Raw genomic sequence first — 44,314 nt, 5'->3', positions numbered from 1 at the left:
TTTTGGATTTGGTGGGTAAAATGTATTCTAAGATACAGTCCTGCTGGCGAGCGAGTGGAAGGAACCACAAAGACACAAAGGACACAAAGATTGATCGATCCTGTGTAAGTTAAACTTATCACACAGAACCTAGAAGAGCCAGAGGACTTAAAGGACGAGCAAAAACAACAACTAGAAGTTATCTTGAAAGAACATCCCTGCTTGGCAATAGCTTGGGAAATGAAAAAAGAAATTAGACAAACTTATCAAAGTTGTAGAACGTTCAGAGGTGCTGAGAGAAAATTGGAAAAGCGGAATATTATATGAAAGTAGTGCCAGTATGATCCGGAAGCATTTGCCTGGTATTTGTAATTAGGGCTTGCTGAATAAATGTGAAATGTAGGCAAAGTAAGGGTTTTGGGGCTTTTCTTCCGAAACAGGTGCAAGATTTTGAGAGAATCGTCGTTCAAAACCTTGCGTCTTCATCGGCCCGCGTTCTGTAGGGGCGAAGCATTCGGGCAATAACCTATCGGTGAAACCGGAGATTTTCTATCCGAATGCTTCGCCCGTACTTTTTCAGCAGACCCTACTTAGTATTAGATATGTGTAGTTAATTGTGTCTAGCTACTTATCCATTATGTGCCAAAATTCAATAGGCGAGAGTGCCTTTGTCCCTAACCAAAAAGGAAGGCGTTTAAACCTTTCTTACACTAGAATTGGTCATTTATTGCCGTTTGCGAGCCAATAAACCCAGAGAACCCACCGCTAATAAACCTAAAAGGGTGCCTGGTTCGGGGGTTGTCTGTGTCTGGGCAGGTTGAATGGTCCAGTTAGCAGCAACTATATTACCTGATACATTGGTCAAAGCGAGAGAGTAGTCGAAATTATTAGTATAGTAAACAGGATTGGACCCACTCACGAACCATTGGGTGGGTGTTTGTGTAGAATTGGTTGAGACGACATTGAGATTAGTAGCATCATACCAATTAGAAGGAACAGCCGTTAACTGTCCTGAGGCATTGGTGACAAAGCTTCCTGTGCTAACACTCAACCCATCACCCCCATTAGGATTAAAGGTGGTAACGTGGGCCCCATTACCAAAGTTGAAGGTGACAGTCACAATGTCACTGGCGTTCCATGTTTGGTTGAACAGGGAAGTTCCCCCATTGTCAAGCTGATAGGTGATAACCGCAGTATCACCGACAATAACGTTATCGACATCAGCATAGGAAACAGTATCCGTATAGGTAGCGGTAAAAATGGCGGCATGGGCGGGAATGGCAGTGAAAACGGCACAAGTCACCCCAGGAAGGCAAAGGGCTTTTAGCAGTTGATTAGTCATTTTTGATTGATTGACAAGTTAATTTCATGGCTAAGAATGGGGAAAAACCGCTCGTTATACCCCATAAATCATTGCTTAACAGCAATAAGCAGCCTCATTCTACCCCCCCCCCGAATTTGTCAAGTATTCTCCGTTTTTTATTGATGAATCCGGAAAAAAGCCCATCAGGGAGAGACTGGAAGGGTTCGCCAAGGAAACATCTTAAATTAATCAGTAATGATTAAGATTGAGCTATTTTAGGGGTTAAAGTCGGTCCTTATTCCCCCCTTTATTAAGGGGCGTTAGGGGTGAGCAAAACGTCCTAATCTTAGCGCGTAGTGCTATAAAATAAGAGCATGAAAACTGACACGATTTTTTATCAACTCTTTCAATCATTCCCCTCTATCTTCTTTGAATTAATTCAACTCCCTATCAACGAAGCCAAGGCATGAGTAGAAAACGGGTTTCTCCGAGAAACCCGTTTTCTGTGCGTTACTCAACGGATTTAGTATGAGGTACAATTTCAAGAAGATGAGGCTTTTTATCAGCGCTTTTTCACCGAAATATTCTTATATCTCAGTAAAACCGACTTACCGACGATTTAAGAAACCGCCACCATTACCCCAGCGCGGTCGGGAATTAAAGAAACCACCACGGTCAGACCAACCATTGCCCCAGGGCCGCGCATTAACAAAACTACCACCGCGACCATCTACCCAACCACCGACACGACTATTCCCCCAACCGCGATTGCCACCATCTCCCCAGCCTAAAGCTTGTAAACTAGGATCGGCAGTACCTTCCGGCAGTTGGTTAACCCGTTCGCGTACAGCGCTAGATAGACGACTTAAACGCGCTTCAATGGGATTAGCCTCGTCTGAGGCGGCCTGAGCAGTGCTAGTCAGACCGAAGGCAGATAAAGCGAGAAGAAAGCCGACTAAACCAGTTTTATTGCTGATATTCACCTGAATTTATGCTCCTATTTGGCTTCTTGGGGATTAATTTGGGCGTGTTCGATAACTTTGAAGGCAAAAAACCCCTTTAATAATTCTGGGGGGATGGGAACCAGGCCTTGACTACCGAACCAGCGATCGATTTGACTAACGGTGGCCGTATCATTGGTGATGTAATCCTGCATCATTTTAACAATGGCATAGTTGACATCATCCAAAAAAGTAGAGTTATTTTCGGGAACCATGCAAGCAATGCCAAAATTAGCTAGAGCTTCTTCGGGGACGATTTCGTAGATTTTAGGGTTATCTCTGAGGATTGTTCCCGCTAAAGAAATGCTATCCCCCGCTATGGCGTCAATTTTACCGGTTTTTAAAGCTTCGAGGGCTTCTTCTACGGTGCTGTAGGTGGTAACAATTGTCGCTTGCGGTTGTACTAATTTAATCACATCCACGGCCGCAGAAGTGGGAACCAAGGCGATGCGTTTACCGATTAGGGATTGAGGAGTGGAGAGATTGCTACCTTTTTTGGCTAAAATCCTAATCCCAGAAATGCTGTAACTGATGGAAAAATCGACAACTTTCGCCCTTTCCCAAGTAAAAGCCGTACTACAAGCGATATCGATGTCCCCGCTACGAATGAGATTAATTTTCTCTCCGGGTTGGTTAGCTTCAATCATTTGCAGGGTGACGGGACGACCGAGACGAGTTTCCAATCGTTTTCTAATTCGTTCCAACACATCCATAGAATAGCCGACCAATTCCCCCTTATCATTGACGTAGGAGTAGGGAATCGCATCAAAACGGGTTCCTACGGTCAAAAATCCCGTGCGAGCCACTTTTTCCACCACTGTTTCCGCTAAACTCGCACTGGCGAGGAACATAGGTAATATACAACCTAGTCCCACTAACTGTAAAATCTTCTTCATAAATCGAGTGCTTACTCCCGTACACACATAACTATACTAGAAGTCGCTAAAAAATCTTCAAGGTTTCCATAATAATTTCTGTGAACTTTTACAAATTAGATGGCGGTTCAAGGCGAATTAATTGGCCGTTACCTTCATCGGTGAGCAGATATAAAAATCCGTCAGGACTTTGACGCACATCCCGCACCCTCTGACCGATGGGAATCGCTTCTTGATTGATAATTTCACCCGATTTATCCACTGACAGACGGCGAATATCTCTGGAAACTAAGCCACCGGCGAATAAATTTCCCTGCCAATTAGGAAAGCGATTACCGGTATAAAAGACCAATCCCGAAGGAGCGATCGCAGGTGTCCAAATTGTTTTCGGATCGATCAGATCTGGTCGAGATTTTTCGCGGGAAACTGGGGTATTAGTACCGTACTCTTGACTGGCAGAAACCACTGGCCAACCGTAATTTTTACCTTTTTCAATTAAATTTAATTCATCCCCTCCTTTCGCTCCGTGTTCGGTTGCCCAGACTCTTTTAGTCATCGGATCAAAGCTGATTCCTTGAATATTCCGATGACCATAACTCCAAATTTTAGAACCCCCAAAAGGATTATCTTTCGGTATAGAACCATCGTCATTGATGCGGATAATTTTACCTAAATGACTTTGCCGATTTTGTGCCTGTTTTCTAATTAAATCTCCCGCTAATTGTAGGGGAGGATTACCCCCGTCCCCAATTGCTACCAATAAAGTGCCATCTGGTAGCCATAATAACCGCGAACCGAAGTGTTGAGAGCCGGTTTTTGTCTGGGAAACTTCAAAAATAACCCGCAGATCTCGCAAACTTGCACCATCATAAACCGCACGAGCGACGCGGGTACGATTAGCCTCCTGGTCTCCGTGGGCATAAGTTAGATAAATCCAGCGATTTTGGGCAAATTGGGGATGAATTGCCACATCCAGCAGTCCTCCTTGTCCGACGGCAAAAACTTCGGGGACTCCAGCGATGGCTTTTGGATGCAATTTGCCCTCTCTAACCACCCTTAAACGACCTGGACGCTCTGTGATCAGGATTTCCCCGTTAGGTAGCCAAACCATCGACCAAGGATGCTCTAAACCCTCGATTACGGTCACTTTTTGCCATTGATTGGTCTGGGAATTATTCGCCGAAGTTAATACATTTGCACCTTGACAACTGGAGATGATTATGGTAAGCAAAACGCCAGATACTATAGGCGAGAAAATGCGATTAAGAGAAGTAAGCATTAGTTGGTAACTCCCCAGACAAATATTGGTCAATTTTCTCCGACTAATCAGTTTCACCCTACAATTTTAGAAACCGGGCAGTTTTAAGAAACGTTTTAGGCGGTTTGACTTGATTGGGCAATGCGCTCTCCACAAGAATTCCTACCCTCGTACCCACCGTTAGCTCTAAGGGAACATCAGGTTCAAGCACTGTCCCATCAAATATGGCTTCGAGTTCTTGGAACATTATTCTTCACAGGCTATGGCTTGTTTCTAGTATAATCTCATGGGTGTGGAGCCTAAACGTTCAATCTATTAGTATTCTTAAGTATTTCTATGGTCAATCAATAGACATCCCCAAAAACTTATAAGCGAGTCACAACAAGGAAGAAAGGCAGATTAGACAGAAAGTCAAAATTGACTCTTATCAATCATTGTTGGGTGCAGGGTAAGCGCATCTTAACAGTCCTTAACAAAATGAACTTTATCTGAGTTGCTTACCCAGAGAGCGATTCAGGCATATTTGAGGAGAATTGGCCATCTCAATTGTTAAGCAAAAATTGACCAAATATGAAGATTTCGTGACTACTCTGATTGACTGGTATCACCTGAAATGCCCACACAGCAAGCGGATCACAAAATTGGCCAATTGTCAATAGCTTTTGAGATGCTCTCACCCTACTGTTTGGTGTTGCTAAAAGTTTGAGGTGTTGCTATGATGAGCCGAGAGTAATTTCCGATTTTTCCTTTGGAGTGTCAACATTATGACTCAAAAAATATTAGCGAAATTAATGTCTTTTGCTGGCAGCAATAAGCTAGGATTATTCAAAATAGCGATCGCATCTTCCTTTTTGGTGATTGTTCCGCAGGGGCAAGTTAAGGCTGCACTTCTTACCGTAGCGAATAACAGCTTTGAAACCCCGGTCATCACTGCCCCATCGGGGATTATCTCTAGTACAGGTTCCGTCGGGGGCTGGACGTTCTCAGGGGCGCAGCCGCAGGGGTTTGCTAATCCAGTCGCAGCTCACAATGCTGGTGGTTCTTGGTACGGTTCATCACCGGGGATTATTCCTGATGGAAATCAAATAGCCTGGAGTAACGGGGGAACTATCTCCCAGACACTTTCCGGAACTTTGCAAACGAACACGGTATATACTTTGAGGGCGTTTGTCGGAAACAGACTTGGTGTTAACTTTCCGGGCTACAATATCGGACTTTACGCCGGAGGTAACCTTCTAGCCTCTAACAGTGGTGTTACTCCCGCTGACGGAACTTTCGCACCTGTCACCGTTAGCTATACCAGTGGTATCAGCGTTACTCCAGGGCAGGCGTTAGAAATTCGTCTGACCTCCCTGAGCGGATCCAATGCCCAGACAAATTTCGATAATATAACCCTTGACGCTGCTTCCATTCCCGAACCTTCCGCGATATTAGGATTGCTAGGTTTCGGACTGTTGGGAATCGCTTCAAAGTTACGACAAAAACAATAAGTAGTCGTGCAAAATTAATTTCCTAGTCAGGACGGGAGACGGCTTAGATCTGTAATTAATTTTGCTTGGGTACTTAATTTAACCGAATTAGGGGTATGAAGCTTTCCGGCCACTGATTCCCCCACTAAATCTTCTGGAGAGCTATCCCTAACCCTCTCAAACTTCTTAAGATTGTTTTGACAATCCTCCCAAAGGAGTTTAGCATCATGACAATAGCAATTATAAGTTAGATAGATGTGACTGGAATGTGATATGACAGTCGCTTTTTTACTTTATGAAGCTATCATTCAACACTTCTGAAGTCATCCATGACTCTCCCGATTATATCAATGATGATATAATCGGTTTTTATTTCTTCTCCCAATAATGGCTCGATTCTCTTATCTTGAAAAAGTCGAGTTACAGTTCGCAGCTCTGCGGGGTATTGAGGGATTTAGAGTGCTCTTATCTTTGTGGTCCTTCCTCCCGGGAGTTAGGAACTTGGAACCCCTAGACCCGCTCCAATACTGGCCAGAGTTTAGGCTGTTTACCGCGTGAGAGCGTGTCTCTTTGACCGACCACCGACTCTCCCATTGGCTCTGAAATCGGCAACGTCCAAAATAGTTAAACCCTATTTAGGGCTGGCTGAATAAATCTAAAAACCTTGTTAGATAAGGCTTTTAGACTTTTTTTCCCTCAAAAAGTGCCGACCCTTACAGTGATCGGGGGTAAAATTCCAGGACTTTTTCCCTGAAAATTAGATAACTGACTACCTCAAAATCGGTAAAACCCTACACCCCACACCCCACACCCACGAAAAACTTTTTCAGCAGACCCTATTTAGAATGGGAGTTACCGGAAAATTTAGCGGCTTTTCTCCTCAAGACTTAAATTAATCGTGCCGCGGGGGTTTATTGGTCGCAGAACCCGCCGGAGCGACCTTGGAGGTGGGGGGGATACCTTTGAGGGAAATGAGCGTATTCATCACCGTTTTTGCCACGGGAGCGGCCACAGTGGAGCCAAAAGTATTCGCACCCTTGGGTTCATCCACCACCACCAAAACCACATAACGGGGCGATTCGATCGGTAAAATCGCCACAAAACTGGTAATTTTGGCGTTAGGTAGATAACCCCCCGTCGGACTAGCTTTTTGTGCGGTTCCCGTTTTGCCTCCGATGCGATAACCGGGGATTTGGGCTGCTACCCCCGTCCCCTTGCTAACGACGGTTTCCATCATTTCCACCACTTGCCGGGCCACGGTGGGAGAAAAGACTTTTTTGCTGGGATAATCGGGCCGCCAGTGCAAACGGCCGCGGTCGTCGGCTAATCCTTTGATCACATGGGGAGTCACCAGGGTGCCACCATTGGCCAGCGCACCGTGCAATTGTACTAATTTTAAAGGCGTTAGGGATAAACCTTGACCAAAGGAAGCGGTGGCCGATTCAATGGCATTATCCAGAAATTCTGGTTCGGGTTTGAGATATCCTGCCACTTCTCCGGGTAAATCTACACCAACCCTTTGATTTATTTTCAATCCTAATAAACTTTTATAGAAATCAACTCGCCTCATTTTTTGGGCAATTTGTACCATAGCCACGTTACTAGAGGTTTGCAGAACTTGGGCCATATCTAGCGCCCCATTACCCTGTTTAGAGGCATTTTTAATCGTCCAGGGACCGACAGTAATTGCCCCCGGATCATTGACTACCGTATTAGCTTTAATTGCCCCCGCTTCCATGGCCAGGGCGATAATAATTGGTTTAAAAGTTGACCCCGGTTCGTACTGATCGGCTACGGTCCAATTTTTAAATAGAGCCACATTGGCTTTATAGTATTCATTGGGGTTAAAAGTTGGCTCACAAACTAGGGCTAAAAGAGAACCATCAAGGGAGTCCATAACGATGACAGCCCCCCGTTTAGCATTAAATTTCTTTAGCTGTTCCCGCAAGGCCGTCCGGGCTGCTCTTTGTAGTTTTAAATCGAGGGTTACTTCTAACTGTAATTCATCAAATTGAAAGATACCATCGGGAACAAAAGCCGGTAAAATTCGCCCGTCTCCCATGCGTCTTGTATTGACAGAAAAAGGATCTCTTTCTAATAACTGACTGGAACCTCTCTCTAATCCTGCCTGGCCACGATGTTCTTTATCTACATAGCCAATCACGTCGGCTGCCACATCGTCTTGGGGATAATAACGAGCGTATTTTTCCTCTAATTCTACACCATCAAGAGATAATTGTTTTAAGCCCCTAGCCACGGATTCGGTTAATTGATTGGCTAAACGAATTCCTGTTTCTTTTTCTTTAAATCTTTGAATCAGTTGATTAGTAGGAATATTTAATAAAGGAGCTAATTTATCAGCCACTTCTGCCGGGGGAATAGCAAACAGTTTTGGGTGTACATAAAGAGTATAAATCAAGCGATCAGTCGCTAAAACATTACCATTACTATCGACGATCGCCCGCCGGGGAATATAGGGTCTAATACTGGTAGTTTGCTGTTGTCTGGCTCTTTTTTGTAATTCCTGTGCTTGTACTATTTGCAATTGGTACAAGCGCCAAGCTAAACCCACAATACCCATGACTAAAACCAACCACACCGCCATCAATCGCCCGTTACTCACAGGCATTTTTTTTGACTGTTGTTGCCGTTTTTTGTCGTTTAAATAGGACTTTCTGTCCCGAATCCTGCCCGAGGGCGATCGAGTTTCTTTGCTTCTAAATTGGGGTCTTTTTGTGTCAGTCATGAGCAGTATCTTTCAGTTATCAGTAAACAGTGATCAGTGATCAGTAAACAGTGATCAGTAAACAGAGTAATCAGTGATCAGTAAAAAGACAGTAGGAAACTTCTATTTAATACTGCACACTTAAAAACTCACATCTGATAACTTTTAACTTACCCACTGATAACTGATAACTGATAACTGTTAATAGGCACTTCTGGGTTGAGAATTGACGGTAGATTGGGATTGAGAAGCGGGATACTGTTTCAGGTTAGGAGCAGATTTACGCTGTAAAAAGATAGTTTGGAAGGGTTGGGGATGAGTTAATCCGGTTTCGGGTTTTTCTGCTTGTTCAGCTAGTTGATGTTTAAGGGTTTCATTGGTAGCCAAAAGATTGCGCTCGTGACGTTGCAGTGTTTCCAGTTTACCAAATTCTTTGTCCCAAACCTTGGGAATATATACCGTCCAAGCATATATTCCCAGAGTCGAACCCAACAGACAAAAAGTAATCACAGCTACTATTCTTTCTAGGAGGCAAAGGAAACGTAATTGACGCGAGGCTAATTGTTTTTGTGTTGGGGCCACGGGAACTCTCACCACCGATTTAGTCGTCGGTTTTAATGTTGGGGTCGTCTGATTTACTGCTGACTGGGGACGAGGCTGACTGCCTTGGCTTTTTGGGCGAGAAACGGGAAGGGGAATATAAGAATTATGGGCAGCAGACATGATTTTCTCTCAACATTTCTAGCTAGTGGTCGTTGTCAAAAATTAAGTTTCTAAAATTAGGAGTCGGTCATCAGTAGTCAGTCGGAAATATTTAATTGATCACTGTCGCCTTTTTTCCTTTTTTCTTTTTACCTTAAAATCACTGTTCTAGCTCTAGACGTAAACGATATAAGATAGTTTGCGGATGAACTTGAGCGAGAATTTGATTAATCACCGTACTCGGTCCAGATGCCCCCCAACTACAACCGCGTTCTAGATAGATTTTAGCGGCTTTCCCGATGATATAGGTTCCATAAGCAGCAATTGCTCCCTGTAGGAGAGCGGTGCTACCGTAGAGAGTTAAAGAGGTGGGATTTTCAAAAATACTCGCCGCTGCCGCTGCCGTTTTGCCCAAACCGATAATCACAGTGCTGAGGATTTCCCCCACCAGCAACCCCCCACTGCTCAAAAGTAGAGTCCGCCAGAGTTGACCAGCTTGGTGACTGGTAATTGGCAGGCCGTACAAACGAGCTAAAGCCCGAACTAGAGTCAAATCGACGATTGAAGCCCCTAGTAGGTCTAAAATAGCGATCGGATTGGCCGCAATCGCTAAAGCCTTATATTTTGCGTATTGCCAGATAATTTCCTCCGCTTGACTGTCCCGGAGTTCCAGGGTTTTTCTAGCGATATTTTCCTCCGCTTCTTGCCCTTGCACTAAAGCATTTAAGGCCAGCAGCGATCGCCCTTCCCGATTTAAAATCGTTAAGAGTTTATCTTGCAGCTCCTCAATTTGGGGGGGAGGGGTTTCCCACTCAGTCACCACGCTCCCATCGGGGTATTCCACCCGGACGGGAATCGGTTGCGGTTCGGCGGCTACCATAACTATCTCATCGCTAGTTAACAAATCTTCTAACGTTTTTTCGTCTCGATTGGTTCCTAATCTCTGTAACTGCTGAAAAATCTGACGGCGATCAGCTTCTGGATAGAGATCAATCTTATTAAACACCAAAATAATCGGTTTTTTCGCCTGGCGCAATTCTTCTAAGGCCTCGTATTCGGTGCGGGTAATATCCCCGGCGACGATAAATAAAATCAAATCGGCACTTTTAGCGACTTCTCTGGCCATATTCGCCCGCGCTTCCCCTTCAATCTCATCCAATCCGGGGGTATCGATTAATTCTATCTGAATTTTACCCGTGGCTGGTATCCAACGCACTGATCGCGGCCAGCGTGTCACCCCGTGCAGGGGGCCAGTTGTCAGGACTTTTTGACCGACTAAAGCGTTTACCACCGAGGATTTACCGCGACTGACTAACCCGAAGGCTGCCACCCGAATCACCGTTTCATCCAGTTTATCCAAGGCCGATTTTAAGGACTGCAAATCCTGTTTAACGGCGGCCTGAAGTTGGGGATCGGGGGGATAATTCCAATGGCGGCGAAAACTGGCATACCAAGTTAAGGCCTGTTGTAAACTAGCCTTAGCCTGATTGTAATGAGTTTCCTCGAGGGATGGGGTCTTGGTCACGGTTGATTTTTTAACTGTTTATTGATGCTGCTGCCTTTATTGTAGAGTTTCGGGGCGGTAACTGAGATGAGGTTATCTGGGGCCAGGGGAAGACTTTTCAGTAATCAGTGAAAAGAAATTAGCGAAGTTTTCCACTAAAACCCTAACACCTAACATCCTACTCCGCCAATCCCAATTGGCCCAATAGCTGAAGGATAGTTTTTCCGGTTACGGGATCTCGCCAATCGGGGGCAATTTCTGCCAGGGGAAGCAGCACAAAGGCCCTTTCTCGGCAGCGGGGATGGGGTATCTGTAATTCGGGTGTTTCTAAGATCAGGTCCTCATAAAATATTAAGTCTAAATCGAGGGTACGCGGTCCCCATCTTTCCCGTCGGACTCTCCCGAATAACTGCTCGATTTCTAATAATTTATGCAGTAAATCTAAGGGCGATAAATCCACTTGCACAATGGCGCCACCGTTGAGATAATCCGGCTGAGGCAGCCCGACGGCCTCGGTTTGATACCATTGGGAATGAGCTTCTAGTTTAATTCCTTTGACTCGCTCTAATTCCCCTAAAGCTTGCCCTAAAATTGTCGCTGAATCTCCTAAATTACTGCCCAGAGCGATCGCTGCCCGTTTCATCCACATCCTTCCTCAACAATAATCTCGGCTAATTCCCCCGTCGCTCCCAAAGATTTACCTAAAAATATATTGACATTTGGATGCTTTTGTGATAGTTCAAAAACTTGGGCTTCGATCGCATCCGTAATTCCACCAGCAAAGAGGAAATAGGGCAGTATAGCGATTTTTTGGCTACCTTGAGCGATTAAACTCTCGATTTGTTGGGATAAACTCGGTTCTATCGACCAATAAGCTGTAATTGCTCCAAAAAACGCCGCTAGATTCTCCACTTCCCGATTACCCCCGGAGCGACGACTACCGTGGGACAGTAAAATGCGATCTTGGGGGCTTAAATCGGCAAATTGTCGGGATAACAGCGATTGTATGCCCTGATAACTGCCTAAATGGGGCTTTAACTCTAGCTTAATTGGCGATCGCACTTTGGCCACGGCCGCGGGAATATCTTCTTTAACGTGAACCCCCGACAGGAGAAACAGGGGGATAATCTGCAACCGGTTACATCCTTGGCTTTGTGCTTGTTGGGCAAAAGCTTCTATTTGTTGATGGAGCGGTGTTATCGCTAATTCTAGGGCGGCAGTCCCTACTAATACCCGATTATCTGCTTCTAGAACCGCTAGAGATGGGCTAAACTCCGATTTACTCCCTAATCTTTCGGCGGGTTGACTGATTTTTTCTTGAACTAAGGCTGCTAATTGCGTCACCGCCATGGCTGGACGCGGATCGCGACTACCGTGGAAAACCAATAAATAGGCTGAGGAGGTCTTCAAAGAAATCTTGCCAAAATAGTTTAGTTTTTAGCCTAATACATTTTCTCTCCCTTTAGGCATAAATGCCCCTGATATTCTCGATTTAGCTGGTAAGCGGGAAAACGTCCCCATTGGTGGGAAGTGCTACCATTTTACGCGATGTAAAGTGTGAGCAAATCGGCCCGCCGGCTTGAGTTAGTCTAGATATTGAGGTATAATTGCTGTTGACAGAAACTGTCATAGGTATATTTGTATTATGCGGGTAATTAGCCGTCGAATACTTCGCGATTTCTGTATGACCAACGCTAATTCCTGCGAGTCTCTCTATGATTGGTATAGAGTTGCTAGTAGAGCGGCATGGCAAAATCTCATCGATGTGCAAGCCACTTATAAAAGTGCTGAATCTGTTGGTAATTTCACTGTTTTTAACATTAAAGGAAATCACTATCGTCTAATTGTAGATCTAGTTTATAACCGACAGACTATCTATATTAAATATATTCTTACCCACGCCGAGTACGATAAAGGAAATTGGAAATATGATGCTTACTTTTAATTCTAAAACCTATGGAGAATTACTCGCTCACTATCAACTAAAAGCAATCACCACAGAGGTGGAAAACGAGCGAGTGATCGCAATTGCTCAAGAGTTGGAACATCGCTCGGAACTTAGTTTAGAGGAGGAGGCTTTACTGGAGTTATTGATTAGTTTGATCGAAAGGTTCGAGGCGGATAATTATCCAATTCCTGACAGAAATCCTTTAGCAACCTTACAGCATCTGATAGAAGCTAACGAGATAGAATATCCAGAGCTAATTACTATTTTAGGTTCCCCTGATGCGGTGGAGCAAATAATTAATGGACAACGAAGCATCAATCAGTCAGAAGCCAGGTCTTTGGGAGCATATTTTCGGGTTGATGCCAGTTTATTTACTTAATAAGTACCTAAGCAAAATTAATTACACATCTCAAGGGAAATTGATTTGACACGACTACTTAACAAATTATTGCGATAGCTTGCCATTAACTAATTTTCAGCGATAATCTAAAGTCAGAGTCTATCGGGAGATAAGATCATGAACCTTCGTCTAGTTCTATTTTCAGGCCTAGTAACGGCTTTAGTTGGTGCTGGTATCGGTTATGGCATTAGCCGCATTGAACGCAATCCCAGCCAAGTCAACTATAGAAATCCCCATCACTATCAAATCATCTATGGACGTTATTTTGCCGGTGCTGGGGCAGCCCTGGGCTTCTGTGTGGGTGCGGGTTTACAAATGGTCAAAGAACTCAAAGAAGAAAGAGACAGAGAAATGGGCATCCTAGATGATGGGTCAGAATTCTAGTCTTTTGGGGCTAATTCCTCAAGAATGATGAATTGAACGTGATTAATCGCTAAATCGCCGATGGGAACTTGGGTTTTTAACACCGGTTGTCCTTCACTGAGCATTCGTTCAAAGGGGATATCTTTGGCAATTTCCGTGTGATACCAAGCTAAACCCATAAAGAAACGATTGGGATAGGGACCGCCTTCAAAAATATCATCGGGATTGGACTCCATGGGAACCCAACCGATAGAGGGAAGATAAAATTCCATCCAGACGTGATTGTAATCTGGTTCGAGGGGTAAATTACGTTCGAGGGGATGGGGTGGGCATTTATAACGTCCTACCGTGCGACAAGCAATACCATTGAGACGACACAAAGCCAATAATAAACCGACATATTCCCCACAGGAACCGACTCCGCGCCGCAGGGCAATATCAGGGGTGTCGATGTTGGGTTTGATACCGTAGGAAAGCTGATCATAGACGTAATTACGAATACTATAAACTTTTCGGAGCAGATTGGTTTCCCGACCGGTCGCTTCTTCGGCAGCATTGAGGATAATTTCTGTACTCATGGCCAAATCATCATTATCGATCAAATAGCGATCGGGAAAATCGGCGGGTAAGGTGGGTAAATCTTCGCAATCTTGGGGGGTAATTTGGTATTTAATACCCCATACTTCTAATACGACTTTCCAACCAAAAATATGACGTTGTTTGCCGGTTATTTGCTCGAACTTAAATACTGCTACCCGCTGCCCGTCCTGAATTTCTTCAATAAAAGGCAATCCCACCGCTTCGACGCTGCGAATTTTTTGCCGCGGTGTTTCTAAGGGTAAAGCGATGCGCCATTCCACATTTTTGAGTTCGATATTATAGAGGGGTTCTAATTCCTCGACGTAGGATAATTCAATCAGATAACCGTTAGAAAGGGTGTATTTTTTAGCGGGATCGTAGTGAAAATATAGAGGATGGACAAAAGTACGCGGACGATAACTAAGTTCGTGAACTTGTTCAGAATTGGGATTATCGCGGATACAGGGTTCTTGGAAAGCATAGGCCACATATAATATATCCTTGCCACTGTTAGCATCGCGATAAAATGCTAATCCCGTCGGCGATTCAAAAGGAGTTATCATGCTAAAAAGCTGTTCTCCCGTGGCGCGATCAAGACAGTAAACCGTTTGTTCTAGGGTATCCGTTAGCCAAAGTTCTTCCCCGCGAATGGTGATATTTTCGATGCCGATACCCGGCGCGTACAAACGAGTAATTTCCTGTCCCGATTGGCGATCAAATATAAAGATTTGTCCAGAACGTTGACAAGTGACATAAATTGTGTTACCAGTTACGGCGACTCCGTTAGCGGTGTAGGGAAGACGGGTGAAAAATTTCGGGGTAAAATCTTCGAGAGTGCAGCAGTAGAGATTTTCGCGAGTGGTAAACCAGAGGTGATTTTGATCATCGATTGCCAATCCCGTCGTCCCGACGAATTCCTGCCAGCGATGGGAATTAAGTACGCTTGTATGACCAGTATCGAGGGCAATTTGGTATAAATAGCCGTTTTTTGCGTCGATAGCGATTAATTTGTCATCTTGAAATACAATTCCGTGCAGGGCTGTGGCGCTAATCGGGCGAATCGTTTGACGATGGGAGGGAAGACTGGCAGGATCGAAAATCATAGGAGGAAACGAAAAGGGAGAGCGTTTTTAGGTGAATAAAACAGCAATTCTCCCCACGATAGCAAATTTTCTCGCCCTTGAATGCTCGTAATGAACTGCAATCCCGAAAAAAATGTCAAGAATTGTCACCTATAGTCCCTCTCATACCCTTGTACCTACCTACGAGTGTTTCAATCGTTGCAGTTATTGTAATTTTCGCAGGGATTTAGGCACTGATGGCTGGTTAAGTTTGGAAAAAGCCAAAGAGATTTTAACTGCTTTGCAGGGTTCGGAAATTACGGAAATTTTAATTCTTAGCGGCGAAGTTCATCCTTTAGCAGCCAATCGAGAGTTATGGTTTCGGCATATTTATAATTTGGGAGAATTGGCTTTAAATATGGGTTTTTATCCCCATACCAATGCGGGGATTTTAACTTTTGCTGAGATGGAAAAACTGAAAAATGTCAATCTATCTATGGGTATAATGTTAGAACAAATGACAGTGACTTTATTAAATACTGTCCATCGTCATGCCCCTAGTAAAGTGCCATCCCTGCGCTTAGAACAGTTACAATGGGCGGGAGAATTAGCAATTCCTTTTACCACGGGGTTATTATTAGGAATTGGTGAAACAGAATGCGATCGCTTAGTGACCTTAGAAACTATTGCCACTATTCATCAACGTTGGGGACATATTCAAGAAGTGATCCTACAACCCTACAATCCGGGTAAAAGAGAACAGTGGCAAAATAACCCTTTTGATCTGCAAAAATTACCCGATCTGGTTAGACAAGCTAGGGAAATTTTGCCCCCAGATATTGTCATTCAAATTCCCCCGAATTTAGTACCCGATCCTCTTTTTCTCTTGGATTGTTTAGCTGCAGGAGCGCGGGATTTAGGCGGTATTGGCCTTATCGATGAAGTTAATCCCGATTACCTCCATTTACACCCCGATAAATTAAAGGAATTTTTAGCAGTTTATGGCTGGGAATTAAAGCCACGCCTACCGGTTTATCAGTAAACATTAATCAGGGAAAAGATAGCACTGTTAATGCCATTTAACACGCCTTACTTAATACCCCTTAATTGATTATTATTCATTCTTAATTCTCCTGACGACCGACGACCGACTCCTAACCCTAACAACAATTTTTGATTTTTACCAGAGGTCTTATGATTCCATCAAGCGAGCGCTACTGGCTCAAAAATGCCCATATTCCCGTTTCCCTCCTAGAAAATGAGGGTTTTTCTCCCCAAACCGCCGAGGGATTAACCTTAGTTAATCTGGAAATTAATGACGGTAACATTAATCGCATCACCTCAACCATCCCCCCCGAAGATAATATTCCCGTTATTGACCTCAAAAAAAAGATTGTTTTTCCTTGTTTTATCGATATGCACACCCATCTCGATAAAGGTCATAGTTGGCATCGTTGTCCTAACCATGATGGCACTTTTGACAGTGCCTTAAAAATGGCCCTAGAGGATTCCCGACGGGAGTGGCGCTTAGAGGATGTGTATCGTCGCATGGAATTCGGCGTTAAATGCAGTTATGCCCACGGAACCGCCGCTATTCGCACCCATATCGACTCTTTTGGTCAACAGGCACAGATTAGCTTAACTGCTTTGGGAGAATTGCAACGACAATGGGCCGGTAAAATCACCCTGCAAGCGGTTTCTCTAGTTTCCCTTGACTACTATCAAACCTCCGAGGGAGCGGCCTTAGCCGATAAAATAGCCGAATTTGGGGGCATATTAGGGGGAGTAGCCTACACAAATCCCGATTTACAGGCACAAATTGATATTACCTTCAAATTAGCCCAAGAAAGGGGTTTAAATCTCGATTTTCATCTGGATGAAAACGGCGATTCCGATTCTACCTGTTTAGCAGCGATCGCGCGTACTGCTATCAAAGAGCAATTTTCTGGACAAATCATCTGTGGTCACTGTTGCAGTTTAGCGGTACAATCCCCTGAAATAATCCAAGAAACTCTAAATTTAGTCAAAAATGCGGGCATTGCTATCGTTAGCTTGCCGATGTGCAATCTCTACCTACAGGATCGTCAAGAGGAAAAAACCCCTTTTTGGCGCGGAACAACTAAGATAAAAGAGATGAAAAAAGCGGGAATTCCGGTGGCTTTTGCCAGTGATAACTGTCGCGATCCCTTTTATGGTTTTGGGGATCACGATGGTTTAGAAGTCTTTACCCAAGCGGTGCGGATTGCCCATCTCGACACACCCTACGCTGACTGGGTAAATAGTGTCACCCTCACCCCAGCAAATCTGCTCGGATTGCCCCATTTAGGGCGCATTAAGACGGGTCTAGAGGCAAATTTGTTAATTTTTAAGGCTCGCTACTTTAGCGAGCTATTATCGCGACCACAGTGGGATCGTCTCGTGATTCGGCGCGGGTTGAGCATCGATACTACTCTCCCCGATTACCAAGAGTTAGATGATTTAGTTCTAGGAATCGAGCAAATCCTCTAGGGGTTTAACAAAAACTACCGATTCTAGGTTGATAGCACCATAAATATGGGGAAAGGTCTCTCTTTCTAGCTCTAGAGTGGCATTTTCTGGGTTAGGATGTTGGGGCTGCTCCCATTTGACCGGGGACTGCAATTGTTCAGGAGAAATGGCTAAAACCAGCAAATCTGGCTGATTTTGATAAAAAGCGGCCACAACTTTCGGAATTTGTTCTAAGGTGGAGCAATGGATAAATCCCTCATTTTTTAGGGAATACGCCCGATATTCCCCCATTTCACGAGCTATTTGCCAACCTCTTTCTGTAGTGATGTGATAGATCATCGGTTCGCCTCCTACTGTCACTTTATCCCTAATTTTAGGATATAGCCTGAAGCTGTCAGCGGCCCTCAATTCTCTTAAACTAGAGGTCAGGGAATAAAGACAAGAAATTTGTCCGACCAATTAAGTAGGTAGGCGTTAAAAGTTGTCAGACACCCCCCTTATCAAGGGGGGCAGGGGGGATCCCCCCGCCTATCGGCACCACCCTTATCAAGGGGGGCAGGGGGGATCGAACCTAAAATCCATTTTTAATTTAATTATAACCAGCTACTTACCAGAAAAAAATTGCCGATAATGGCCTCAAAATCTCTTGATAGTCTCCTTTTACCTGATATTAACCTTTTCCCCTTAAAATGAGCTTACCGAGGCAATAACTGCAAAAATCTATGCTAGATAAAATATTTACTCCCAATCCCTACGCTGAAAAACCCGCTCCTCTGCGTCCTCGCAAGGGGGTAATTATCGGTGTTGGTCAGGTGGGGATGGCCTGCGCTTACTCGATGTTAATTCAAGACTGTTTTGATGAATTAATTCTGCAAGATATCGCCACGGATAAAGTCGAAGGGGAAGTGATGGATTTAAGGCACGGAATGCCTTTTATTGAACCCACAGACTTGAAAATGGGAACCGTGGCCGATGTGGGACAAAATGCCGATGTGGTGATTATTACTGCCGGGGCCGCCCAAAAAGAGGGAGAAACCAGATTACATCTCCTTGAACGAAATGTGGCGATTTTTCGCCGTATTCTTGCGGATGTGGCTGTTTACTGCCCCAGTGCTTTAATTTTGGTGGTGAGTAATCCCGTCGATATCATGACCTATGTTACCTTGAAAATAACCCATTTTCCGCCTTCTAGGGTGATTGGTTCGGGTACGGTGCTAGATTCTGCCCGTTTACGCTCTCTTTTATCCACCCAACTCCATGTAGATGCGCGTAACGTCCACGCTTATATTATCGGTGAACACGGGGATAGTGAGCTTGCTGTCTGGAGTTCGGCCAATATCGGAGGAGCAAGGTTACTCGAAGGAGATTGGCAGGATTTAAGCGCAACCGACCAAGAAAGCTTAACAGAAATTTTTCTTCAGGTTAAAAACGCCGCCTATGAAATTATCAAACGCAAGGGTTATACTAGCTATGCGATCGGTTTAGCTACCACGGATATCGTTAAAGCGATTTTACGTTCCCAAGAAAGAATTCTGACTATTAGCACTCTCCTCGATGGTCAATACGGTCTCAAAGATGTGTGTTTAAGTATTCCCTCGGTGGTTAACGAGAAAGGAGTGATTAAAACCCTGAATCTTGCTCTTAGTCCCAGAGAAATGGAACAGTTACATAATTCGGCCAAAATTATGCGCGATTTAATCGATCAACTCAAAATTTAACTTAGGGTTGGCTGAATAAATCTAAAAACATTGTTGGCTAAGATTTTTAGATTTTTTTGCCCTGAAAAAGTGCCGAACATAAGAGCGATCGAGGGGAAATTTTAGGCACTTTTTCCCCGAAAATTAGGTAATTGTGGGGTGGACTGAAGAAATTAGTGCTAGACTTCCCGAAAAGTCTATTTTATTGCAGCTTGTTGTTAGGGATATGCTCTGGCTAATACGCTTTTGGTTATGATATGGGGAAAAGTTCCGGCGATGGCCCTAAAATGGGGTGATATGCCGAGAGTTTTTACATATCGTTACTCTCAGGAGTGTTATAGAGAAAATTTCTGTATAATTAATAGTTAGATTGCCTAGCCTTTCAGTGGCGCGATAATCGTAGAATTATTTTTAGGGCGATTAAGTTTAGGAGGTTAATTAGCACGCATGAAGGTACTCAATGAAATCAGTCGCGGTGGCTTTGGTCGGGTTGAGAGAGTTAAATTAGGCGAAGCAACTATTGCCGCACGAAAAGTATTTGATCCCGTCCCTGATATTTTGGCTGCGGCTGATATACCAAAATTAAAGAAGCGATTTCAGAGGGAGGTTCAAGTTCAGTCATTACTCAGTAGTGATTACTTTATGAAAGTTCTTGATTTTGATCTCGAAACCGAAACTCCTTGGTTTATTATGCCCCTTGCTGATCGAAACTTTTGGCAGGAGATACAGGAGGCCCGCAGTGGTGAGACTATTCCTCTATCAGCTTTATCAGATATTCTCAACGCCCTAGAAGAACTTCATTTTCTTGGTTACGTTCACCGCGATCTTAAGCCTCAAAATATTCTTTTTCATCAACAACGTTGGAAAATCTCAGATTTTGGCTTAGTTCTTCCTGTAACTAACGCTACAACTAAACTGACATCTGTTGATTCATCTTGGGGAACCGCACATTATTGCGCTCCAGAACAAGTCAAAGATTTCCGCAATGCAACACCTAGCGTGGATATCTATGCTTTTGGGTGCATATTGCATGATCTATTTGTTGGTTCTCCTCGTGTACCGTATCAAAGATATACAAGTCATGGTCCTATTGGAATGATCATTGAGAAGTGTACTGAATTTGATCCTAAAAAGCGATTCAAAAACATTTCAGCACTTCGCGGCGCACTTCTCAAGATCTTATCAGAGCCTCAAAATCTTACTCCTAGCCCTAGTGCTACAGAATGGGTAGAAAAACTGCAAGATCTCTCTGATTGGAATAGCGAGGTATTAGAAAGTTTTGCAAGATTTATAAAGACAACACAAGATGAGTCTGATTTATGGGTTGTATGTCAAGCGATTGATGAAGACGTATTAAAAAAGCTAAATTCTATTGATGAAGAACTCTGGCAAGTGATAGCGATAGCATATTGTGATTGGGCGACAGGTTCCTTTGGTTTTGATTACTGTGATGTAATTATCGGACGATTAGAAGTGATTTTTAAATTGGGTAATCTTGATTCCAAATCATCTGCTGCTCTGGCAAGTGCTATTTTAGGATGGTCGCATAATCGTTGGTTTGTCATGGAGCAAGTGATGCGTATATTAAATTCAAATTTAAATGATTTAACGGCGCAACGTATTGCAATAGAAATACAGGTTGAAGGATTACAAGATAAATTCATAGCCTGTGCAAAAGTAATTAACCGAAGTATAGACAACTATCATCCTCAAATTGCTGAGGTTTTGATTGAGTATGAGCGCGATCGCCGCTCTGGTTGTTAATGAAATCTAACACACCTCTTTTTTCTCCAGTCAAACTATTTTTGACTAATCTCGAATGCTAAGTCGTATCTGTAAAAACAGACATCAAAGGCAAGAAAGAAGTTCATCTGTCCTAGTATTAGCGGCGCATATTTATCTTGTGTCCAAGCAAAGGCTAAATCTACGGTGGGGAATTGCTCAACAGTAGCTTTAACAACCAATGCACGAGCTTCAAATCTAGCTAAATTACCTCCTAATGGCAGAGATAGCCTTTGGTTTTCCCAGACTGCACCTAAAGCTAAACCCATTTCATAGGGCAACACATTAACACTAGAGCCAGTATCCAAGAGACCCGAAACATTCAAGGATTGACTTTGATAAGTTAATGTCAATGGTAAATAAGGAAGCGCACTTAATGCCCCAAGACTAGAATCTACCTCGGTGAAAGCAAATCTTACCTTATTAGCCATGAGTCAATTCTTGTTTCTCTTTTAATGCTTGAGCAAGAATGGCGGCAGCCTCAAAAGAGTCATGTAAACCTTGTCTAGGGAGATCATCTTGAATAGACATCGGTACAATACCAGAATCCTTGAGCAACTCGGCTACAAGAAAGTTAAGTAATAAGAGCTTATCGGAGTAAGACAATTGCTTTAGCAGGGGCGCAAATTGAGTAGTTGTCAGCATGGATTCAAGAAAGTTACGGATTTTGACTTTCTGCACTTTGTCTGAGTATAACACCACCTTTGCGCTAATCCCTGCCCCAAAAGCAGGCTAACTTTGCTGTTAGACAGAAATCCCAGAAATGTTCAATCTAATCTTTATAGTTCTTCGGTTTGTGTTAGGCCATGGACGGGGTTATAAAGGGCGATTTTTGTCAATCAATTAAGTCTCTGGCCAGATGAGGATTTATTGCGATCGCATTTCCTCTATTGCGATGCCGAAGGCACTGCGTAGCAGTACGCCGCTCTGGTAGTTAATGAAATCTAACACACCTCTTTTTTCTCTAGTCAAACTATTTTTGACTAATCTCAAATGCTAAGTCGTATCTGGCTCTCCCAGGTTTGGTGGGTAAAATGTATTCTAAGATACATTCCTCCTAGCGAGGGGGTGGAACGAACCACAAAGACACAAAGGACACAAAGATCGATCATATAGTAAGTTAAACTTATCACACAGAACCTAGAAGAGCCCGTATCTGTAAAAACAAACATCAAAGGCAAGAAAAAAGTTCATCTGTCCTAACGTTTGCAGAAAAGGTTTTTATACCATTTCTCTAAATGAAAACTACACATCGAATTTAAATCCCCCTTTAAGTTCCCCTTTTTAAGGGGGATTTGGGGGGATTAAACTTCTGTAGTCAGATTTTGGAGAATTGGTATAAGATGATAAAACTCCCAATCGAACTTTCAAAATCCACTCTCCACTCCCCACTCCCCGATACTTTTTAAACAGCATTTAAGACCATCACCATCCCTAAATATTTGCTCCGATTTTTTATAGTAAAGTTATACTATTAAGGAAGCAAAGACGAAATTCTAGGGTTAAGCAATGGTTAGACAACTCGACGACAGCCCGAAAACCACAATCGTCTATCCCGATAGCGATGGTAAACCGATGGCCGACAATACAAGACAATTTCGCTGGATTACGACGATTAAAGCGAATTTAGACTGGTTATTTGCCAATGATGCCGATGTTTTTGTCGCCGGTGATTTACTCTGGTATCCCGTGGAGGGAGATAATAAGACTCGACAAGCACCCGATGTGATGGTAGCTTTCGGCAGACCAAAAGGCGAAAGAGGTTCCTATCAACAGTGGAAAGAGAACAATATCCCCCCACAAGTGGTTTTTGAAATTCTCTCTCCGGGTAATACCCAAACGGAAATGACCAGAAAACTACTGTTTTATGACCGTTATGGTGTGGAAGAATACTACATTTATAATCCCGATAAAAATGATTTGGGTGGCTGTATTCGTCGGGAAAATCGGCTCGAAAGTCTGGAAAATCTCGATAATTGGGTCAGTCCTCGCTTGGGCATTCGTTTTCAATTAGCCCAACCAGAGTTACTGTTGTATTATCCCGATGGTCAACTTTTCACCAGTTACAACCAAGAACGACAACGGGCCGAAACGGAACGACAACGGGCCGAAACGGAACGGCAACGGGCGGAAGCGGAACGGCAACGGGCCGAACGATTGGCGGCAAAACTGCGGGAGTTAAATATTAATCCCGAAGAAACTTAAAAAAATTATCGATCGGCTCAATCGATCGAGATAGTCTCGCTACAATGAAAGTAGATAAATATCAAGTCCACTAGCTAGAGTCGGAACGGTAAGCCCAGAAAAAATGCGCTAGGGCAGGGCTGACTAAATCGACGAAGCAATCGCTAAATAGGATTAATTTCCGTCCAATTCTCCCCAATCCTGAACAGGAGAGGCAGAACCGAAGAATTTCTATAAAATTTCGGTAAGGGTGGAAAGATCAAGTAAGTTAGCGTTAGGGCTTAATCTTCGCCACGGAAAGGTAGAACTATGACAGTTTGTGAATATCGTCCAGGTTTAGAAGGAATTCCCGCCGCCCAGTCCAGTATCAGCTTTGTGGATGGGCAAAAGGGAATCTTGGAGTATCGGGGCATTCGGATTGAGGAACTCGCCGAAAAAAGTACCTTCCTCGAAACCGCCTATCTCCTTATCTGGGGTGCTCTGCCCACGGGGGCGGAACTGGAAGAATTTGCCGATGAAATCCGTTATCATCGACGCATCAAGTACCGTATCGAAGACATGATGAAATGCTTCCCCGAAAAAGGCCATCCCATGGATGCGCTACAAACTTCGGCAGCGGCTTTGGGTTTATACTATGCCAGGCGGGCCCTGGATAATCCCGACTATATCCGTCAGGCAGTAGTCCGGCTATTAGCGAAAATCCCGACTATGGTGGCGGCGTTTCAATTGATTCGCAAAGGTAATCACCCCATTCAGCCCAACGATAGTCTTGATTATGCGGCCAATTTCCTCTATATGTTGACGGAAAAACGACCGACGGATTTAGCGGCGAAAGTTTTCGATGTCTGTTTGACTCTCCACGCCGAACATACCATGAATGCCTCGACTTTTTCGGCCATGGTGACGGCTTCCACTTTAACCGACCCCTACGGTGTCATCGCTTCAGCAGTGGGAACTCTCGCCGGCCCCCTCCACGGTGGGGCAAACGAGGAAGTATTGTTAATGTTAGAGGAAATCGGTTCCGTGGCTAATGTTCGTCCCTATGTGGAAAAATGTATCGCCAACAAACAAAAAGTTATGGGTTTTGGACACCGGGTATATAAAGTTAAGGATCCCCGGGCGACGATTTTACAAAACCTAGCCGAACAATTATTCGCGGAATTAGGTTCCGATGAATACTACGATATCGCCCTAGAATTAGAACAAGCAGTGGTGGATATCTACGGCGAAAAAGGTATCTATGCTAATGTGGATTTCTATTCGGGATTGGTTTATCGGAAATTAGGCATTCCCAATGATTTATTTACCCCGATTTTTGCCATCTCCCGGGTGGCCGGTTGGTTGGCCCACTGGAAAGAACAATTAAATGCTAACCGCATTTTCCGTCCCACCCAAATCTATACCGGACAACACGAAGTCCCCTATACACCGATCGAACAACGTTCTTAGATTTTATCTCCCATTCTTGAATGGAAACACGGTTTCTCGCCTTTGTCAATCTTTCCTAGGCGAGATTTTTTGTCTCATTTCCTGTTATATTGATGGGGCAAGGAAACAGTCCATCGGCTTTCAGCTTGGTCAGTTTCGGTGTATATAGCAAGACAAGGTCTTTACTTCTAAATAGTCGGACAGAAAAATATTAAAGATTATGGTGAAATTTTGGCGCAGATTAACGGTATTTTTAATTTCTTGTTTATTGCTGATTTCCCTAACTGCTTGTGGTGATCAAATTAGACGCAATCAAGTGGTCATATCGGTATTAAGTGACCCAAAAACCTTTAATGCTGTTTTATCGGCCGAATCCCCGAATATTTTTGGTTTAACCTACGAAGGACTATTAACAGAAAACCCCATTACTGGCAAAAAAGAACCAGTCTTGGCAGAATCTTGGACAATTTCCGATGATAATTTGAACATTATTTTTACTATGAGAGAGGGTTTAAAATGGTCGGATGGTCAACCCTTAACCGTTGATGATGTGGTTTTTACCTATAAAGATTTATATCTAAATCCTGATATTCCCAACAACTACCGCGATAGTTTAAGAATAGGATTAAAAAAAGAATTTCCAGTTATCACTAAACTAGATAATCGCCGAATCGAATTTAAACTACCCGAAGCTTTTGCCCCTTTTTTAGATGCTGTCAGTTCACCGATTTTACCTAAACACGCTTTAGAAAAAACTATTCAGAAAAAAAGCCCCGATGGTAGGTTAGAATTTCTCTCCACTTGGGGGTTAGATACTCCTCCCGATAAAATTGTTTTTAATGGTGCTTATAAACTAAAAGAATATATCACGGGACAAAGGATTATTTTTGAGAATAACCCTTACTATTGGAAAAAAGATGCCCAGGGACAACAATTACCTCATATAACTTCAGTAATTTGGGCAATTGTTGAATCTCAGGATACAACTTTACTGCAATTTCGTTCGGGAAGTTTAGATTCTATTGGGGTAACTCCCGAATTTTTCTCCCTCTTAAAAACCGAAGAAGAAAGAGGAAATTTCACTATTTTTAACGGCGGACCTGCCTACGGAACCCAATTTATCGGTTTTAATCTCAACCAAGGCAAACGCGACGGAAAACCCCTAATAGAGCCAATTAAATCCAGGTGGTTTAATAACTTAAATTTCCGTCAAGCTATTGCCTACGGCATTAATCGTCAAAGAATGATTGATGATATTTATCGAGGGTTAGGAGAAGCACAAAATTCTTTTCTTTCTATCCAATCGCCTTTTTACGATAAAACCCTGAAAGGTTACGATTATAATCCCGAAAAAGCCAAAGAATTATTATTAGAGGCGGGATTTAAGTATAATAGTGATAATCTTTTAGTCGATGCCGATAATAATCCCGTTAGATTTAACCTGATTACTAATGCAGGTAACAAAATCCGGGAAGCTATTGGGGCGCAAATTAAAAATGATTTAGCCGCAATAGGAATTCAAGTGGATTTTCAAGCGATCGCTTTTAGTAATTTAGTTGATAAACTGAGTAATAGTCTAGATTGGGAGTCCCATATTTTAGGTTTTACTGGTGATAACGAACCCCACGCCCCTAATATTTGGTATGTAGATGGAAATCTCCACGCTTTTAACCAACAACCTCAACCCGGCAGCCCGCCGATTCAAGGCTGGCAAGCGGCGGATTGGGAGAAAAAAATCGCCTATTTATACGTCAAAGGTTCCCAAGAATTAGACTTTGAGAAGCGCAAAGTTATCTATAATGAAATTCAACAACTTCAACAGGAATACGTCCCGTTTATTTATCTAGTTAATCCCCTCGCTTTGGGGGCTGTGCGTAACTGCTTTGAAGGAATACAATTCTCCGCCTTGGGTGGTGCATTCTGGAATCTAGAAGAATTAAAGAAAACCTGTGGAGGTGTTTAATGACTCATTTTGGTTTACTCTGTCCTACAACTTCTGGACATATTTATTCTCTCCTACCTTTAGGAAAAGAATTACAAAAACGCGGTCATAAAGTTACCTGTTTTCTAACTCTTGATGGCGAAGAAATGGTGCAAGCAGCCGGGTTAGATTTTCAGGCAATTGCACCCGACAAATATCCGAAAGGCACATCAGCCAAAAATTTAGCCGAAATTGGTCAATTACGGGGAACAGCCGCCGTCCGACGCACGGTACAATTAGTAAGTGATTCTACCGCTGCCCTCTTTGAAACTATCCCTCAAGAGATGCGTCGCTTGAGAATTGATGCCCTAATTGTCGATCAAGTCTCCCCCTCAGGGGGTACAATCGCAGAAAAATTAGCTATTCCCTTTGTCAGTTTTGCTGGGGCATTGGTTTTAAATCGTGACCCGCTTATTCCGCCCTTTATGACTACTTGGGACTATAATCCCTCATTTATCGGGGTTATTCGCAATAAAATTGGCTATAAACTCCTTGACTCTCTGACTCGTCCCCTGAATGAGTTAATCAACCGGCAGCGTCAAGAATGGGGGTTAATTCCCTATCAAAACATCAATCAACGCTATTCACCCATTGCCCAAATTAGCCAACAACCTGCCGAATTCGAGTTTCCTCGGCCAAATTTACCCGCTCACTTCCACTTTACCGGCCCCTTTCACGATTCCTCCACCAGAAAAACGATTCCTTTTCCCTACGAAAAATTAACCGGACAACCCTTGATTTATGCTTCCCTCGGTACAATTCAAACTCGCCTACAATCGACCTTTAATGCGATCGCCGAAGCCTGTGCCGATTTGCCGGTACTATCTATTTTAACAAGTAATGGCAGCGATGGTTAATGTCCCTCACCCCTAACCCCTCTCCCAGAACAAACGGGAAGGGTCTTTTGATAGACTAGAGTTATGTCCCCAGAGTAAGGAGCTAGGGGCTGGAAAAGCTTAATATTTGAGATGAACCGATCGAGCCAGAATATCGTCTAGAATTAATTAACTCAAAAAATCCTGACTGAATCTACCTTTAAGCGAACTTTTCTAAAAATGATGGCTGAATTACTGAGTCTAGTTCCTGCCAAGTCCCTCGAAACCGATGTAGTGGTAGGGGAAGCGTCGGCAGTATGTCCCCTTCCTCCAGTCACGGTTAGTAATGATACCCTACTTATTTCCCTAATCGATCGCCTGCGACGTACTTTGGAAAATCACCGGGGCGAAAATCAAATTGTGGTGATGCAGGATTTCCCGGATCCCGATGCCCTTTCTAGCGCCTGGGCCTATCAAATTATCGCCGAACAGTACGATATTCACTGTGATATAGTCTATGCGGGTACTCTCTCCCATCAGGAAAATGTCGCTTTGGTAAAACTAACGGGTTTACCGGCTAAACGTTGGGGAGTCCATACCCTCAAGGATAGAGATCTTTCGGTTTATCAGGGTTGTGTTTTTGTCGATGGTCAGGGAACCAATAGTCAGTTAACCACTCTGGTTAAACAGGCAAAAATTCCCATTATTGTCGTGATCGATCATCATACCCGCCAAGGGGATCTAGACGCGGAATTTGTCGATATTCGTCCCCAAATGCGGGCAACAGCGGCGATGTTAACCCAATATATCCAAAAAGGGTTACTGAATTTTAATAGTAGCGATACCGTCCATGTTAAGTGTGCCACAGCTTTGATGCACGGATTGCGATCGGATACGAATAATTTAATGCAAGCGCAAGAGTGTGAATTTATTGCTGCTGGTTATCTCAGTCGTTTCTACGATGCCCAATTATTAAACGCTGTCCTGCAATCGGCCAGATCCCGACGGGTGATGGATGTGATTGAACGGGCTTTAAAAAACCGTATTATTAAAAATAATTATTCGATCGCCGGGGTCGGTTATTTGCGTTATGATGACCGGGATGCGATTCCCCAAGCTGCCGATTTTTTGGTGACAGAAGAAAATGTTCACACGGCTTTAGTTTATGGTATCGTTCACGATGAAGATGAGGATATCGAGTTAGTCATTGGTTCTATGCGTACCAGTAAAATTACCCTAGATCCCGATGAATTTCTTAAGGAAGCTTTCGGACAAGATAACCAAGGTCGCTTTTTTGGTGGTGGCCGTTATATGGCCGGAGGTTTTGAAATTCCTATCGGTTTCCTCGGTGGTTTTAATAATAATGCCGAATACGCTAAACTTAAGTGGGAAATGTATGACACCCAAATCAAACAAAAACTTTCCCATCTAGTTAACCCCGATGAAAAGGTAATTCGCACCTAAGTATCAGACCTCAGCTATCTATTATCATCGCCAAGACCGACCCGACACTGATATGAAACTTTATTTTGTGCGTCATGGATTAGCAGGACAATCGGAGGATTATCTCAACGATAGGGAACGTCCTTTAACCGAGGAAGGTAAGGCAAAAACTGCTAAAGTTGCCCAAAGATTAGGACAGTTGGGGGTGAAATTTGACCTAATTCTCACTTCCCCATTGTTGCGTGCCGTGCAAACCGCCGAAATTTTGCAAAAAGCGGGTTTAAGCAGTAAAATTGAGCAATTTAATCCCCTATCGCCCAATGGCAATATTCAAGATTGGGTGCAGTGGTGGCAAAAGTCCGACTATCAGCGAGAGGAAAACGCGATTGCACTGGTGGGCCACGAACCGGATTTAGGCTATTGGACGGAAATGCTAGTTTGGGGCAAGTTTCAAGGAAAATTATCGGTCAAAAAAGCGGGAATAATTGGTCTAGAGGTTCCCAATCAACAAAATCCCCTAGGTAAGTGTCAGTTATTCTGGTTGACAGCCCCGAAATTACTCCTATAGGGTGGGACTTTCGGAAAACGCGAGCGAGAATTGTCTCTAGTCAAACCCTAGAACCGAGACAGCATCAGCAATACAAACAAATTTTAGCCCGGGGATTCTTTCCCAATTAATCTCATTCCGAGATTTCGATCGAACTCACCGCTCTTTGCCAACGTTTTTTCCAGTGGCTAGTCGGTTCTAAGTCAGAGAGAGCCTGTTCGCTGCGACGACGTTGTATAATCACTTCGGCTGGGTCGGTTAAAGTCTCGTCTCGATAGGGAATAGCGGCCTTAGTTTGCAGATGTTCCCGTTCCTGTGCCGATAGAGATGGGGGTAAGGACAAAAAACTGGCTATTGTCCCCGGCGATCGCCGCCCGACACTATCGGTGGCTCCAATCTGCAATCCTGCTAATTGTAAAGCCCTTCGCACCGAGGCAGCACAGGAATAGGTGACTAAATAACCCGTCGGACTCAGGCATTTGGCCACTAAAGCTAAAAACTCCACCGTCCACAGTTGCGGACATTTACTCGGGGAAAAGGGATCGAGAAAAATTGCCTCCGCTTGAAAACCCGCCTCAATCACCTTGGTTATCGTCTGTCGCGCATCCCCGATTAACAGTTTAGCGGTGAGATTAGGCAAGTCCAGCCGGTGATTATGGGCAAAATCACTTAAATATTCGGGAATTGGTTGACTCCAACTATTTAAGAGATTCTCTCTAATAGCTGCTAGGGGAACCATTCGATCGCTTTCTAACGCTAATAATTCTACCCGACAATCCCCCCTAACTCGCCAAATGGCTGCCAAGGCTGCGGCGGCATTATACCCTAAGCCGTAACAAATGTCAAGAACTTTCAGATTATTGCTCTGGTCTGCTTTTGCTGCCAGACGACTGGAGAGGATAAATTTTTTCTCGGCTTCTTCCCTTGCCCCAGAGGTAGAATGATAACATTCGCCGAATTCGGTCGAAAAAAAGGTATAAGAACCATCCTCAGTGACTTTTTGCGGGTAAGCTTCGGGGGAGACAAGCATGGTGATGAAGAATGTCTTTGAGGTGAATATCGGTTTCCAGTAGGCAAGCGTGACCACTATGGGGCAGAATTGTTAATTTTGCGGCGGGTAACTGCTGAATTAGGCGTTTAGCCTCCGCTACCGATGGTAAGAGTCGATCTCCTTGACTGGCTATCACTAACACCTCCAATTGCAGACTTTTTAACTCGCTGGCACTAACCTGAAACCGTTGTAACTGGGATAAACGCCAGCTAATCGTCTTCGGTGGGACGTATTGCATGGCTTTGAGGAGAGAGCGGCGATCTTCCCGGGATATTCGACCCAGAGCGGCCAGAAAGGGTAAAATAGTTAGTGCCGAGCTGCTATGGATGAAATCGGGCATCATCTGGGTGATACCGATTCCCAAGCTTAAAAGAGGTCTTTGATTAAAAGAAGAAGCAGGGTTAATTAAAATCAGTTTTTTAAGCAATTTTGGTGATTTTGTCGCTATTTTCAAGGCTAAACAGCCACCAAAAGACTCACCGCAGAGATAGACTTTTCTCGATTGTCCCTTTAATTCCTGTGCCAATAAAGCAATCACGCAATCGCTTAATTCCTCCCAATCGCCGAGATATTGCGGCGAAATCGCCAAACAACGCAGATCGAAGTAAGGAGCAAGGTTTTTAATCTGACGATGGTATAGTTGGCCGCTGCCATCCATTCCGGGTAAAAATACAAACAGGGGATAATCGGGACGGGGATGACGGGGAATAATCCAACTGACAGGTTGTTCCATTGTGCAACAAGCGCGATCGATGTTAAAAAAGTTTTTTCTGGTTATCTATTTTAAGGATAATTAATATTAGAGAGATTTGCCAGTTTTAAGAGTAGTATTAACCTCCAACCTATGGATGGTTTCTCTCTGCTCGCCAACCCCTGATAAATGATAACTGATAACTGATAACTGATAACTGATTAACTGAGCCAAATTTTTAGGCCGCCGCTAAATTAGCAGCCACGAAATCCCAATTAACCAACTTGGTTAAAAAGTCGCTGATGTAATCGGGACGACGATTTTGGTAGTCGAGATAATAAGCGTGTTCCCACACATCCATAGTTAAGAGGGGAACCTGTCCGGCGGTTAAAGGATTGTCAGCGTTGCCGGTTTTGGTGACTTTGAGAGTACCGTTATCGAGAACCAACCAAGCCCAACCGCTACCGAATTGAGTCGCGCCGGCGGTTTTGAAAGCTTCGACAAATTTCTCGAAACTGCCGAAATCTGCGTTAATTTTAGCGGCTAAAGCACCAGTAGGCGCACCGCCACCCGCCGGTTTCATGCAGTCCCAATAAAAACTATGATTCCATGCTTGGGCGGCATTGTTGAAAACCCCAGCTTTAGAAGCATCACCAGCAACCTTAACGATAACTTCTTCTAAAGAGAGAGCATCGAGTTCCGTATCTTTGACCAAACCGTTATAGTTATTGACATAAGCGGCGTGGTGCTTGTCGTGGTGGAATTCTAGAGTGCTTTTGGTGATGCAAGGCTCTAAGGCAGTGTAATCGTAGGGTAAAGGGGGAAGTGTGTAAGCCATCTGTTGTTCTTTATATCCTCTCTTGAGAGCTTGTTTAAGGTAGTGTTGATAAAACTTTACATCCTTGATCATAGCACCGAAGGAGACTTGATCAGTGATCACTAATCGATCAGCTTTTTTCTCCCTTCTCCCCCCTCCCTTCTCCCTGATAGGTGTAGGTTTATTATAAAGAGGTGAGCAGTCACACACTCAAGGTGAGAACATCAAGCTAGAGATTTAGAGGAGCATCGTGAAAGGCAATGCCGAAAAACAAATATCTCAAGCAGTGGTTGTGCATAGTTTCAGAGCATCTCAAGACTGAGACGATGGATACTACTCTCTCACAGTGGCCGTTCTTTTCCACGTCTTTAGGGAGTCCGGCTCGGTTTTTTTTCGCCGCAGTGACAGCAATTCTCAGTTTTAGAGCAAGCCTTTTAGGGATTTAAAGAACATTTTAAAGGGGGATTTTTGGGGCAACTTTGGGTGTACTATCACCTCAAAAGCCTGAAGACTCGTGAAATGAAATTCGCCATCCCATTGAATTTTACCCCGTATTATGCGAACTAACTCCCAAAAGCCTTGCTACAGGGCAAATTGAGAATTGCTGCCCTATGTATTTATTTCTATTTTCTGGTTCTTCGGTTTGTGTTATGCAATGGACGGGGGTTATAAGGGATGAAACCCTTATAGAAACAGACATTATCGCAATTTTTGTCAATTGTTTGCGATCTAGAGCGAACTAATCAATTAAATCTCTTGCCAGATAAGGATTTAGTCGATTTATGCCCCCTATCGAACCATACCAAGTAACGAAGAACCGAAAATGTTTCTGCAATTATTGTTATACCAACCCATGTAAATCGAGATTTACCGATAGGAACATTAAAAGGTATTCTCAAAGATTCAGGATTAACTGAAGATGATATTTGACAACGTAACGCACCAATTTGATGATAAATTTGGGCGTTACGGCGGGATTATTAATTGTAGTTTTTCATCAGAATTAGTAACCGCAAACACGCCCCCTACCAGATCGGCGTACTGCTACGCAGTGCTTTCGGCATCGCACTTCTATCAATTGCCGATTTCTTTCTTCTCTCATTTGATGAATAATTTCAGTAACATCGGTTTCAAATGGGTTTCCCTGACGACGTTCATAAATGGCTTTTCGAGTTGCGTCAATTCGTTCTAATGCAATTTCCCAAGAGGGGTGATCTTTGAGTTTTTTTCCTAACTATTCCTGTTCTTCTAGGGACAAGGATTTAATTGCATTAACTAGAGATTCCACGAGTTGAATATTCATTTTTTTACATCTTTGACCAAAATTATCGGTATTTATGAAGAGTTATTATAGCCTAGCCTTTGAATTATAACAAAGAGACGCAAACTCCGTTATTTACGTCCCCAATTCATCATCAATCAAGGTTTACCGCTTGGATAAGTACCTAAGCAAAATTAGTTAGATATTTCGATAAAGCTTTTGCCTTTTGTCTCTTGCCTCTTGCCTATCTTCACTAGGAAATTTATTTTGCAAGACTACTTAACCGAGAAATAACCCGTTTAAAGTCATATCCCCCCGTCAGGAAAATTAACCCGACTTTTTTAACAATTGTCGGCAAAATTTTGCTTGCTTTTTTCACGGCTTTTTGCCATAATATTTTTATAAGACTTTATATATAATGCAGTCTTGGAGTCTAGTGAAAAACGCAAAGATTCCCATTATAAGAAAAGTATAACCGAAGCCGCCGCCCAAGTCAAGGGATCACTCCTCTTTTTTTTCAGAAGTTTTCCAAGAAAAAAATCAAAGAGGCAGCTGGAGATATTCGGTTTTTCTTCACTTTTTGGGCGAAAAAAACCCTTTTAGGATGCCTATAATAGGAGATAGAAAGGGTTAAAAATTAAAAAAAAATGGCGGAGAGAGTCCAGAAAATCCTTGCCCAGTGGGGGATTGCCTCCCGAAGAAGGGCGGAGGAGATGATTGTGGCCAGACGAGTCAGACGGAATGGCAAAATCGTGCAGTTAGGAGAAAAAGCCGACCCGGAAAAAGATCACCTAGAGATAGACGGAAAAAAAATTGAACCAGCCAATCGTCCCAAAAGATTGTATATACTGGTCAACAAACCCATTGGCGTGGTTTCTACCTGTAAGGATCCACAAAACCGGCCGACGGTGATTGACCTTTTGCCCGACTCCCTCGCCAGCGAGACGGGGTTACATCCCGTAGGAAGGTTGGACATCAACACCACTGGGGCTTTACTCCTCACCAACGACGGTCAACTCACCCTCACCCTCACCCATCCCCGTTATCATTTGCCCAAAACCTATCGGGTTTGGCTAGATGGTGCGATTGATACACTTGCTCTCCAGCGTTGGCGAGAAGGTATCCTCTTAGAGGGAAAAAAAACCTTACCCGCACAGGTTGAGATCCTCAAGCAAACCGACCAAAAAACCCTACTAGAAGTTATTTTAGTGGAGGGAAGAAATCGGCAGATTCGCTCTGTAGCTGAAGAATTAGGTTATCACGTCCTGAAACTTCATCGCAGTGCCATCGGTCCTATTAAACTAAACTCTGGTAATAATTCCCCCTTACCCTTGGGTCATTACCGTTTTTTAACCCTTGATGAACTGAAATATTTAAAAAACCAGATTAACTAAGCTGAAAGTCAGCCCCTAATAGCGATATGTTTCGCCTTCTCCAATCACAACTTGATCCCCAGCATAAACAACGAACCAAATTACTGGAAATCGGCGTTTATTTGCAAAAAAATCGCCTAGAACAGTCCCTTTCTCTCGAGGAAATTGCCCAGAAAACCCTAATCCCGCGCCATCGCCTAGAAGCACTGGAAGCGGGGGATTTGGAGGCATTGCCCGAACCGATTTATATTCGTTGGTTAATCAAACAATTTGCCGATAGTCTGTCCCTGGATGGTGAGACGATTAGCCGGCGTTTTCCCACCAAGGTCAATAACTTTTTCAGGGGAACAAAACCATCTTTATCGCTGCCGAGTCTTCAAATTCGCCCGATTCATCTCTATTTTCTCTATTTAATCTTAGTTATTGGTTCCGTACAAACCCTATCCCACGTCCTGCAAAAATCGGTACTGCAATCGAATCGCTTACCACCGCCTTCCTTGCCACAACAGCAAATTGTCCAACCGAAAAGCAACCCCCTTCAACCAGTAGCCAACAAAACCAGCAATAATCAGCAGCTGGTGGTGGAGGTAAAACTGGAAGATGACTGCTGGATGCGGGTGGTGGTGGATGGCAAGACAGAATTTGAGGGTGTGCTGCCCCAGGGAAGCCATCGCACTTGGCAAGCAAACCGAGAATTAACCGTGAGAGCGGGTAATGCCGGCGGGGTTTACGTTGCGGTTAATAATGCCAATGCTAAACAACTGGGGCAACCGGGCAAAGTCGGGGAAGTCACCTACCGGGCAAATTGAGCTAATTTATGCAGAAGGTCTTTTCACCCCTCGACCGCCTTCAGGGAGGGTTAATCGGGGCATATATTGGGGAATCCTTGCATAATCAACCCCTAATACCAGTCTTTAACTATGAGGCTACACCGAGGACGACCCTGCTTTTGCAAGCTCTGCAATCTCAGGAAGATTTGCCCATTGCGATCGCATCTAGGCAGCAGTCGGAATCGGCGTTATTATTTGTGCTGTTGCCGGAAATTTTAACCTGGCCTGACCATGGGGAACGTTGGCAAGCTAGATTAAATTTTTGGCTGAAAAAGGGCTTAATTTCCGAGTTAACCCGACAAGAAGCGATAATTTGGGGAGAGGCGGTAGGTATGTTATTACAGGGAAAAAGGCCTTTAAATCAGTTAATCGGGCAATTACTAACTATTAACCCCAAGAATAAGCTATTAGAGCAGATTAAGTCAGCTTTAAGGCAGAATCATCCCTTAGAGTCCATTTTATCGGCTTGGGCGAAAGATAGCTCACCTTTAGGAATTGCGATCACAGCTTCTCTCTATACCTTTCTGCAAACGAGCGAGGATTTCGCCGTTAGCGTGCGTCGCGCTAATTCTAGTCCCTATCAACGGCAATTAACCACCACTTTAGCGGGAATTTGGGCGGGATTGTACAACGGTATCGAGGGGATTCCCCTAGCTTGGCGGCAAAATTTGCCGAAAGAGTCAGTTAAACAGCAATTAATCGATAAAGCTGGGGAAATCTATCGAATTTCTTTGGGTGTATCTCCTCATCTTGTCCTATCTCCTCATACTGCCGTCGCTTACGGGGGAACAATCCAACCCCGTCCTAGCTTAAAATTGGTCTCTCAAGATAATAATTAGGGTTTGCTGAATAAATCTAGAAACCTTTTTGGATAATATCTTTAGGCTTTTTTGACCTCAAAAATTGCTGGTTTTTTGAGTAATCGGGGGTAAATTGGCTCTCTTATTCTTTGTCTGATCAGTTTAACTTATAAGCGATCAATCTTTGTGTCCTTTGTGTCTTTGTGGTTCTTTCCACACCCCACCAACAAGCTTTTTCAGCAAACCCTACTTAGTTTGAAAGATATTTTGTACCATTTTTTTATCTAAACCTGCGGCAATTTTATCTAATTCTGCTATTTCCCCACTGTCTAAACTCCATCCTAAAGCCCCTAAATTATCCTCAGCTTGTCGAACATTTTTAGCTCCGGGGATAGGAATTGTTCCCTTACAGATACACCAATTTAAAGCAACTTGGCTAATAGTTTTATCTTTAGCTTGGGCGATAACTTCTAGGCAACTAATCAGAGGAGAAATAGCGGGAATTAATTGACCAAAAAGGAAGCGACGTAATCCTGGGGGTAAGTTTTTATTATCTCGATATTTCCCCGTTAATAACCCCAAAGCTAAGGGACTATAGGCAATAATTTTAATGCCCAATTGATCACATAGTTCCTTTAATCCTAAGTCAGTGAGAGGATAGGTAGAAAGGAGAGAATACTGTACCTGTAAACTGGTGATAGGAATGCCGCGACTGGCAAACTTTTGATAGGCAGACTTCAATCTTTTCGGTCCAAAATTGGATAAACCGACTCCTTTAACTAACCCCTTTTCCAGACAATCCCCCAATCCGTCTAATAATCCTCCCTCCTGCCATGGCGCATAATTGCCCGTTGACCAGTGCATTTGCACTAAATCTACCGGGCGGCCTAGTCTGGTTGCCGAAGCTTGACAAGCTTTCACCATGGCATGACGGGTTAAACGCCAAGGATAAGGGGCGAGTTTGGTGGCAATACGGATATTATCAGCGTTATAACCGGTATATTCCCCTGTAAAGCGTCCTAATAGCTTCTCACTCTGTCCGTTAAGTTTGCCTGTGCCGTAGGAGTCTCCCGTATCAAATAGGGTGACACCCCGCTCGACGCAGAGATTAAAAACCGCTTGTAACTGGCTATCCATACTCTCATCATAACCCCAGAGAAGACGATTTCCCCAGGCCCAAGTACCGCAGCCCATGGGGGGAAGAGATAGAGTTTGATGTGTGACTGTCAAGGGATTCATGGGTTAGTTTCTCTGGGTTTTTTCTAAAGCTTTCAGCAAGATATTTTATACTAAATCTGGTTATTAAAGACTGATTATTTATTCCCCTTTTTGCATGAGTGCATGAGTAGAAAACGGGTTTCTCCGAGAAACCCGTTTTCTGTGCGGTATTACTACTAAATCGACGTGGGTTTTTGTTTAACAAATAATCCCCGCAACCAATAGTAAAAACTATCGATATAAGTAAAGATTACCGGCACAACCACCAAAGTTAACAGGGTGGAAGTGGTAAAACCACCAATAACAGCAATTGCCATCGGTGCGCGAATTTCCCCATCTGCACCCAAAGCTAAAGCAATCGGTAACATCCCGGCAATTGTGGAAACGGAGGTCATAATAATTGGTCGTAAACGAGAGACTCCCGAATCAATCATCGCCTTAAATTGCGGTTTCCCTGCCTCAATGCCACTCAGGGCAAAATCGACTAACAGAATCGCATTTTTAGTGACTAATCCCATCAGCAAAACTATGCCAATTAAAGCGTATAAACCTAACTCTTTTTGGGTAATTAAAAGAGCGATTAAAGTACCCCCAATCGATAAAGGAAGGGAAGTTAAAATCGCTAGGGGATAGAGAAAATTGTTATACAATAAGACCAGAATCCCATAGATAGAAATAATTGCTAAACTTAACGCTCCCAAAAAACGAGCGAAGATATCGCGCATAATACGAGCATCGCCAAAGGGTTCTTCTGTCACCTCTGGGGGTAGGTTTTTCATGATTGGTAAAGCGCGAATTTGTGTCACCGCACTTCCCAAAGAAACTCCCTCTAAATTAGCTCCAATATTAACCTGACGTTGACGGTTAAAGCGTTGAATTTCCGCAGGTCCACTACCTAAGCTAATTGTCGCCACCGAGTTAAGCGGAACTAACGTCCCATTACTGCTAGGAACGCGCAAATTTTGCAGAGTTTCTATCTCGCTGCGTCCATCATTGGCAATTTTCACCCGGATGGGAATTTGTCGGTCAGCAAGGTTAAATTTAGCTAAATTAAACTCATTATCGCCGATTAAAGCTAAAGATGCAGTACGGGCGATCGCTCTGACTGAGACTCCCTGATCGGCAGCTCGGACAGGATCCGGTTGAATAATGATCTCGGGTTTAACTAAACTTACCCCGGAACTTACCTCGACAAAACCGGGTAAAGCTCGCATTTGTCGCTCTAATTTTTGGGCAGTTTGGGTTAAAATATCGCCATTTTCACTTTTTAAAATAATAGCGACATCCTTAGTGCTTCCTGCTCCCCCCTGCGCCCGAAAAGTCACTCTAGCCCCCGGTATCTTCTGGAAATCCCGGCGGGTTTGTTCCTCAAATTGCCGTTGAGTTAGCGATCGCTGTTCCTTAGGAACTAAATTAACATATATTAACCCCGTGTTTACCCGTCCCGAATCTCCCGGAATAGCCAAAACATTAGCGACGGCGGGATTTTTTTGCAGTAAACTATTCACCTGATTGGCCACGGCAACAGTATCATTCAAAGTCGCACCGGGAGGCAATTCTAGGCTTATGGTACTTAATCCAGTATCCCCAGAACTAAATAACCCTTTTGGAATCAAGGGAACTAACTGTAAACTACCGATAAAAAAGGCCAAAGCCGCCAATAAAGTCAGGATTCGATGACGTAAAGCCCAAGTTAACAAACTTTTGTAGGGACGAAAACGGGGGCGCGAGGAGGGATTATTATCACCAGTTTTGAGCTTTTTCGGCTGTAAAATATAGGCACTTAACATGGGAGTGACGGTGACAGCGATCAAACTGGAAAATAGGGTAGAAACCGCCACCGTAACGCCGAAAGGTTGAAAGAATTGGCCCGGCACACCGCCCATAAAAGCAACCGGCAGGAATACCGCTATAATTGCCGCCGCACTGGCTAAAACGGCTAATCCAATCTCTTTTGAGGCATCAAAAGCCGCTGGCAAGGGTTTTTTACCCATAGCTAAATGTTGATCGATGTCCTCCACCATACACACCGCATCATCCACCAGATTACCCAAAGCTAAAGCTAAGGCCAGTAGAGTCATACCGTTAAGGGTATAATTTAGGGACTGCATCACCCAAAAAGTCGGGAAAATCGACAAAGGCAGGGCCAAACCCGTGATAATCGTGGCGCGCCAATTGCCTAAAAATAGACCCACCGTGATCACCGTCATCATACAACCAATCAGGAGATCGCTCAGAAGACTTTCGTAACTAGCACGAATTGAGTCAGCACGGGTAAAAATTAATTGAAATTTAATATCTTCGGGCAGTTTTTTCTTTAAATTCTCGATTTCTTGACGCACGGCTGTTTCTACCGTCACCAAGGTGCTGCCAGTCCCCCGTAGAATCGAAAAACCCACCACTGGCTGCCCATCTAAGAGGGCCATTTGTCGAGGATCACTGGAACTATCGCTAACTGTCCCTAAATTGCTTAAGGGGACGCTATCACCGTTAGGTAAAGAGATTTGATAATTTCTTAAATCTTCGATCGTTTCAGCGCTGCCGAGGGTGCGGACAGTTTGTTCACTGCCGGCGATTTCCGATCGCCCTCCGGGTAAATTAATATTAAAACTACGAATTTGGTCATTAACCGCCGTGGCCGTGATACCGTAGGCGATCAGACGGCCGGGATCTAAATCTACACGCACTTCTCGATCAACTCCCCCAACGCGATCGACTCGTGCTACCCCCGGCACTCCCGTTAAAGCGCGGCCAATTTGACGATCAACTAGATCACTTAATTCGGCGATCGATCTTTTCGGGGAGGAGATGGTATAGTTCATCACCGCACCCCCGGCAAATTCTAAACGTTGGACAATTGGATCATTAGTATCTTGGGGTAAATCCTGCCGAATTTGCGCTATGGCATTGCGTACATCATTTGTAGCGCGATCGCTGTTAGTGCCAAGGATAAAGTTAACGGTGGTGGTGCTGCTGCCTTCGTTGATGGTAGAAGTAATTTGATCGATATTACCCAAAGCAGCCACCGCATCCTCGACTTTTTTGGTGACTTGGGTTTCCAATTCCTCAGGACCGGCGCCGGGTTGATTAACAGTGATAATCACGGCCGGAATGTCAATATTAGGAGAGCGATCGATCCCTAATCCTAGAAAGGCAATGTATCCCATTAATGCCATAACCAGGGAGATCAGGATCGTCGGAATGGGGTTTTTGATAGACCAATTAGAAATATTAAAAGCCATAATTTCAGTTATCAGTTATCAGTTATCAGTTATCAGTGGGTAAGTTATCAGTTACCAGATGTGAGTTTTCAGTTACCGGTTATCAGTTATCAGATTTGAGTTTTAAGTTTTAAGTTTTGAGTGAGCAGTATATATTAAGTGAGCCTGATCAAATGGCAGTTTGCTACTGTCTTTTCACTGATCACTGATTACTGATTACTGTTTACTGATCACTGATTACTGATTACTGATCGCTGATTGCCGTAATTTTGTCGCCATCACCGAGATAGGCTGCCCCTTTGACCACAATGCGATCGCCCGCTTGTAAACCGGTGAGAATTTCCACGCGGTTATTGGGCATAATTTGACCTAATTGCACAGTTTTGGCGGTAACAGTGTTATCAGGTTCCACTAAATAAACTAGAGCTTGATTATCTTTTTGAGGTAAAACCGCGGTCATGGGGACGGTTAAACTATTGCTAATATTTGTCACGATCGCACCTCGTAAAAACATCCCCGGTTTTAACCCTGTATTGTCGGTTAAATCGACTTTAACCGTTGCCTGACGGGATGCCTCATCGACGATGGGATTAATTTCCCGCACCTGTCCCGATAATTTTAAACTGCTATTAGCATCGGAAGTGATAGTAACGGGCGCTCCGACGCGGATTAAGGGCAATTGATTCTCAGGAACCCGCAATCTTAGCTCTAAACGCCCATTTTCGATGATTTTAAATAGAGCATTTTGACCGTTGGTGGTGTCCCCGATGCGGCCATTTCTTTCGGCAATTTTGCCACTAACCGGGGAAATCAGGCGCGTCTCGTTTAATTGGGCTTTAACAATGGCTAAACGGCTTTGAGCTTCCGCTAATTGGGCTGTAGCTTGGGCGATCACCTCGGGACGATTGCCAGCTTGCAATTGTGCCAGCTGCTGCTCTGCTTCTCCTAAACGGGATTGGGTCTGTTGTACGATCGCCGCTTTGTTTCTTTCTTCGTTGAGGACTTCATCGAGACGATCCCGGGCGATCGCTCCTTCCGCTTCTAAACTTTGGTTTCTCTGGACCCGTTTTTTAGCCAAATCCCAATCCGATCGAGCTTGACTAATTTCGGCTTTTATGCGTTGAATAGTTTGTTTAGCTCCAGCGATCTCCTCTTTACGGCTCCCCGCTTGCAATTCTGCCAAACGCGCTCGGGATTGGGCGACATTAGCCTGTGCTTGGGTTAATTGCGCTTGTAGGACGGTATCATCGAGACGAGCCAAAATTTGACCTTGGCTAACGATATCACCCTCATCGACAAAGATTTCTTTGATTTGTAGTCCTGTCGCTTGGGAAAGAATCGGGATTAATTCATCGGCTGCCACGCTTCCAGTCGCTTTCAGGGTGCGGGCCACGGGAGTGGATTCTACCCTAGTGGTGGTTACTGTTTGTGCTGGTGCCTCATTTTTTGCCGCTACGGGCTGAGTATTGGGGTTTTGGGCTGTTTGGGGTCGATTAGCGAAACGAGTCGCCCCCAGGGTCAATAAAACCCCCAATCCCACACCGATAAATAAACCCCTTCCTCCCGATAGCCAAGAGTTGGTTTTTGTCGGTTTTGGCGAGTATTCGGGTTTCTCTGGCTCAAGTTCGGGTTTAAATGCGATAACTTCGGGAACTAGCGAATTATCGGCTGAATGCTGGTTATTTTCTAGGGTATCTGGCCGCACGGTCTGCCCTCTCGGTAGATTCTGGATAAAATGTTAAGTTTTGTATCCATTTATAATCTAACGGAAAAAGGTCGCGGGTGGGGAAAGTGAGAAAGTGGACTTGCTGTAAAAATCCCAAATTGTCCTGGTTGGTGAGGAATCAGTAGTTAGGAGACTCCGAGACAGGAGAATTAAGAATGAGTAATAATCAATTAAATGGTTTATTTAGAGATTTTCTGCCAGTTAATCTGGCTCTCCCCTACTTGTGGTCATAAGAAAAAGTTATGAAAAAGTCAGAGATCCAAATTTTCTTGGCCCATGCCAGTGAGGACAAACCAGCAGTTTTGGCACTGTATAACCGCCTCAAGCAAGCGGGATATAAACCTTGGTTGGATAAAAAAGACCTGATTCCGGGTCAAATTTGGCGAGATGAAATTCCGAAAGCGATTAAAGCTAGTCAGATTTTTCTCGCCTGTTTGTCAGGGAAATCGGCTAATAAACAGGGATATATCCAACGGGAGTTGAGGATTGCACTTGATACCTTCGGAGAGATGCTACCGGGGACAATTTTTTTTATTCCCATGAGGTTAGAAGAATGCGAAATTCCTGATCTGCGACTTGCAGAAGTTGGCTTGAATCTGCGAGATATTCACCGGCTTGATTATTGGGAAGAAGACGGATTTGAGCAACTAGAAAGAGCAATTGGCTATCAGTTCAAGCTTGAACCAGAAGAGCCAAAACAACCGTTATCAGTATTTAACTTTGAGGTGGTGGGAGTAAATGCGAAGGGTGAGCAAATTAATAAAGAGTCGAAACAGTCCCAATATTTCAGGGAAGATTTGGGCAACGGCATCACCTTAGAAATGGTCGCCATTCCGGGGGGAACATTCACGATGGGTTCACCGCCAAATGAGAAAGATAGTTATGATGATGAACGCCCTCAACATGAGGTTAACGTCCCCCCCTTTTTTATAGGTAAATATCCTATCACCCAGGCCCAGTGGAGAGCGATCGCCTCTCGCACGGATTTAAAAGTTAAACAAGACCTTGATTTCAACCCAGCCTATTTTAAAGACCGTCCCGATAGCGATCGCCGTCCCGTCGAACAAGTCAACTGGTACGATGCGATCGAATTTTGTGCAAGATTATCGAAGCTGACCAGAAGGGAATACCGACTACCGAGTGAAGCGGAATGGGAATATGCTTGTCGTGCTGGAACCACCACCCCATTTTACTTTGGGGAAACCATTACGGGGGAATTGGCTAACTACGATGCCAGCAAAATCTATGCTGAGGAACCGAACGGAGAATATCGAGAAGAAACGACTCCCGTGGGACAGTTTCCCCCCAATGCCTTCGGACTCTACGATATGCACGGGAACGTCTGGGAATGGTGCGCCGATACCTGGCACGGTAATTATGATGGTGCGCCGAGGGATGACAGTGTCTGGATAAAAAATGGGTATAATAATCGTTCTCCTCTGCGGGGCGGTTCTTGGTGCCTCAATCCAAGTCTCTGCCGTTCTGCTTACCGCAGCTACGGCAACCGCCGCGTCAGCAGCTACTTCAACGACGGTTTTCGGGTGGTGTGCGGTGCTGGGAGGACTCTGTAACCCTTTTCCCCTTTTTTTCCCTTTTTACCCTCATTCCCTATTTTTTCTTTTTTCTTTTCTTTCCCGCCCTTAGGCGGGTCGATTTTGTAGGGGCGAACTGTGGTCAGTGAGTTTATCGAACTGCGTTCGCCCGCCGGCAATAATCGGGTTAATCACGGGATTGGGGTTTTTTGGGGTTTTTGATGGGGGTTGGGCGCACGCGATGCGCCCCTACGGGTTTTGGG

At 44.0% G+C, this 44,314-nt stretch carries 36 protein-coding genes and 4 pseudogenes; 21 read left to right on the top strand and 19 right to left on the bottom strand.

The genetic code is table 11. The annotated features are described in order from the left end of the window. Positions 1 to 141 precede the first annotated feature (141 nt). Positions 142 to 352: pseudogene (locus PN470_RS10215) on the top strand (ISL3 family transposase); the annotation flags it as partial. 351 nt (positions 353 to 703) lie between these two features. Here PN470_RS10215 and PN470_RS10210 read toward each other — a convergent pair. Continuing rightward, entirely contained in the window at positions 704 to 1,321 is a 618-nt protein-coding gene (locus PN470_RS10210) for a PEP-CTERM sorting domain-containing protein (RefSeq protein ID WP_272104478.1), read from the bottom strand. A 335-nt stretch (positions 1,322 to 1,656) separates the two neighbouring features. Here PN470_RS10210 and PN470_RS10205 point away from each other — a divergent pair. Next, positions 1,657 to 1,893, top strand: a pseudogene (locus PN470_RS10205) (DUF2887 domain-containing protein); the annotation flags it as partial. On the opposite strand, the gene grrA reads toward PN470_RS10205, so the two are convergent. The 3 genes from grrA to PN470_RS10190 form a co-directional block, all read right to left on the bottom strand. Continuing rightward, positions 1,891 to 2,265: a GrrA/OscA1 family cyclophane-containing rSAM-modified RiPP gene (grrA, locus tag PN470_RS10200; protein WP_002736677.1), complete on the bottom strand. Its 375-nt coding sequence runs from the start codon at positions 2,263 to 2,265 to the stop codon at positions 1,891 to 1,893. The pseudogene PN470_RS10205 and the gene grrA overlap by 3 nt on opposite strands. Positions 2,266 to 2,279: 14 nt before the next feature. Continuing rightward, positions 2,280 to 3,179, bottom strand: coding sequence for an extracellular substrate binding-like orphan protein GrrP (grrP, locus tag PN470_RS10195; protein WP_272015342.1), 900 nt, complete (start codon positions 3,177 to 3,179; stop codon positions 2,280 to 2,282). Positions 3,180 to 3,267: 88 nt separating this feature from the next. Then, a complete protein-coding gene (locus PN470_RS10190; protein WP_272104476.1) occupies positions 3,268 to 4,437 on the bottom strand; it encodes a PQQ-dependent sugar dehydrogenase in 1,170 nt (389 codons plus the stop codon). 743 nt (positions 4,438 to 5,180) lie between these two features. Here PN470_RS10190 and PN470_RS10185 point away from each other — a divergent pair. Continuing rightward, positions 5,181 to 5,906: a PEP-CTERM sorting domain-containing protein gene (locus PN470_RS10185; protein ID WP_271939595.1), complete on the top strand. Its 726-nt coding sequence runs from the start codon at positions 5,181 to 5,183 to the stop codon at positions 5,904 to 5,906. Positions 5,907 to 6,777: 871 nt separating this feature from the next. On the opposite strand, the gene PN470_RS10180 is transcribed toward PN470_RS10185, so the two are convergent. From PN470_RS10180 to PN470_RS10160, 5 genes are all read right to left on the bottom strand, one after another. Next, positions 6,778 to 8,631 (bottom strand): peptidoglycan D,D-transpeptidase FtsI family protein, encoded by a 1,854-nt coding sequence (locus PN470_RS10180; protein WP_271939592.1) that lies wholly within the window; start codon positions 8,629 to 8,631, stop codon positions 6,778 to 6,780. A 180-nt stretch (positions 8,632 to 8,811) separates the two neighbouring features. Continuing rightward, a complete protein-coding gene (locus tag PN470_RS10175; protein ID WP_271939591.1) occupies positions 8,812 to 9,333 on the bottom strand; it encodes a hypothetical protein in 522 nt (173 codons plus the stop codon). Between the two features lie 139 nt (positions 9,334 to 9,472). Beyond that, positions 9,473 to 10,837, bottom strand: coding sequence for a GTP-binding protein (locus PN470_RS10170; RefSeq protein ID WP_103112422.1), 1,365 nt, complete (start codon positions 10,835 to 10,837; stop codon positions 9,473 to 9,475). Between the two features lie 157 nt (positions 10,838 to 10,994). Beyond that, complete coding sequence (folK, locus tag PN470_RS10165; protein ID WP_271939604.1) at positions 10,995 to 11,459, bottom strand: 2-amino-4-hydroxy-6-hydroxymethyldihydropteridine diphosphokinase; 465 nt, start codon at positions 11,457 to 11,459, stop codon at positions 10,995 to 10,997. Continuing rightward, positions 11,456 to 12,166 (bottom strand): sirohydrochlorin chelatase, encoded by a 711-nt coding sequence (locus tag PN470_RS10160; RefSeq protein ID WP_271939602.1) that lies wholly within the window; start codon positions 12,164 to 12,166, stop codon positions 11,456 to 11,458. The genes folK and PN470_RS10160 overlap by 4 nt, the downstream gene beginning before the upstream one ends. Before the next feature lie 295 nt (positions 12,167 to 12,461). Between PN470_RS10160 and PN470_RS10155 the strand changes: the two genes are divergently transcribed. From PN470_RS10155 to PN470_RS10145, 3 genes are all read left to right on the top strand, one after another. Beyond that, positions 12,462 to 12,761 carry a type II toxin-antitoxin system HigB family toxin gene (locus PN470_RS10155; protein WP_002773755.1) on the top strand — a complete coding sequence of 100 codons (300 nt, stop codon included), beginning with the start codon at positions 12,462 to 12,464 and terminating at the stop codon, positions 12,759 to 12,761. Next, on the top strand, positions 12,748 to 13,143 hold the full coding sequence (locus PN470_RS10150) for a helix-turn-helix domain-containing protein (RefSeq protein WP_193746297.1): 396 nt from the start codon (positions 12,748 to 12,750) through the stop codon (positions 13,141 to 13,143). Before PN470_RS10155 ends, PN470_RS10150 begins: the two co-directional genes overlap by 14 nt. Positions 13,144 to 13,281: 138 nt before the next feature. Continuing rightward, a complete protein-coding gene (locus PN470_RS10145; RefSeq protein ID WP_103112419.1) occupies positions 13,282 to 13,548 on the top strand; it encodes a hypothetical protein in 267 nt (88 codons plus the stop codon). Here the strand turns inward: PN470_RS10145 and PN470_RS10140 are convergent. Further along, positions 13,545 to 15,209, bottom strand: a complete 1,665-nt coding sequence (locus tag PN470_RS10140; protein ID WP_103112418.1) for a transglutaminase domain-containing protein — start codon at positions 15,207 to 15,209, stop codon at positions 13,545 to 13,547. The genes PN470_RS10145 and PN470_RS10140 overlap by 4 nt on opposite strands. A 112-nt stretch (positions 15,210 to 15,321) precedes the next feature. Between PN470_RS10140 and cofG the strand changes: the two genes are divergently transcribed. Both cofG and PN470_RS10130 read left to right on the top strand, forming a co-directional pair. Then, positions 15,322 to 16,209 (top strand): 7,8-didemethyl-8-hydroxy-5-deazariboflavin synthase subunit CofG, encoded by an 888-nt coding sequence (gene cofG / locus PN470_RS10135; RefSeq protein ID WP_272104473.1) that lies wholly within the window; start codon positions 15,322 to 15,324, stop codon positions 16,207 to 16,209. Positions 16,210 to 16,361: 152 nt separating this feature from the next. Further along, positions 16,362 to 17,675 carry a cytosine deaminase gene (locus tag PN470_RS10130; RefSeq protein WP_272104471.1) on the top strand — a complete coding sequence of 438 codons (1,314 nt, stop codon included), beginning with the start codon at positions 16,362 to 16,364 and terminating at the stop codon, positions 17,673 to 17,675. Here the strand turns inward: PN470_RS10130 and PN470_RS10125 are convergent. After that, positions 17,652 to 17,993 carry a DUF952 domain-containing protein gene (locus PN470_RS10125; protein WP_123230407.1) on the bottom strand — a complete coding sequence of 114 codons (342 nt, stop codon included), beginning with the start codon at positions 17,991 to 17,993 and terminating at the stop codon, positions 17,652 to 17,654. The genes PN470_RS10130 and PN470_RS10125 overlap by 24 nt on opposite strands. Before the next feature lie 383 nt (positions 17,994 to 18,376). On the opposite strand from PN470_RS10125, the gene PN470_RS10120 reads away from it, so the two are divergent. Both PN470_RS10120 and PN470_RS10115 read left to right on the top strand, forming a co-directional pair. After that, positions 18,377 to 19,372 carry an L-lactate dehydrogenase gene (locus tag PN470_RS10120; protein ID WP_024969158.1) on the top strand — a complete coding sequence of 332 codons (996 nt, stop codon included), beginning with the start codon at positions 18,377 to 18,379 and terminating at the stop codon, positions 19,370 to 19,372. A 426-nt stretch (positions 19,373 to 19,798) separates the two neighbouring features. Beyond that, positions 19,799 to 21,115, top strand: a complete 1,317-nt coding sequence (locus tag PN470_RS10115; RefSeq protein ID WP_103112415.1) for a serine/threonine protein kinase — start codon at positions 19,799 to 19,801, stop codon at positions 21,113 to 21,115. A 35-nt stretch (positions 21,116 to 21,150) separates the two neighbouring features. On the opposite strand, the gene PN470_RS10110 is transcribed toward PN470_RS10115, so the two are convergent. Both PN470_RS10110 and PN470_RS10105 read right to left on the bottom strand, forming a co-directional pair. Continuing rightward, positions 21,151 to 21,564: a hypothetical protein gene (locus PN470_RS10110; RefSeq protein ID WP_002794980.1), complete on the bottom strand. Its 414-nt coding sequence runs from the start codon at positions 21,562 to 21,564 to the stop codon at positions 21,151 to 21,153. Continuing rightward, positions 21,557 to 21,778, bottom strand: coding sequence for a hypothetical protein (locus PN470_RS10105; RefSeq protein WP_002784323.1), 222 nt, complete (start codon positions 21,776 to 21,778; stop codon positions 21,557 to 21,559). Before PN470_RS10105 ends, PN470_RS10110 begins: the two co-directional genes overlap by 8 nt. Positions 21,779 to 22,642: 864 nt before the next feature. Here PN470_RS10105 and PN470_RS10100 point away from each other — a divergent pair. The 6 genes and pseudogenes from PN470_RS10100 to sixA all read left to right on the top strand — a co-directional run bounded on the left by PN470_RS10100 (position 22,643) and on the right by sixA (position 29,552). Further along, positions 22,643 to 23,338 (top strand): Uma2 family endonuclease, encoded by a 696-nt coding sequence (locus tag PN470_RS10100; RefSeq protein ID WP_272104467.1) that lies wholly within the window; start codon positions 22,643 to 22,645, stop codon positions 23,336 to 23,338. A gap of 288 nt (positions 23,339 to 23,626) precedes the next feature. Further along, complete coding sequence (locus PN470_RS10095) at positions 23,627 to 24,766, top strand: citrate synthase (protein WP_016517107.1); 1,140 nt, start codon at positions 23,627 to 23,629, stop codon at positions 24,764 to 24,766. A 199-nt stretch (positions 24,767 to 24,965) separates the two neighbouring features. Next, a complete protein-coding gene (locus PN470_RS10090; RefSeq protein WP_272104465.1) occupies positions 24,966 to 26,708 on the top strand; it encodes an ABC transporter substrate-binding protein in 1,743 nt (580 codons plus the stop codon). Beyond that, positions 26,708 to 27,577 (top strand): annotated as a pseudogene (locus tag PN470_RS10085) (glycosyltransferase); the annotation flags it as partial. The gene PN470_RS10090 and the pseudogene PN470_RS10085, both read left to right, overlap by 1 nt. Before the next feature lie 204 nt (positions 27,578 to 27,781). Continuing rightward, entirely contained in the window at positions 27,782 to 29,005 is a 1,224-nt protein-coding gene (locus PN470_RS10080; RefSeq protein WP_271936553.1) for a DHH family phosphoesterase, read from the top strand. 52 nt (positions 29,006 to 29,057) lie between these two features. Continuing rightward, positions 29,058 to 29,552, top strand: coding sequence for a phosphohistidine phosphatase SixA (gene sixA / locus PN470_RS10075; protein WP_271936551.1), 495 nt, complete (start codon positions 29,058 to 29,060; stop codon positions 29,550 to 29,552). Positions 29,553 to 29,664: 112 nt separating this feature from the next. Here sixA and PN470_RS10070 read toward each other — a convergent pair whose 3' ends face one another. From PN470_RS10070 to PN470_RS10060, 3 genes are all read right to left on the bottom strand, one after another. Then, on the bottom strand, positions 29,665 to 30,561 hold the full coding sequence (locus tag PN470_RS10070; protein WP_002736656.1) for a tRNA (5-methylaminomethyl-2-thiouridine)(34)-methyltransferase MnmD: 897 nt from the start codon (positions 30,559 to 30,561) through the stop codon (positions 29,665 to 29,667). Next, positions 30,521 to 31,315 (bottom strand): alpha/beta fold hydrolase, encoded by a 795-nt coding sequence (locus PN470_RS10065; RefSeq protein ID WP_002746955.1) that lies wholly within the window; start codon positions 31,313 to 31,315, stop codon positions 30,521 to 30,523. Before PN470_RS10065 ends, PN470_RS10070 begins: the two co-directional genes overlap by 41 nt. 196 nt (positions 31,316 to 31,511) lie before the next feature. After that, the gene (locus PN470_RS10060; RefSeq protein WP_002737286.1) at positions 31,512 to 32,111 is read right to left on the bottom strand and encodes a superoxide dismutase; all 600 of its coding nucleotides are present in this window, start codon (positions 32,109 to 32,111) and stop codon (positions 31,512 to 31,514) included. A 798-nt stretch (positions 32,112 to 32,909) separates the two neighbouring features. On the opposite strand from PN470_RS10060, the pseudogene PN470_RS22155 reads away from it, so the two are divergent. The 4 genes and pseudogenes from PN470_RS22155 to PN470_RS10045 form a co-directional block, all read left to right on the top strand. Next, a pseudogene (locus tag PN470_RS22155) lies at positions 32,910 to 33,020 on the top strand (type II toxin-antitoxin system HicA family toxin); the annotation flags it as partial. A gap of 978 nt (positions 33,021 to 33,998) precedes the next feature. Then, positions 33,999 to 34,745, top strand: a complete 747-nt coding sequence (locus PN470_RS10055; RefSeq protein WP_002755340.1) for a pseudouridine synthase — start codon at positions 33,999 to 34,001, stop codon at positions 34,743 to 34,745. 26 nt (positions 34,746 to 34,771) lie between these two features. Continuing rightward, positions 34,772 to 35,533 (top strand): helix-turn-helix domain-containing protein, encoded by a 762-nt coding sequence (locus PN470_RS10050; RefSeq protein ID WP_002737528.1) that lies wholly within the window; start codon positions 34,772 to 34,774, stop codon positions 35,531 to 35,533. An 8-nt stretch (positions 35,534 to 35,541) separates the two neighbouring features. Beyond that, on the top strand, positions 35,542 to 36,393 hold the full coding sequence (locus PN470_RS10045) for a hypothetical protein (RefSeq protein WP_271936543.1): 852 nt from the start codon (positions 35,542 to 35,544) through the stop codon (positions 36,391 to 36,393). A 207-nt stretch (positions 36,394 to 36,600) separates the two neighbouring features. Here PN470_RS10045 and PN470_RS10040 read toward each other — a convergent pair whose 3' ends face one another. The 3 genes from PN470_RS10040 to PN470_RS10030 form a co-directional block, all read right to left on the bottom strand. Next, positions 36,601 to 37,593 (bottom strand): aldo/keto reductase, encoded by a 993-nt coding sequence (locus tag PN470_RS10040; protein ID WP_272104464.1) that lies wholly within the window; start codon positions 37,591 to 37,593, stop codon positions 36,601 to 36,603. A gap of 155 nt (positions 37,594 to 37,748) precedes the next feature. Further along, entirely contained in the window at positions 37,749 to 40,814 is a 3,066-nt protein-coding gene (locus tag PN470_RS10035; protein WP_271936538.1) for an efflux RND transporter permease subunit, read from the bottom strand. Between the two features lie 223 nt (positions 40,815 to 41,037). Further along, a complete protein-coding gene (locus PN470_RS10030) occupies positions 41,038 to 42,498 on the bottom strand; it encodes an efflux RND transporter periplasmic adaptor subunit (RefSeq protein WP_272104462.1) in 1,461 nt (486 codons plus the stop codon). A gap of 263 nt (positions 42,499 to 42,761) precedes the next feature. On the opposite strand from PN470_RS10030, the gene PN470_RS10025 reads away from it, so the two are divergent. Then, on the top strand, positions 42,762 to 44,090 hold the full coding sequence (locus PN470_RS10025) for an SUMF1/EgtB/PvdO family nonheme iron enzyme (RefSeq protein ID WP_272104460.1): 1,329 nt from the start codon (positions 42,762 to 42,764) through the stop codon (positions 44,088 to 44,090). Positions 44,091 to 44,314: the final 224 nt, after the last annotated feature.

This window comes from Microcystis sp. CS-574 (assembly GCF_028329095.1).
Classification (GTDB): Bacteria; Cyanobacteriota; Cyanobacteriia; order Cyanobacteriales; family Microcystaceae; genus Microcystis; species Microcystis ichthyoblabe_A.
This window is presented reverse-complemented; position numbering and strand designations above follow the sequence as displayed.

Bases quoted from the DNA above. Each gene is read 5' to 3' on its own strand.
- PN470_RS10115 (WP_103112415.1), top strand. From the start codon at position 19,799: ATGAAGGTACTCAATGAAATCAGTCGCGGTGGCTTTGGTCGGGTTGAG.
- PN470_RS10140 (WP_103112418.1), bottom strand. From the start codon at position 15,209: ATGATTTTCGATCCTGCCAGTCTTCCCTCCCATCGTCAAACGATTCGC.
- PN470_RS10065 (WP_002746955.1), bottom strand. From the start codon at position 31,315: ATGGAACAACCTGTCAGTTGGATTATTCCCCGTCATCCCCGTCCCGAT.
- PN470_RS10190 (WP_272104476.1), bottom strand. From the start codon at position 4,437: ATGCTTACTTCTCTTAATCGCATTTTCTCGCCTATAGTATCTGGCGTT.
- PN470_RS10055 (WP_002755340.1), top strand. From the start codon at position 33,999: ATGGCGGAGAGAGTCCAGAAAATCCTTGCCCAGTGGGGGATTGCCTCC.
- PN470_RS10150 (WP_193746297.1), top strand. From the start codon at position 12,748: ATGCTTACTTTTAATTCTAAAACCTATGGAGAATTACTCGCTCACTAT.
- PN470_RS10125 (WP_123230407.1), bottom strand. From the start codon at position 17,993: ATGATCTATCACATCACTACAGAAAGAGGTTGGCAAATAGCTCGTGAA.
- PN470_RS10110 (WP_002794980.1), bottom strand. From the start codon at position 21,564: ATGGCTAATAAGGTAAGATTTGCTTTCACCGAGGTAGATTCTAGTCTT.
- PN470_RS10050 (WP_002737528.1), top strand. From the start codon at position 34,772: ATGTTTCGCCTTCTCCAATCACAACTTGATCCCCAGCATAAACAACGA.
- PN470_RS10070 (WP_002736656.1), bottom strand. From the start codon at position 30,561: ATGCTTGTCTCCCCCGAAGCTTACCCGCAAAAAGTCACTGAGGATGGT.
- PN470_RS10175 (WP_271939591.1), bottom strand. From the start codon at position 9,333: ATGTCTGCTGCCCATAATTCTTATATTCCCCTTCCCGTTTCTCGCCCA.
- PN470_RS10155 (WP_002773755.1), top strand. From the start codon at position 12,462: ATGCGGGTAATTAGCCGTCGAATACTTCGCGATTTCTGTATGACCAAC.
- PN470_RS10080 (WP_271936553.1), top strand. From the start codon at position 27,782: ATGATGGCTGAATTACTGAGTCTAGTTCCTGCCAAGTCCCTCGAAACC.
- PN470_RS10105 (WP_002784323.1), bottom strand. From the start codon at position 21,778: ATGCTGACAACTACTCAATTTGCGCCCCTGCTAAAGCAATTGTCTTAC.
- PN470_RS10100 (WP_272104467.1), top strand. From the start codon at position 22,643: ATGGTTAGACAACTCGACGACAGCCCGAAAACCACAATCGTCTATCCC.
- grrP (WP_272015342.1), bottom strand. From the start codon at position 3,179: ATGAAGAAGATTTTACAGTTAGTGGGACTAGGTTGTATATTACCTATG.
- folK (WP_271939604.1), bottom strand. From the start codon at position 11,459: ATGAAACGGGCAGCGATCGCTCTGGGCAGTAATTTAGGAGATTCAGCG.
- PN470_RS10045 (WP_271936543.1), top strand. From the start codon at position 35,542: ATGCAGAAGGTCTTTTCACCCCTCGACCGCCTTCAGGGAGGGTTAATC.
- PN470_RS10035 (WP_271936538.1), bottom strand. From the start codon at position 40,814: ATGGCTTTTAATATTTCTAATTGGTCTATCAAAAACCCCATTCCGACG.
- PN470_RS10130 (WP_272104471.1), top strand. From the start codon at position 16,362: ATGATTCCATCAAGCGAGCGCTACTGGCTCAAAAATGCCCATATTCCC.
- PN470_RS10040 (WP_272104464.1), bottom strand. From the start codon at position 37,593: ATGAATCCCTTGACAGTCACACATCAAACTCTATCTCTTCCCCCCATG.
- PN470_RS10095 (WP_016517107.1), top strand. From the start codon at position 23,627: ATGACAGTTTGTGAATATCGTCCAGGTTTAGAAGGAATTCCCGCCGCC.
- PN470_RS10180 (WP_271939592.1), bottom strand. From the start codon at position 8,631: ATGACTGACACAAAAAGACCCCAATTTAGAAGCAAAGAAACTCGATCG.
- PN470_RS10120 (WP_024969158.1), top strand. From the start codon at position 18,377: ATGCTAGATAAAATATTTACTCCCAATCCCTACGCTGAAAAACCCGCT.
- PN470_RS10145 (WP_103112419.1), top strand. From the start codon at position 13,282: ATGAACCTTCGTCTAGTTCTATTTTCAGGCCTAGTAACGGCTTTAGTT.
- PN470_RS10060 (WP_002737286.1), bottom strand. From the start codon at position 32,111: ATGGCTTACACACTTCCCCCTTTACCCTACGATTACACTGCCTTAGAG.
- sixA (WP_271936551.1), top strand. From the start codon at position 29,058: ATGAAACTTTATTTTGTGCGTCATGGATTAGCAGGACAATCGGAGGAT.
- PN470_RS10090 (WP_272104465.1), top strand. From the start codon at position 24,966: ATGGTGAAATTTTGGCGCAGATTAACGGTATTTTTAATTTCTTGTTTA.
- cofG (WP_272104473.1), top strand. From the start codon at position 15,322: ATGTCAAGAATTGTCACCTATAGTCCCTCTCATACCCTTGTACCTACC.
- PN470_RS10210 (WP_272104478.1), bottom strand. From the start codon at position 1,321: ATGACTAATCAACTGCTAAAAGCCCTTTGCCTTCCTGGGGTGACTTGT.
- PN470_RS10185 (WP_271939595.1), top strand. From the start codon at position 5,181: ATGACTCAAAAAATATTAGCGAAATTAATGTCTTTTGCTGGCAGCAAT.
- PN470_RS10025 (WP_272104460.1), top strand. From the start codon at position 42,762: ATGAAAAAGTCAGAGATCCAAATTTTCTTGGCCCATGCCAGTGAGGAC.
- PN470_RS10160 (WP_271939602.1), bottom strand. From the start codon at position 12,166: ATGGCGGTGACGCAATTAGCAGCCTTAGTTCAAGAAAAAATCAGTCAA.